We start from the raw sequence: 57,671 nt of genomic DNA on the forward strand, positions 1-57,671 counted from the left end.
TCCGATAATCCAGTAACAAGGGAATAAATGAAAAGTAGACTGAAAAACCTATATAAATATCTTATTGAGAACAGGAAGCATGAAGTCAATGGATGGCACAAAGCCTATCGTGACTTTTACAGTCAGGTCGCTCAAATCCGTGAGCGAATCACATCTGGAGAAGGCTTGTCTCAAAATGATGAAGCCTTTCTGAAGCAGTTAATCTATGAGAAGAGCAACGGTATCGCTTCTCGCGGACAGTCAGTGTTGAGCAATGACAACTTCCAGTCATTCATTAAAAACAAGAATTTCATATCCGCATTAGAAAAATTTATATTGATTCCAAACAGTGAAAACTTCACGATTTTTTCTGATTCGTGGTCTAACCAAGGTAAATCCAACAACCCTGTTCTCGTTAATCGAGTGGCAGCAGCTTGTACGCTCGAAGTCTCCACAACGGTTGATTCCGGTAAATTTAATCAGGTTTTTAGTTGGCTTATACGCGAAGGAATAATTCCAGCATACCCAGCAGAAGAAAATCAAAGTTGGTTTGCTAAAAACATTTTTCTATTAAAGAGCATCAAAAGCGAGTTTGATAATGAGCTTCGGGAAGGTAAAACTGATGAGTTTTATCTTAGTCAGTTTGTTTGGGTGCTTTACGAGAATTTGTCAAACCCATTCAGTTTAAAGAAGCAGATTGTTAAATACGGTGCGCCGGGGACAGGGAAAACTTATCAAGCTCGCCTGCAAACTTCGCTCTTGTTTGACATCTGGAAAGAGGAATTTGCTCCCTACAGCCGTCTCACACATGCAAGTCAGATTGAGTTGGTTCAATTTCATCCTTCTTTCAGTTATGAAGACTTTATGGAAGGGCTACGTCCTGTTTTGGACAGTGATGGGAACTCTCAATTAACGTTGCAAAATGGTGTTTTTAAAGAGTTTTGCCGAAGCGCTGGTAAGTGGGAAATCGATGTATATGGGCTTGGACTTGCTCAGAAGTGGGAGTCTCTTACTATCAAGGAACTTCTCCCGTTTAGAGAAAAGTTATCAGGCGAGCATTGGCAGGATATTTTCGAAATATCAGATATATCCAAGCTTGTATCGGAAGCAGTACCACCATTTTTCTTTATAATTGATGAGGTAAACCGAGCTGAGTTGTCTCGCGTTTTTGGTGAGTTAATGTACTGTCTGGAATACCGAGGCACTAGAGGTTGCGTTAAAACCCAATATTCCAATCTGAACAATGAACATACTGGTATGCTTAAGGACGCACAAGGGTATTTGTTCTTCATTCCAACAAACATCTATCTTATTGGAACGATGAACACGATAGACAGAAGTGTCGAAAGTTTTGACTTCGCTTTGCGTCGAAGATTCCGTTGGGAAGAAGTGGTGCCTGATATGGCGCTATTGAAATACCATTTGAACCAATTTTGCAAAGCTTGGCTGCCCTTGGTGGATAACCTTGAACGCTTGAATGAATTGATAGCTAAAGAACCTTTGCTTGGTAATGATTACCAAATTGGTCATGCCTATTTGATGGACTTGAAGTATGCAACCAGCCTTACAGTTTCGGAGGTACGAGAGCGTGTATGGGATGATTGTATTCGTCCGTTATTACAGGAGTATCTTCGTGGAACAGGTAAGGAGACTGAACTGATTAGCTCCTTCGGAAAGGCATTTGGGGTTTAAACTGTGTGGCTTTTCGATATCATTAAGAACGGCACACTGGTCGATAACCAGTCCTATTTTGTCAGCGAAGGCATTTTGACAAATAGACGTTTAGGAAAGTCGATAACCCTTAGTGCCAAATCAAAAGGACAATGGACCTATCCTCATAACGACGAGTCTGCAATTTGGCACTTTTTGAATTCGGTATCTCGTGATGTCGAAAAAACGCTGAATGATAATATTTCCGATGCTTTAATACTCTTCAATGATGAAGATTACGAACACAATACAGATGGCGGTTTCATCGGTGTCTCTGGTACGGATGCCAGAAATTTTAATCTCGACACGGGCAATCTAATCGGATTTGTTAAGCGAGGAGATTACTCTCTGAAGATCAGCTCACGTTTTGGTGATGCTTTCCTTCAATACATCATTGCAGATGCCGATGGATTTCTCGAATTAGAAAACATTGGAGGAGAAAGTCACGCAGACGGTTACGAGTGGCTTTTAGCATATCTATGGAACATTAAGTTTAAGAGAGCATACCGCCTGGGCTTGCCAAAGACTTATATTACAAGAAATGATCGTATTTCCCGCGTAAGGGGAACTATAAATGCTACAGATTATTTCCAGAATAAATCATCTGGAAAATATTTATGCTCGTACCGAGAGCACAGCTACGACAGCCCTGCAACTTCACTTTTTATAAAAGCTTATGAAGCAGTCGCACATTACTCATTTTGTCACCAAACACGAAATATCTATAGTGCATTTCTGACTGCCAATCAGGGGATTAAAAGGTCACAGCAAGAAATTTTGAGGACTTCTCATTTCACCAACCCTTTCTACAATGATTATAACGTGCTCATTGACTTATCTAAGCAAGTCATTGACCGGAAGGGCTCTGATTTTGATTCGCAGCAGGATTCGAGTGCTTTCTTTTTCGATATTTCGATGTTGTTTGAATATTTCATTCGTAAGCTCATCAAGCGAGATGGGCTACGCCTGCTAGGTAAGTTCGAGCAACGTCAGCAAATAGCATCTGGTGCTCTCAGTGGTTATATGAGAAAACTTGAACCTGATCTTGTTATAGAAATCGATGAGAGTTTATTCGTATTTGATGTGAAGTATAAAGCATTTGATTCACAATTTGGGGTGAAGCGTGAAGATCTTTTTCAGCTACATACTTACATAGGGCAGTATGGAAATGTTGCCGCAATCAAGGGATGTGGATTTATTTACCCTATATCAGAAGAACGATGGGCTTCACTTAACCTTGAAAAAACACAGGGTGTGATTTCAGATATTATTCACCAGCAAGGACAAGAGATACCGTTCCATGTGCTTTTTCTAAAAATCCCTGAAGATACGTATATTGATTTTAATAGGAAAATGAAAGAGCAGTGCAGCATTTTTATTAATGCCCTTTATTCTAAGGTTTTTAATCGGTGACGTTTTTTTGTGGAGAAAGGCCATTGTTCAACGAAATGTCATTTTTTTGAAGTCGAGATTGTTTATTGAGTTGGGTATCATTTTTATATCATAGGCATTATCGAGATAGTGACAAGTCAGCTGAGTTGGGTTGACAGTTCCCTATAGTCAGAAACACACACAATTCCTTCATCTATCTGGCCAATGGCACTGGCGGGGATCTTTAGCATGTTAGCTCTGTGAAATTTTCTGGAGCTGACAATGAGAACCCCTTTGTTACCTTGGTTCATCCTATGGGTGACCATCCCAATCATTATTTTCTTTCTATTCATCTTGCCCGCCCATGCTAGTGATGGGCAATTCTATCAGCGTGGTCAGGAAGGCTGGTTTTGGTATCAGGTCATTCCTGAGCCAGCGGAGGCTGAAGAGCTTATTAAGCCGGAATCTGGTGCGGCAGAGTCGATTCAGAGCGAGCTGAAGCCCTTCAGTGCTGCCTGGTTTCGTGAGCACATGCAGTCGTTCATGGACAAGGCAATTGATGAGCCGACCACTGAGAACGTCAGAGCCTATCTGTATCTCCAGCGCGTTATGATGGATAAGGGCTCACTATTTGCTGATGTTAGCCAGCAGGTGGTTATGGGCGATCCTGTTTTGGATGAAATCAGTCGCAGACCCTTGGCGACCTATGCTGCTAATCGGATGGATCGAGAAGCTGGCACTCAACGGGATGTTGCTTTAGGTGAGGTAGCAAAACGAGCTGGCTTGTTCTTTTTCTATCGTTCAGATTGCCCTTATTGCCATGCTCAAGCGCCTATCATCGAATCTATGGCCTTGAACTATGGGTTTGAGGTGTTTGCTATTGCTGTCGATGGCTTGCCTTTACCCGGTGGAGAGTTTCCCAATTACAAAGTCGATTCAGGACAAGCACAATCCTTGTCCGTTACGACTGTCCCTGCCGTGTTTTTAGTTGATCCGCCTAATCTCATCACTCCCATTGGCCAAGGCGCAATGAGCCTTGATGAGCTCAATAATCGAATCATTCTTGCAGCCCATCAAGCCGGTTGGATTGACGATCAAACTTACTATGCCACCAGACCTGTTCAACCCGGCGTGTCACTCGCGATGTCAGCCCAAGAGCTTAACGAAAAGATATTACAGGACCCTGAGTTCCTTGTTCGCTATCTGCGTGCACAAGGAGGGTTATAACAATGAAAAAAGTATTCCGAGTATCGCTAATCGCCTGTGCGATTGGTTTTTCATCTATGAGCCAAGCAAGCTTGCAACAGGAGATGAACCAGTTGTTTGGTTCAATGACCAACACTACTGCGCCTGGCGTATTCGAGAGTCAGCGGCGTGGCGTTATATCTGGAGGAAGTGTTGTTGTCCGTAACAGAATCATGAACGAGAACCTCGTCTCTATGGTGCCTCCGTCATTCCAAGCCGGTTGTGGCGGCATTGATATGTTCGCTGGAAGTTTGTCATTTGTTAATGCAGATCAGTTTGTTCAATTACTCCGTTCTGTTGCTGCAAACGCCAAGGGATACGCATTCCAATTAGCGCTCAGTGCTATGTGTGAGAAATGCTCTCAGCACATGGAGACACTGCAAAAGAAAATCCAGCAGTTGAACGAGTATTTCGGCAATTCCTGTCAAATGGCTCAGGGAGTCGTGAACGATACCCTGGCTGCTTTTGGTAAAAAGGGGCAAACAGAAGCCAGCATGTTGAGCTCACTTAAAGGGGCTGGAGACGTTTTTACCAGTTGGAGTGAATCCAATGGTAAGAACCCATATGAGAACGCTTCGAGTGTCGCGGCATCTGATGTGAACAAAACGATTAAAGGTAATTTGGTTTGGCGAGCATTGAAACGTCACTCGGCATCAAGCTGGTTTGCATCGGGGGATGACCGTTTTCTTGAAGCGGTTATGTCGGTGACTGGTTCGATCATTGTTGGTGATCTTGCTAATGCCGCTGATGGCCAAGGTAAAGCCCCAAAACTGACCAGGCTGAATGGCAATAAAGTGACTATTGAGAATCTAATTCATGGCGGTAACGTCGCTATGTACCGATGTGACACAGTGACGCAAGACGGTTGTCTGAACCCAACAATCACTAACGTGACTCTTACCGGGTTATCAACTCAGGTAGAAAATTTACTTCTTGGTACAGGTTCTAGTAACGGCATTATTTTTAAGTTTGCTCGAAATACAGGGGCTGCTAGCACCACCGAAAAGGCTTTTATGACCTCGGCTCCTGCCAGCATTGGGGGCATGATTCGAACTCTTTCTGCATTAAATGAAGGGGCCGCTAGGTCGTTTGCTTCACGAGCGGCTCCATTTATTGCTGTTGAGATGGCCCGAGCATTGGTTGAAGACATGCTCAACGCAGCTAGAAGCACATCGGGTGTGGAAGATCATGCCTATGCGAAGTTGTTAACGGAAGATCTTGAACGTGCACGTCGCCAAATCAATGAGGAGTACGCCGCGTTGCAGCGAAGATACGGCTCAGAGCAAGAATTGCTGGCGCACTTTAACCAAGTGATTCAGACCATTCGCAAGCAGCGTTATTACACCGTTAAATCTACGGCGTTGGGGGAATAGGTCATGTGGGAGATCTATTCCATCGGGGATTCGGCTTTTTTAGAGCAGGTCCTGAACGCTGTCGCAATGATCACTGGTACAGGCGACTTTACTTCAATGGTTCGGATTGGCTTGCTCATTGGGGTATTGATGGTCTCTGTTCAGGCCTTAATGCAAGGTGGTCGTGGGATTAACTTTCAACACGTTTTAGTCTCATGGCTAGTCTTTGCAACCATGTTTGGGCCCAGTACCCGCGTGAGCATTGAGGATGCGTACACGGGACAAGTTCGAGTGGTTGATAATGTGCCCATCGGTGTTGCTGCCGCAGGCAGTACGATTTCGACTGTTGGCTTTCAAATCACGCGATTGTTTGAAACGGCGTTCTCAACTCCCGCCATGACGGAATACGGCTTTGCATCCAGTTTACAGTCACTGATTAAAGTGAGAAAACAGGTGATGGATCGCTCTGGGTTGGGTGATGCAAATCGTGTCGCCGGTTCGGACATCGAGCAATCGTGGTTTAACTACATCAAAGAGTGTACCTTGATTGGTATCGACATCGGCCAAAAGAACCTAGATCAGGTGCTGAGTGATCCTAACCCAATGACTGCGATTAGGTTTGATTCGCGTATTTATGGCACACGCATCATGCTCAGTGGTAGCAGTAGCGATTTGGACTGCACCGATGCCTATAGCCAGCTGAAACTCATAACAGAATCAACCTTCATTCCAAGGCTTAAACAGGTTCTATCAGCCTCATTGGGGGCTTCGTCAGCCACTGACACTGATGACGTGATCCGAAATGCACTGAATAACCTTGGTTTGGCTTCGGTTAACACCCAAGAGTACATGACCGCGTCGGTGCTTTTGCCTATTTATGAGCAAAGCGTGACGGGCAAGTATATGGATGATCAAGCTTTCACCGCAGCCGTTATGGTTAACCAAGCGATTGAGCAGCGCAATACACAATGGGCGGCGGAGCAGACCCTGTTCCAAAGTATCGTTCGTCCGATGATGACGTTTTTTGAGGGCTTCATTTACGCCATCACCCCATTGATGGCCTTTGTGATTGCCCTTGGCCAAATCGGGATGCGAATGGCCGGGAAGTACTTGTTAATCCTGCTTTGGATTCAACTTTGGATGCCTGTCATGGCCATCATTAACCTGTATATTCATTTAACCGTTGCAGGGAAAATGTCGGCGCTTGATGCCTTTGCAGGTACAGAAGTGCCATCTTTTGCTGGGATGATGCAGATGGATTCAGTGCTGCAAACCTGGATAGCTACTGGCGGCATGTTGGCGTCGAGTGTTCCGGCGATTTCGCTCATGCTCGTGTATGGCTCAGCAATAACCGCTACCCACTTGGCTGGACGTCTTCAAAACGGTGATGCCATTGATGAAAAGCTGGCAAGTCCAGATGTCGCGAAAAATGCCCCGGTAATGCAATCACAGTCAATGTTCCAGAATTCAGCTCTTACGGGTTCTGCTATGACCGGTGCGTCAAACCTACTAAGCAGTTTCTCTGTCGGTAACGCAGTGGGTTCAATGGTCGGCTCTGCAAAAGAATCCATGACTCAGGCAACCCAAGCCTTTAGTCGTCAGGTTGGCAATACCATGAGTCGAACTTTTGGTGAAAAGCTAAGTTACGACAACCTGTCTTCGGTTGGACGTCAGATCGGTTCTTCTAATTCCGCATCTAGTGCCGTTGTTAATCAGGTCACTGATGACCTTCAAACACGGTATGGTTTCGGAGACGATAAAAAAGATGCTGTACGTGGCTTGGTATCGGGCGTGTTATCTGGCGGACTAAGGGTTGGTGGCGATGGAACCATTACTAATCCCGGTGAGAAAGAAGTTGCCGATAAGGGTTTTCTTGGGAGGCTTCTTGGAACGGGAGGCAATGATTCTCCACAAGGTAATTTGCCTGGAGTTGATAAGCCAGATTCATCTCGTGTACCAAAACTATCAAGGGTACGAGCTGGGCTGGATTTAGGCGGTAACTTTAGTGGCCAAGTTGAGTCGTCAGAAGGCAGTTCTCGGTCTACGACCGCAAATACGCTCACTGGGGAGATGCAAAGCTTGGCATCGAGTGATTCACGACGTGCTGAGTATCGCGATGCGATGGTTAAGGACCTTTCAGATTCAAGACGCTCTGGCGTTGAGATGTCGTTGTCTAATCAAGACTATCAGTCACTTCAGAGTTCAGCACAAGACGTTGTCACGGCATCAAACCGCTTTAGTGAGCTTGATCAGGCCAGCTACAGTCTATCAGGACAAAGAAACACGGATGGTGCGACGTTAACTCGATTAGCAGCGGATAACCCTGAAGTAATGGATTATTTAGGTCTCTATATGAACCAGCATGTTGAAGCCGGTAACCGACTACGTGAAAACCTACCAATGTATCAGCGCTTGCTACCTGATGATAATCAGGCGTATGTGGCCGCAGCTATGGAGTCTTTAACCTATAGCAACTCTTCAACGCCCGCTGAACGCGACAATGATTATCAAGCAGCAATGGCTGTTATGGCCATGGCTACCGGAGCCGATTTACGCTCGATACAGCCACGCTCTAATGAAGGCTTGTCATCAACGGCACCTACTTTTGGTGGTATTCAAAGCCAAGTCGAATCGGGTGTACTGGGAGGTTATGAGGATGCTGCAACAGTCCAAACGCAGTTCAATTCGGCTCAATCCGCTTACCAAACCAATCTTTCTGGTGTAGATGGACAGCTGAATGCGCATCAGCAACAAGCCCAGCAGGCCGTAGCTTCTGACACAAGTACCTATCAATCTGGACTAAACAGTGAAGCTGGCTCTCAGTGGCGATCTCGCATTATGGCTGATGATAGCGGAGTCTCTGGTGCTGAAATGTTCTTCAACAGCGCCAGTGCTATCGGTGATTTCAGTGGCAAGCATACTGATGCAGCACTGCATACCTTGAATCATTTTGGCGAAGACTATGAGAGTTACAAGGAGCAAGCCCTTGCAGAACCTGGCTCACGAGGTTTCTTGCACAATGCAACGGTGGCCAGCAAATCAACATGGGATGGGTTAAAAGCAGCCGTTGATGCCGGAACCTCTTTGGAAAATCCTTTGACGGCGTTTAATGATGCATACAGTGGTTCGAGTTCGCAGTATGCCTCCGAAGTTAACTGGGGCACTAAGTCTGAAGCCATGTTGGCGGGGGCATTCGGTGCGGCAGTTAACAATCGATATGGTGAGTTCTTAGAGCAGTATGCTGATGATTTTAAACAGGAAGCATACAGCGAAGGGCAGAGAATGGGATTGACCCCGATTCAAAGTCAAGTGTTCGCTCAAGCTTTCAATGAAGGTTTGGCGGGGCGCGTATTCAACTCTGAAGACTCATCGAGTTGGTCGCCTGAAATGCTAGGTCTAAGGGAGCAAATGCTAAATGAGTATCGTCAAAAGGATGAGAGTGGCGCTTACATTCCTGACAGTGTGTCCGAAGAAGATAAAGCATTTGTGGATAAGCAGATAGCGGTGATCTCAAATGCATCGCTTGCGGGAGATTATGCTCAGAACAACTTGATCGATATTAGGGCTTATAACCAGGCATCAGGAAGGAACTGAAAATAGAAGGTAGCCAGCTTGTGGTTGGCTGGCTATTTTTTTGGCTTTTTGGGATACCTTGGATAAAAGCCATCAAAAAACGAATGGAGCTTATACCAATACCATTTTTCTTCAATGCTCAAAGTTCTACCCGAATCTTTAACTTGGCTACTCAAGAATCTAATTCCAGTACAAATAGCTAAGAAAAAGAGTCCCAAACCAACAATTGTCCAACTCGCTTGCCAATATGCGATTGCTACAAGCATAGTGATTATGGCAATAAGTCCGATGGGATTACAGGTCGCTTTGAATCCCAAGTAGCTGAAAAAAACGACGGTGCAGAACAGAAATGGCAGAGCCGCTAACTTGGCAGATGTCGTTAATATTTCTGATGGAAAGAAATGAGCCGCAGCCAAAGTTGCCAGAAAAAGCCCCAGTGATATAAACCAGCAGCGTGCTGGTAAAGATTTAAGTAAGTTTGTCATCTTCTTAGTACTCTCAAAGTGCACAGACAGTGCACAATCAAATCATGTATCAGCATGTTAGTTCTCAAAAAGTGCTCTAGTGGTTTGCTCGGCCATAATTTCGCACACAGGGCATTTAAGCTGAATGCGCTGTTGTGATACCGTCAAATACAGACTGCCGCATCGACACCGGTGTAAGGATGCAAGCTGTGATCTTAAATCACGAGCTAGAACCCAACCTTCATTGATGGTCAGTTTTTTCCAGGGGATCTCAGCTGGAAGATCTGCTTCTTTTCTTGCAACCAAATACGCATCGTAAGCCTTCATCAAAGCATCGATATTTAATTGCTTGTAGACATTATCACCACCAATATTGACATAAAGCGCCATCAGCAGGGAGCCTTCAACTAGGGCTCTTCTGCTTTTAACAATGGCATCAGATTCTGGTAATTGACCAGGACAAGGTGACTTGCCAGTCACTTCTTTGTGCAGCCTTCTGATAATGTGGATTGGCAAACCAGTATCGAGCGCGATAATGGTTGTTCGAAATCCGTATTTAATAAGCAGCGAGGCTCGGGTAAACAGCTCACTTTTGGACAGGTTATCAATCATGCATCCCCCTTGTTGTTTAGGGTTGATAATAAATAAGCGATTCTTGGGATACCTGTGCCTTTGCTCTTCACCATCTCAATCAGTTGGCTTTGGTTACCCCTTGGTTGAAACAGCATGAATGATGAGGTCGCAACTCGTTGCAGGTCGTCAACACCGGCATTAATCAGTGCATCCACCACGTCGCGTGTAAGTCCAAAGCGCAAGACCGCCTCTTGCGGATCAATTCGCGCTAATTCACGTGCTGCGTGTAGGTACGCCAAATTTAATTGATAGAAGTCTTGTTGATTGGTTGTCATTGACGGACCTCCAGTTCATGTAAAATATTGCGATAGATAGAAAGCACTCTTTGCCCATACCAGCGTGCACGCTCTTCGTTCCAACTGTGATAGCGGCCTATGCCAAGCTCTAAATCGTTTGGTGAAGACTTGATTGCTTCGGCCAAAATACTGGAGCCGACAGTAAGGTTGGTGATGGGGTCTAGCAGTTCTGCTGCTGAGCTCACTCGATGCCCATGCCAATGCAAATTGATTTGCATAAGGCCAATATCGAGCTGGTATTTTTCAGTCTCTTGCAGTGCTTGGTTTAACAGTTGCTCCGCTTCTGTCTTAGATTTGGCGTAGGTTGCGTTTGAACCATTGCGAATTGCGTATGGCCATGGACTGGTCATGTTAAGACCTCGATGTGAGGCCGACTCAGCCAAGGCAACGGCGTAGAGCATGACTGGATCAATACCAACATTTTGTGCTGCTTTTTCCCACTGATAGCCCGGAAACGCATAGACTGAAGTGCTTGCGGACATGGCTATCACTAGGGCAACGGTTTTTGCTTTAATCGTTTTCATTTTTGTCCTCTAATTGATTTCCGAGAAGCGCCTGAATGGCTTTCGGGCTTATTCTTTTTAATGGCACTGCGCTAAAGTCAGCGATGCCTCTCGTATAAACTTGTGCCGCTTTTGACCAGTCACCCACGGCAACAGGCGCTTGCATATCAAATCCTTTTTGCTGGTTCTGATGGTCTGCAATACCCTGTAATAGCCTTGGGTATTCACCCACTTCGTCCCGTAGCAAGTAAGCCTGGTAGCGTGTTAAAAACTCTTTTTGCTTAAAGGGGTATTCCCTGTCATCAACCTTGCAGAGTTCAACCCATCCACCCATGTCTGAAATCACGCGGTGAATAAGCGCATCGTCAAACATCACGGATGTCCAAGCGCCAACCTGACGAACAGCCTTGTCAACTTTGTTCCAAGCAACCATGGCTCTTGAACCCGAGTTGCCATCGATATGCTTGATGACGTCAGCGGGCTTTGGAAAAAATTGCCCAGTATCCGGTGATTGAATATGCCGAGTCAGACCGATTCGTACCTCTTCAATGCTGTAAGCGCGAAGAGATTCAAATGCGATGGATAGCAATTGCGGTGATACGCTTTTGCCATACATGGCCCAAGCTGCTCCCCAAACTTCAGCAAACTCGCGTTTATCAACCTCCTGCACTTGAACGAACCTCCCGAATACCTGGTCCGGCCCAGCTTTCAGCGATGCGACGATTGCTTTCTTCAATATTCAACTGGTGATTGCTGCCTTTTAGCCCCATCGATGTTTGCTGTACTTCATCAATGCGAACGTACTCGTCTTCCCATTGCCGGTTTAAAAGCCAGTTATGTGGCATAGGGGTCTTAGTCCGATCTTGATACTGCAATCGGTTGTCTCGTTGCTCTTTCCAGCGTGTTAGTACTTCCAAGGCGAGTTCATGGTCTTCATCGAGACCCATGCGTAGCCATTCTTCTTTGGCTTTCGCTTTTTTTCTTTGCGTATTTGTACTTCCCAGAAGTCTTCAAACTGTATGTTGTTAACAGTTTTAACTGTTGGTTTATTGCTTCTCTCAGAGTCATCCGACCGTTGAGAGTCCCTTACCGGGTTGCCATCAGGCATAAACAATGATGAAAATTCTTCTGGTAGCCGAGCTTGAAAAGCGGCAAGAGACTTCAAAAGCGATGCCATACCAACGAAGTCGGCAGGTACATCTTTAAGCAACCGAAAGGCTGCTTTACCTTGGTTTGGGTTTTCGATTGGGTTGTGCTTCAGAAAGCTCCGAATTAAAGTCCAACCGGATTCCTCGCAACGAATCAGGAACTGATCTTGTTCTAACTCACTTAAAGCCTTGGCAACCTGTTGCTCATCCCAGTTCAAGTCAGAAGCAACGTAACCAATCGGCAATCGAAAGCAGCCAAGCAAATTACAATGTGGGCATGTAAGCAAATACAGTCCTAGCAACTTCGCAGAGTCACTCCAGGACAAAACGTTTTGCTTTAGCCAAAAGCGGGTGTAGACCTTGCCATAATCACGCATGGAAGAACTCACTTTTGTCTGTAAGTAAAATGCTGACCATTACTTGCCCTTAGTCCTACTGATTACTGACGTTCAGCTCGCTTGAGCATTCGGGATAGATATCTGGTCTTAACTGAGATCGGGTTACCAGTCCTTGCGTAGCTTGTTCTATGGGTAAAACGAATTCAGCAGGAACGCGTCCTGATTTATTTAACCAAAACCAGACGTTTTGCTGTTTTGAGTTGATGGCTCGTGCTAGTGCTGATTGCCCGCCGACCAAGTCAATGGCACGGCGAAGATGTTTTTGTGTCGTGTTAAACACTTCCATACCGTCTCCTGTTACAATAATAACTGTTACAAGATTGAATGTTACAGTTTAAACTGTAAGGTGGTCAACAGTTAAAATTGTTGAAAGGCTACAGTTTTATTTGTAGAATAAAAGCTTATGAAAACTTTATCTGAACGACTAAATCATGCCTTGCAGCTTACTGGAGTGACTCAGTCTGAGTTGGCTCGTCGCATTGGCATAAAACAGCAGTCGATCAGCCAGATTTGCTCTGGTAAATCGGCTAGGTCTCGTTACACCATGCAGATCGCGGAGGCGCTTCGCGTAAATGCTCATTGGCTCTCCACAGGTGATGGCGAAATTGGATTAGGGGTCGGTAATGTTGAAGTAGGGCCTGACATTAAAGGGAGAATTCCTCTTATTAATTGGGTTCAGGCTGGGGATTGGACTGAAATAGCGGAGGGATTTGCCTTTGAAGATGCAGAAGAGTGGCGTGAAGTCACTGGGAAAGCACACGAAGGTTGTTTCGCACTGCGTGTAAAAGGCGACAGTATGGAAAACCCAAGCGGCAAAAGATCAATACCTGAGGGAGCTGTGATCGTTGTAGATCCTGATGCTCCTTACTCATCTGGTTCATTGGTTGTAGCGCGGCTTGACGATTCAAGAGAAGCAACCTTTAAACAATTAGTCTTGGATGGTGAGCAAAAATATCTGAAGCCTCTTAATCCACAATATCCAGTAATACCGATCAACGGCAACTACTCAATTATAGGCGTTGTTAAACAAGCTATCATCGATTTTTGCTAGCGAATGAATTTGTGGTTTAGCCACAGTTGTTCATGAGCTGAAGAAGCAAAGATTGCAAACAGCTACAACTGAGCATTGGCGCACGCTGAGAGTAAACGGTAACTGATTAGATAACCATTGATTGTTTATAAAGTCAAGATCAGCGAAAATAGCGGCCAATTACGATTAACACGACGGATTTGACAAGCGAAGAACTGAAAAGAGAGTACTTCCAAAAGTGTGTACAAATCCGTGTACAAACTAAAAGAATTTATACATGGCAAACCAAGATTTTCTCAATGAAATCAATAAGCGAAGGACCTTTGCTATCATCTCCCACCCGGATGCGGGTAAAACAACCATTACTGAAAAGCTATTATTGTTAGGTCAGTTAATTCAAACCGCTGGCTCGGTGAAAGGTCGTAAAGGGGACAAACACGCTACGTCTGACTGGATGACAATGGAGCAGCAGCGGGGAATTTCCATTACTTCTTCCGTAATGCAGTTTCCCTATAAGGACCGTATTGTTAATTTATTGGATACGCCTGGACACGAAGATTTTTCGGAAGATACCTATAGAACCTTAACTGCGGTAGATTCCGTATTAATGGTGATCGACGGAGCGAAAGGTGTAGAGGATCGTACTATTAAATTGATGGACGTTTGTCGTTTACGCGATACGCCTATTCTGACCTTTATTAATAAGATGGACCGAGATATTCGTGATCCAATTGAATTATTAGATGAAGTCGAAGATGTGTTAAAGATTAGGGCGGCCCCCATTACTTGGCCGATCGGAATGAGTCACTTTTTTAAAGGGGTTTATAACCTTTATACAGATACCATTCATGTTTTTATTCGTGGTCGAGGCCATACGTTAACGGATGACATTCAAATTAAGGGGTTGGACTCAGATGAAGCTCGAGAGCACCTTGGTGACTTGTATGATGATTTTGTGGATGAGATTGATCTAGTTAAAGGTGCGAGTCATGAATTTGATCTAGATGAGTATTTGGCTGGTCGTATTACACCTGTGTTTTTCGGCACTGCGTTGTCGAACTTTGGTATCCGAGAAATGCTAGATGGCTTTGTTCAGTGGGCTCCGGCACCAATGGGACGCGGAACCTTAACGCGTCATGTAGAGTCCAGGGAAGAGGCGTTTTCTGGCTTTATATTTAAAATACAAGCGAATATGGATCCAAAACATCGTGACCGTGTTGCTTTTATGCGTATTTGTTCTGGTTCGTATCGAAAAGGTATGAAAATGCGCCATAACCGCCTTGGTAAAGACGTGAAAGTCACGGATGCGGTCTCCTTTACGGCGGGTGATCGTGATAGCGTTGATGAAGCTTGGTCTGGAGACATTATTGGATTACATAATCATGGGACGATTCAGATAGGGGATACTTTTACTGAAGGTGAAGATTTGAAATTCACAGGTATTCCGCATTTTGCGCCAGAGTTGTATCGTCGTGTACGTTTGACAGACCCGCTAAAAATGAAAGCGTTACAAAAAGGCTTACAACAACTGTCAGAAGAAGGTTCGACTCAGCTGTTTATGCCACAGCGTAACAATGAGCTAATTGTTGGAGCCGTTGGACAATTGCAATTTGAAGTCGTGTCCTACCGTCTAAAAGACGAATATAAAGTAGAATGTATTTATGAAGCCGTTAACGTCAATACGGCCCGCTGGGTTGAGTGTGACGACCCTAAAAAGTTTGAAGAATTTAAGCGTAAATGCTATGACTATTTAGCGGTGGATGGGGGTGGTCATTTAACCTATTTGGCGCCTACTCGGGTAAACCTAATGATGGCTGAAGAAAAATGGCCTGATGTTCGTTTTAGAGCCACTCGAGAGCATTAGGAATTATCCTGCTAACCCCTGATATTAGTTACAAACTCTATACTTGACTAAATTACTAGGATAAGATTGTCTTATTCTAGTAAAACGGATTAGGTAACGATTGTGGTAGTAGAAATGAGTGACGTGCAATCAGCTGAGCCTTTTGAGTTTACCTCTGCTGCGGCGGCAAAACTCAAAGCATTGATTGAAGAAGAAGAGAACGAAAAACTGATGTTGCGTGTTTACGTTACAGGTGGCGGTTGCTCTGGTTTTCAATATGGCTTTACATTTGATGATGAATTTCAAGAAGACGATACCTCGGTAAAAAAAGATGGTGTCATAATGGTGGTTGATCCATTGAGCTTTCAGTACTTGGTTGGCTCTGAGGTCGATTACAAAGAAAACTTAGAGGGCTCTCGTTTTACGGTGCAAAATCCGAACGCAACGACAACATGTGGTTGTGGCGCGAGCTTTAGTATTTAAACTTTCATTGGTCAATGACGTGTATAAAACCTTAAGGTATTCTTCTTTAAGGTTTTTTTTGCTTTCTTGCTTATCCTTTCTGTCAAATTTCTATATCTAGGTGTGATGAGGTGTTTAATTCTGCTGCGGTTTTCTCTTTGTCATTGAGTATGTACTGGCTTTTTTGGGGCAGAATATTACCAACAAAAACAGCGCCAAAGTGAGAATCTCCTAATATTTGTAAGCGCAGATGATCTTTATATTTCACCCAGATCCTTAATCCACTTGCGGGGAATTCTGTTGATGAAAAAGAGTTTTCTGTTCTTTGGCTAGTTGGTACTTGTAGCGGTGACAGTTGATCGGGTTCTCCATCATCATCAAAGTCAAATGATAATGATTGAGGTAAGGTTGAGAGAAAACGTATGAGGTAAGGGGATGCTATTGGTAAGGATTTTATTTTTTTTTCAGGAGTAGGCCACATGTATTTTTTTGCAAAATGTCGGTTGCAAGTAACACTTAGGTTAAAATCGCATATTTGCTTATCTTTACTTAAAACGGGAATGCTTAGAGCGTAATGCTGTATATCTGACTCTTTAGCAGGGCGTTTTTCTGAATATGTTTCTCTTTGTTGTTTTGCTTCTACCGGTGGTGGCTGAATATTGAGTTGCCATTCATTGTTCATTTCTGGTAATTCATTGATCGCACGTACAGGTAAGTGTTTCCCACACAGTGCATTAATTGCGGTTTGAATTATTAAAACAATAACACTCATATCAGCGGTAAGTGAGTACATACCTTCATCGGTTAAAATGAATTTTCCTTGAAAATTGACCGCCTCACTAAGGTCAACTTCTTCTTTGCTAATCAGTGCTCGTTTCCTATGATCTTGGCTAAGTGAATGTTTTATCTCTTTTCGTGAACGTAATTTGCTAACAGGGTCAATGAAGATCATGGCTCTGTGCTCGTTTTAAATGTCGATATAAAGTTAACGGTCGTAACCGCGGATATTTGAGGAGGATTTTATGCTTGAGGCGGTATTAATTTTAGATGCTTCAAAAAATGGACGAGGAGTATGGCTAAGTGTGTTGTGAGAAAACATTAAAAAGGCTCTATTTAATAAAAAAATAGAGCCTTAAAATGAAAGCGTCTAATTAATTATCTTAATAGATTCGACAATTTTGGGTTCGCTTTTAACGCGGCTCGGTACAGTAATGCTACTTTACCGATCGTTTGTACTATTTCGCATTTCATGATTTTACTGGTTTCCGCAATTAATTCATCACGCATTTCTCGATCGGCTATGCTATAACGTACTTTAATTAGTTCGTGGTCTTCTAACGCTCGGTCGATTTCAGTAAGTACATTTTCTGTTAAGCCATTACCAGCAATCATAACAACTGGATTAAGAGCATGGCCAATTAAGCGATATTGCTTTTTTTGTACGTTTGTTAAACTCATAGTTAAAATTTCTCATATTAGTTGATCCTCTTTATTGGAGGCTTTCGAGGTTACGGGATATTATAGCGGAATATAAACTAATTTAGGTATCATGAAGTAGTGGCAAGATCAAAAAGTAGTGAACGTTGGATGAAAGAACATTTCGACGATCAATATGTTAAGAAGTCCCAGCAAGATGGCTACCGTTCTCGTGCGAGCTTCAAGTTGTTGGAAATTAATGAAAAAGATAAATTAATCAAGCATGGAATGAAGGTGGTTGACCTTGGTGCGGCGCCTGGTGGGTGGTCACAAGTGGTCGCGAAATTAATTGGTGATAGTGGTACTATAGTCGCTTCCGATATATTGGAAATGGCTCCATTGCCCGGAGTTCGCTTTGTACAAGGGGATTTTACCGAGCAGGAAGTCTATGAGGAAATTTTATCTGAGATAGGAGATATGAAAGCCGATCTTGTAATTTCAGATATGGCCCCCAATATGAGTGGTAATACTGCATCAGATCAGCCACAGGCTATGTATCTTGTCGAGTTGGCACTTGAAATGGCAACAATAGTATTACGACCTGGTGGAAACTTTCTTGTGAAAGTTTTTCAAGGGGAAGGATTCGATGACTATTTGAAATCGATGAAGTCAGAATTTGCTAGTGTCATTACTCGTAAACCAGATGCTTCAAGGGCGAGAAGTCGTGAAGTGTATTTACTTGGAAGGCAATACAAAGGTTAATTTAATGTGATCCAGAGATATCTGGGTTTTGATTCTAACCGTTAAGAGGTGTTCTCTTGAACGATATGCTTAAAAATATACTGTTGTGGTTGGTTATAGCGGCTGTGCTATTAACTGTATTTAACAACTTTAATAATACACCTGATACGAATCGCATAACTTATTCTGAGTTTGTGAAAGAAGTGCATGACGGCCGCATCGCCAAAGTTATTGTGGATGGTTATACCATAAGTGGTAGCCGCACTAGTGGGGATACATTTGAAACAGTGCGTCCTGCAGCGGCGGATCCAAAAATTATGGATGACTTGCTAAGTAATAATGTTGTTGTTGAAGGTCGTATGCCTGAGCGGCAAAGTATTTGGTCTCAGCTTTTGGTGGCTGGTTTCCCAATACTGATTATTTTAGCGATTTTTATGTTCTTCATGCGCCAAATGCAAGGCGGTGGAGGCGGTAAAGGTGGTCCAATGGCTTTTGGTAAATCAAAGGCCCGTCTGTTACCTGAAGATCAAATTAAAACAACGTTTGCGGATGTCGCAGGTTGTGATGAAGCAAAAGAGGACACGAAAGAGTTAGTTGACTTTTTGCGTGAGCCAAGCAAATTTCAGCGCTTAGGCGGTAAAATTCCTCGTGGTATCTTAATGTGTGGTCCTCCAGGAACAGGTAAAACCTTGCTTGCAAAGGCCATCGCTGGTGAAGCAAAAGTGCCTTTCTTTACTATTTCTGGTTCAGATTTTGTCGAGATGTTTGTTGGTGTGGGTGCATCTCGTGTGCGTGACATGTTCGAACAAGCTAAAAAGCATGCTCCATGTATCATATTTATTGATGAAATTGACGCTGTTGGTCGCAACCGTGGTTCTGGCATGGGTGGCGGTAATGACGAGCGAGAACAAACGCTAAATCAGCTGCTTGTTGAAATGGATGGTTTTGAAGGTAATGAAGGGGTTATTGTTATTGCCGCAACTAACCGTCCTGATGTATTAGATCCTGCATTGCTTAGACCAGGGCGTTTTGACCGCCAAGTGCAGGTGGGTTTGCCAGACATTCGTGGACGTGAGCAAATTCTAAAGGTGCATTTGCGTAAAGTACCTTGCGATGATGATGTCGAGCCGAAGAATATTGCTCGTGGTACTCCTGGTTTCTCTGGTGCTGAATTAGCGAACCTAGTGAATGAAGCCGCTTTATTTGCTGCACGTTCAAATCGTCGTGTTGTGAATATGGAAATGCTTGAGCTCGCGAAAGATAAGATTCTTATGGGTGCTGAACGTAAGACTATGGTCATGAAAGAAGAAGATAAGTTAAATACGGCTTATCATGAAGCTGGGCATGCCATTGTTGGTTATTTAATGCCTGAACATGATCCTGTTTATAAAGTGACTATTATTCCTCGTGGACGAGCTTTGGGTGTCACTATGTATCTACCTGAAGAAGATAAATACAGCATTAGTAAGCGTGGCTTAGAAGGGCAAGTGTGTAGTCTATATGGTGGTCGTATTGCCGAAGAAATGATTCATGGATTTGATGGCGTTTCTACGGGGGCGTCTAATGATATCGAGCGTGCCACTAGCATAGCTAGAAATATGGTAACTAAATGGGGCTTATCGGAAGCATTAGGTCCATTTGCTTACGAAGAAGATGATAATAGCGGTGGCTTTGTTGCTGCGCCTACAGGTAGTAAAGCTAACTATTTCTCTCCTGAGACGGGGAAGATTATTGATGCTGAAGTGCAAGATATTATTAGTCGTTGCTATGCTAGATCTACCCAGATTCTTGTTGATAACAGGGATAAACTAGATGTGATGGCTGAAGCGCTTATGCAATATGAAACAATAGACGCTAAGCAGATTAAAGAGATTATGGAAGGTAAAAAACCATCACCACCAGAAGGTTGGTCAGAGCCAGCGGATAAAGATTCTGGGGCAGGTGGAGAGTCTTCGGAGTCCGTAAATACAGAAGAGGTCAAAGTGGACGATGCGCCTCGATCTGAGAATACGCCTCCACCAAATGTGGCTAATTTAAATAGACATGACGCTCCAAATGATCGCTAGTTAAAAGGAGTTAAGGTTCTATCATGTCAATGATGTGTTTTGGGGATAAGTCGCTAGACTTATCCCTTCCTCATATTATGGGGATTCTAAATGTTACTCCGGATTCATTTTCTGATGGTGGTATGTTTGTCAATTTCGATAGGGCATTGGCTCACGTTGAATTGATGATAAATGATGGTGCAACCATGATTGATGTTGGTGGTGAATCTACACGACCTGGAGCGGATTTTGTTAGTTTGTCGGAGGAGCTTGATCGCGTTGTTCCCGTTGTCGAGGCAATTAAGGCACGTTTTGATGTTGTTGTTTCAGTGGATACCAGTCAAGCAGAGGTGATGATTGAGTCTGCTTTGGTTGGAGCTGGGCTCATTAATGATGTTCGAGCGCTATCAAAGGATGGGGCGTTAGCTGCAGCAGTAAAAACGCAATTGCCCGTTTGTCTCATGCATATGCAAGGGGCGCCGAATACTATGCAAAAAAATCCTAGGTATGAATCCGTCGTAGAAGAGGTTTTTGGATACTTGAATGATAGGGCTTATGAGTGTATTTCTTCAGGAGTCCTTCCTAATAACATTATACTAGATCCAGGGATTGGTTTCGGTAAAACTAAAGATCATAATTTAATACTTTTGAATCAACTTGATAAGTTGGTTAATCTAAAGTGGCCTGTACTGGTTGGTGCATCACGAAAGACCTTAATAGGTGATGTATTGAATCGACCGGTCGAAGACAGGTTATTTGGTTCATTGGGTATTCATGCATCATCCTTTGAAAGGGGTGCGTCTATTTTTAGAGTACATGATGTTAGGTCTCATGCAGATCTATTGACTATGATGTCTCGAATTAAACAAGAGTTTTAATTATGCGTAAATATTTTGGTACCGACGGTATTCGTGGCCGTGTTGGTGAAGGTGCGATAACTCCTGAGTTTATATTAAAGTTGGGCTGGGCAGCAGGAAAAGTCTTTAAAGATCAAGGCAAAAAAATTGTCATTGGTAAAGACACTCGTATTTCGGGCTATATGTTTGAGTCCGCTTTAGAGGCTGGTATTGTTGCTGCTGGAGTAGATGTTCGTTTGGTTGGTCCTATGCCGACTCCTGCTATTGCATATTTGACTCGGACTTTTCGTGCCAGTGCGGGAATTGTTATCAGTGCCTCGCATAATCCTCACACAGATAATGGGTTTAAGTTCTTTTCTCCTGAAGGGACTAAGTTATCAGATGAGGTAGAGGAGCTAATAGAATACTATCTTGATCAACCTTTAGAGGTTGTTGAATCAAATTTAATTGGTCGGGCAAAGCGTATTGATGATGCAGCTGGTCGTTATATTGAATACTGTAAGGGGACTTTGCCGATAGGGTTGCAGTTGTCCGGTTTGAAACTAGTTGTAGATTGCGCTGATGGCGCAACCTATCATGTTGCGCCGAGGGTTTTCAATGAGCTTGGTGCAGATGTTATTCCATTGGGAATCAGTCCTGATGGTCTGAATATAAATGAGCATAGTGGAGCAACAAAACCAGAATTGTTGCAGCAAAGGGTACTGGCTGAAAAAGCAGATATGGGAATCGCTCTTGATGGTGATGGCGATCGGTTAATTTTGGTAGATAAGCTAGGAAGAGTTCGTGACGGTGATGATGTTCTCTTTATTATAGCGACTCATCTAATGAAAACTGGGCGTTTCAGTGGTGGTGTTGTTGGCACTCTGATGAGTAATTTTGGGCTTGAGTTGGCGTTCTCTAAAGAGGGTATTGGTTTTAGTCGAGCCGCTGTTGGAGATCGTTATGTCAATGAAAAACTGACTCAGCATGGTTGGAGTTTAGGAGGGGAGCCATCAGGTCATATTGTATGTCGCTCAATCACTACTACTGGGGATGGTATTGTCGCCGCGCTACAAGTTCTTCAAGCTATGGTGGAAGAAGGTAAAGGTCTAGACGAGTTATTGGTTGGTTTAACCAAATTTCCGCAAAAGCTAAAAAATATTCGAGTTAAGAAACGTTTTGAACCAACGGATGTCCCGGCATTGCAAAAAGCGATTGCTGTTGCTAATGAAAAGTTAAATGGTTTAGGGCGAGTTCTGTTAAGAGCGTCAGGCACGGAACCGCTCATTAGGGTTATGGTTGAAGGTCGAGATTCTGATGTGGTTGATGAATTAATCGAGTATTTAGTAAATGAAGTTGAAGCGGCAGTCGGTTTAGAGGGATAAATCGTTAACAATTTGAAATGCTGTGAAGTAATGCTTGAAACTCAGCGCTCATTTCCTTAGAATGAGCGCCTCAAATTTAAGGGTGTTGATATGACTCGTAAAAAAATTGTAGCAGGTAACTGGAAAATGAATGGTTCATTAGAGTCTAATGAACAACTTTTGAAGGGTGTGTTTGCCGGAATTGAGTCAGAGAATTCTCTTGTGATTGTTGCTCCACCATTTGCTTACTTATCTCAGGTTAGCGCTATGGTAAAAGGTGCACAAGTATCTTTGGCTGCACAGAATAGTTCGCAATATGCGTCAGGTGCATATACCGGTGAAACATCACTTGGTATGTTGAAAGACCTAGGTGTTGAATATGTGTTAGTTGGGCACTCAGAAAGACGAACTCACTATGGTGAAACGGATGGGATTGTTGCTGAAAAAACAAAGGCAATTATCGAGTCTGGATTGATACCAATTTTATGTATTGGTGAGACGTTAGAAGAAAGGCAATCGGAGCAAACATTGTTAGTCTGTGCAAAACAGATTAATGCAGTGTTAAGCGAAGTAGGTATTTCTAATTTTGAAAAAGTTGTAGTTGCTTACGAACCCGTATGGGCTATTGGTACGGGGTTATCGGCTACAGCTCAGCAGGCTCAGGATGTGCATGAGTTTGTTAGAAAGCACATAGCGACTCAGGATTCTGAAATTGCTAAAAAAGTTCAAATTCTTTATGGTGGAAGTGTTAAAGCCAGTAACAGTGAAGAGCTGTTTGCGATGCCTGATATTGATGGGGCATTAGTTGGTGGCGCATCACTAATAGTTGAAGAGTTTGTTGGTATTATTAAATCCGCAGGTTGATATAATGGAAACTATAATTTTAATTGTTCACGTATTGGCTGCTATTGCGATTGTTGCTCTTGTTCTTCTTCAGCAAGGTAAGGGGGCTGATGCAGGTGCTTCCTTTGGTGGTGGCAGTGGCGCATCTCAAACTGTATTTGGTAGTCAAGGTGGTAGTAGTTTCTTTGGTCGCTTAACTGCATTTTTTGCTTTGGTTTTCTTTTTGACAAGCTTTGCTTTGGCGTTTGTAGCAAGTGAAAAGGCAAATAGTATCTCAGGAGCTGTTGACTTTATTCCTGCGGCAATTGAAGATACTAATTCAGTAGATATTCCTCAGCTTGGTACTGATCAAGTGAGTGAAAGCACTGATTTACCTTCAGTAGATTAGTGTAAGTGTGAACTCTTTGATATGTAAAGAGTTATAGTGCCGATGTGGTGGAATTGGTAGACACGCCACCTTGAGGGGGTGGTGGCCTAAGGCTGTGCCGGTTCGAGTCCGGCCATCGGTACCATTTGTACAATTGATTTTTTTGTGTATAATATCGCACAAGATTATTTGATAGACTTGATTGTTTCAGGTTTACGCTACCTAGGTAAACTGCGATGAATAATCTCAGTGGTTTATTTATGTTTATGACGAAAGTTGATCATTTTTGATTTATTTTCGAATTAAGAGCCCCTATATGGGGTTTTTTATTATCTGTACTGTGAATGAATGGGCCTAGAGCCCGTTTTTTGTTTCTGAATTTAGATTGTTTTCGGAGAAAGTGATTGTCTGGAAAATATACCGTGTTAGAAGATCTGATTCGCCCAGTTGTTGAAGGCTTGGGTTATGAGTTCTGGGGGATGGAGTACCTAGCTCAGGGTAAAGATTCCGTACTAAGAATTTTTATTGAAACAGATCTGGAAAGTGGCATTAGTGTTGATGACTGCGCGAAAGTAAGTCGTCAGGCTAGCTCTATTTTAGATGTTGAAGACCCTATAACAGGAGAGTACAACTTAGAAGTTTCTTCTCCAGGGTTGGATCGACCTCTGTTTAATTTAAGTCAATATGAAAAATATATTGGATCCATTATTTCACTTCGTTTACGTGTTCCATTTGATGGTCGTCGTAAATTTAAGGGGCTATTAACCGCTCTTGAAAATGATGATGTGGTCATTCGTGTTGATCAAGAAGAATACCTTTTGCCTATCGATTTAATTGAAAAAGCAAATTTGGTTCCACAATTTTAATATTTAACTTTTTAAAGAGAGGCTAAAAGAATGAGTAAAGAAATTCTTTTGGTGGTTGAAGCTGTTTCTAATGAAAAAGATGTGCCTAAGCAAGTCATTTTCGAAGCGGTTGAAATTGCCCTAGCAAGTGCGGCAAAGCGCCGTTTTACAGACGAAGTATTGATTCGAGTTTCTATAGATCAGCGTACGGGCGATTATAAAACATTTCGTCAGTGGTCTATTGTGGCTGATGAAGATTATGCTGATCCAGTTAATGAATTGACGATTGATGATATGGAGGAGCGTAATCTTCCAATTTTAATCGGTGAATTCTATGAAGAAGAGATTGAGTCTGAATCTTTTGGACGTATTGCAGCACAAACTGCGAAACAAGTTATCGTACAAAAAGTGCGTGAAGCAGAACGTGCAAAAATGGTTGCTCGTTATGCTGAAAAAGTAGGTCGTCTTGTTCACGGCCAGGTTAAAAAGGTTACGCGTGATAGTTTAATTGTTGATTTAGGTGAAAATGCTGAAGCGGTTATCCCTAAAGACCAATTAATCGGGCGTGAAACTTTCCGTATTAATGATCGTATCCGTGCATTATTACTTGAAATCCGCGATGAAGGTCGTGGTGCTCAATTAGTATTGACTCGAAATCATTCCTCTTTCTTGATAGAGCTTTTCCGATTGGAAGTGCCTGAAGTATCTGAAGAGGTGATTGAAATTCGTGGCGCGGCTCGTGATCCAGGCTTGCGTGCTAAAATTGCTGTAAAAACGAACGATCGCAGAATCGATCCGATCGGTGCCTGTGTTGGTATGCGTGGTGCTCGTGTACAAGCGGTATCGAATGAAATGAATGGTGAGCGTGTTGATATTGTTTTGTGGGATGATAACCCTGCTCAACTGGTTATTAACGCTATGGCGCCAGCAGAAGTAGATTCGATAGTCATTGATGAAGACACTCATTCAATGGACGTTGCTGTTAATGCCGATAATTTGGCTCAAGCCATTGGTCGTAATGGCCAGAACGTACGTTTAGCCTCAACACTCACTGGTTGGACATTAAATGTCATGACGAGTGAAGATGCTGTTGCCAAACAACAAGAAGAGTCGAATAAACTCATTGACCTTTTTGTACAGCATTTGGATATAGATGATGATTTAGCTGAGCAATTGGCTAACGAAGGCTTTGCGACACTAGAAGAAATTGCTTACGTACCAATGGAAGAAATGTTGGATATCGATGACTTTGATGAAGACCTTGTCAACGAGTTGCGTACAAGAGCAAAAGAAGCATTGTTAAATATCGCTCTTCAAGCTGAAGAACAGTTGGATGAAGCAAAACCGGCCGCAGACCTTTTAGAAATGGAAGGTATGGACAATCATTTAGCACTTGTCTTGGCATCAAAAGGTGTAATCACGATGGAAGATTTAGCGGAGCAATCTGTTGATGACTTAATCGATATTGAAGAAATGAGTGAAGAGAGAGCCTCGACACTAATAATGACAGCACGTGCACCTTGGTTTGCTGAATCCGAATAATCTGAGTGGAAAGGGGGAACTTAATGACAGTTCAAACCGTAAAATTACTATCCGAATTGGTCAATACGCCAGTCGAGAAGCTTCTTGCTCAGATGAAGGAAGCTGGTCTTTCTCATTCTAGTGGAGATCAAGAAGTATCTGACACTGAAAAACAGGTATTATTGAACCACTTAAAGCGTTCTCACGGTGATCAGGATGAGGGATCTCAGCGTATTACATTACAACGTAAGAAAACGAGTACGCTAAAAGGCGGCGACAATAAAATCGTTAATGTTGAAGTTCGTAAAAAACGCACCTATGCTAAACGTAGTGAAGGCGATGAAGGTCTTCAACAAGAATTACTAGAAAAACGACAAGCTGAAGAAGCGCGTATTTTAGCAGAAGAACAAGCACGTAAAGAAGCTGAGCTAAAAGCAGAAGCTGAGAAGGCGGCGGCTGAGAAGCTAGAAGCTGAAAAAGCGGCAGCGAAAGAAAAAGCTGAAGCAGAAGAAAAAGCTAGATTAGAAGCAGAAAAATCGAATTCTAAATCTGAAGTAAGTAATGCACCGGAGACGTACATCTCCAAAATAGGAGCGGACGAGCCCGTGGAAACAGTTAAAAAACCTAAGCCAGTATCGAAAAAAGTAAGCGCGCCAGCAGGTGACAATGATTCGGCTTCTAAAGGTAAAAAAGGCGCTGCTAAACAAGATAATAAACCGAAAGGGCGTTACAACTCAGATAACAAACGCTCAAATAAAATTAGCCTTTCTGGGGATGATGAATTCGGTCGTCGCGGCGGTAAATTGAAGCGTAAACGTCCTTCTAAGCAAGAGCATGGCTTCCAAAAACCGACGGCCCCAATTATTCATGAAGTCGCTATTCCTGAAAGCATCACCGTTGCTGATCTTGCCGAGAAAATGTCGGTAAAAGGCGCTGAAGTTATTAAGATTATGTTTAAAATGGGCGCTATGGCGACGATTAACCAAACAATTGATCGTGATACGGCAACCCTTGTTATTGAAGAAATGGGCCATAAAGTAAAATACATCGATGAAAATGCTGTCGAAAATGACATGATTGAAGCGATTGATTACGAAGGTGAGTCAATTAAACGAGCTCCAGTAGTAACGGTAATGGGTCACGTAGACCATGGTAAAACATCATTACTTGATTACATTCGTACTACTCGTGTTGCAGCGGGTGAGTCTGGTGGTATTACACAGCATATTGGTGCATATCACGTTGAAACGCCTCATGGCATGATCAGTTTCTTAGATACTCCAGGACATGCGGCTTTTACAGCAATGCGTGCCCGTGGAGCGAAAGCAACAGACATTGTTATTCTAGTATGTGCTGCGGATGATGGTGTTATGCCTCAAACCGAAGAAGCGATTCAGCATGCTAAAGCGGCTGGCGTTCCAATGGTTGTCGCGATTACTAAGATAGATAAAGATGGTGCGGACATCGATCGTGTCAAAAATGAATTAGTTGCCAAAGAAGTTGTTCCTGAAGAATGGGGCGGCAATATCCAGTTTATTGGTGTGTCAGCGAAAACGGGTGAAGGTATTGAAGCGCTTCTAGAAGCGGTATTGCTTGAATCTGAAGTATTAGAATTAATGGCCGTTCCTAGTTCTCCTGGTAAGGGCGTTGTTGTTGAATCTCGTCTAGATCGTGGACGTGGTTCTGTGGCTACACTATTGGTTCAAAACGGTACTTTACGCAAAGGTGATATTGTTCTTGCTGGCTTGCAAATGGGTCGTGTTCGAGCGTTACTTGACGAAAATGGCAAGCCGATCTCTGAAGCTGGACCGTCTATCCCTGTTGAAATCCTTGGTTTGGACGGAACACCTGAAGCGGGTGAAGAGTTTATTGTTGTTGCTGACGAGCGTAAAGCCCGTGAAGTGGCAAACTTCCGCCAAGGTAAATACCGTGAAGTTCGTTTTGCTCGTCAACATTCTGCCAAACTTGAAAACTTATTCTCAGAAATGGGTAAAGACGAAGTTCGTACGCTTAACGTGGTGATTAAAGCGGATGTGCGTGGTTCTCTTGAAGCATTGATGAAATCTTTGAATGACCTAAGTACAGATGAAGTGCGTGTCAATATTATCTCTAATGGTGTTGGCGGCATCACTGAAACCGATGCTTCGTTGGCATTAGCTTCAGATGCCGTAATCTTCGGTTTTAACGTTCGTGCGGATGCCTCTGCTAAGCAATTTATTGAACGTGAAAGTGTGGACCTTCGCTATTACAGTATCATTTATAACATCATTGATGATGTTAGGTCGGCGTTATCAGGAATGTTATCTCCTGATCTACGTGAAGAAATCTTAGGTACTGCAGAAGTTCGCGATGTATTCCGTTCGCCTAAATTTGGCTTGATTGCGGGCTGTATGGTTCTGGATGGAACCGTATATCGCAGCAAACAAATTCGTGTTCTTCGTGATAACGTTGTTATCTACGAAGGTGAGCTTGAATCATTACGTCGCTTTAAAGATGCCGTAAATGATGTTCGTCAAGGTATGGAATGTGGTATCGGTGTTAAGAACTACAACGATGTTAAAGAAGGCGACAAAATAGAAGTCTTTGAAACCATCGAAGTGGCTCGTACACTTTAATAGGATTAGATCATGGCAGGCGAATTTAGTCGTACTAGTCGGATTGGTGACCAGCTCCAAAAGGAGCTGGCTTCTATTATACAATTCGAAGTAAAAGACCCCAGACTTGGTTTAGTTACTATTAATGAAGTTAGAGTGGCAAAAGATTTAGGCTACGCTGATATTTATTACACAGTATTGGGTATGGATGATAAGCCAGAAAAATTAGCAGAGAATCAGGTTGCCCTGGACAGTGCTAAGAACTTTCTGCGTCGTCGTTTATCTCAAGAAGTAAAATTGCGTATTATGCCGCATTTACGTTTTCATTATGATAATAGTGTTCTGAATGGCGCCCGTATGTCAGCCTTAATTGATGAAGCTGTACGTGCAGACAGTAAGCATTCAGACAGCAATGATGAATAAGGTAATCAATGGCAAAAACTAAGTGGCGTACTGTTAATGGCATTGTGCTATTAAATAAACCTTTAGGACTTAGTTCAAACCAAGCATTACAGCGTGTTCGACGTCTATTTCGAGCAGAAAAAGCCGGTCATACTGGTGCGCTAGACCCTCTAGCCACCGGTATGTTACCTCTTTGCTTTGGTGAGGCGACTAAGTTTTCTCAATTTTTATTGGATTCTAATAAACGCTATCAAACCCGCATCTCTTTAGGTGTCCGTACTACAACGGGTGATAAAGAAGGTGATATCCTGACTCAAGAAGCGATTCCTTCCATTTCTGATGATGATCTTGAAATACTGCTGGATCGTTTTCGTGGTGATATAGAGCAAATTCCTCCGATGTATTCAGCGTTAAAGCACGAAGGTAAGCCTTTGTATGAATATGCTCGTCAAGGTGTTGTCATAGAGCGTAAACGCCGTTCTGTTCATATTAGTAATTTAACGCTAATTGAACGAACTGAAGATACCCTGACATTGGATATTTCTTGTTCTAAAGGCACTTACATTAGAACCATTGGTGAGGATATTGGTGAAGCTTTAGGTTGTGGCGCTCATTTGGATGCTTTACATCGGGTTTCTTCCGCTTCTTACCAACCAGAAAATATGATGACTCTTGAATCCCTGGAAAGCCTTCTTGAAAGTGACGGTGAAGAGGCTTTAGATGAAATGCTTTTACCCATGGATTCTGCAGTTGATTACTTGCCTGCTGTTGTTTTTTCAGAGTCACAAACACGTGATATTCTGTTTGGTAGAGCGGTTGCTCTTTCTGAAGAATTGCCGGGTACAGAATTGATTCGTCTTTTTTCAGAAGTGGATAACAGATTCCTTGGTTTAGGGTCCATAAAGGGTTTGTTAATTAAGCCTCATCGTTTGATTAATACCAGTGAATTGACCTAAACATAGTGATATAATCCAACTCTTAGGATGGCTGAAAATATGCTCGGACACCCTATATATTTAATAGCATATTATAATTGGAGATAAGATTATGGCTTTGACTGCAGAAGCAAAAGCAGCATTGGTAAAAGAGTTTCAAGTGGCTGAAGGTGATACTGGTTCACCAGAAGTTCAAGTTGCATTGCTAACTAAGAACATTGAAGGCCTACAAGGTCACTTCAAATCTCATATCCATGACCATCATTCTCGTCGCGGTTTAATCCGCATGGTAAACCAACGTCGTAAGTTGTTGGATTACCTAAAACGTAAAGATGCAGCACGTTATACTGGTTTGATTAAAAAACTAGGTCTACGTCGCTAAGACTTTATAAAGGGCCATAGTTTACTATGGCCTTTTTTTATTGATCTCCCAGAGGGCAGCCTGTACTTCATATTGTTTTTTGTTGGACCGAAAAGAGTTTAACGACTATAAAAGAAATAATTTGAGTACTGGCTTAAAAAGATTGTCTTTGGGATCAATCCATTTAAATTTTTAAAAGGAATATATGTGAGTATTACGACAAAAACTTTTCAATTTGGTAACGATACTGTTGTTTTAGAAACAGGTCGAATTGCGCGTCAAGCAACGGGTGCCGTTCTTTGTACTATTGGTGATGCACAAGTACTTGCTACTGTTGTCGGTGCGAAATCAGCAAAAGCGGGTCAAGATTTTTTCCCATTATCCGTTCACTACCAAGAGCGTGCTTACGCTGTAGGTAAAATTCCTGGTGGTTTCTTAAAACGTGAAGGCCGTCCTTCTGAAAAAGAAACGCTTACTTCTCGTTTAATCGACCGTCCAATTCGTCCATTGTTCCCTAAAGGGTTCATGAATGAAGTTCAAGTTGTTTGTACGGTTATGTCAACAAACACGAATTTAGACGCAGATATCGCTGCTATGATCGCAACGTCGGCAGCGCTAACAATATCGGGTATTCCATTTAATGGACCGATTGGTGCTGCACGTGTAGGCTTTAATGACGAATCTGGTTACATCTTAAACCCAAGCTACAGTGATTTAGACTCTTCTTTACTAGACATGGTGGTGGCTGGTACTAAAGATGCTGTATTGATGGTTGAGTCTGAAGCGCAAGAGCTGACTGAAGATGAAATGCTAGGTGCGGTTCTGTTTGCCCACAAAGAAATGCAAGTAGCTATTTCTGCAGTTGCTGAATTTGCAGCTGAAGCGGGTAAGCCTCGTTGGGAGTGGGAAGCGGATGCAGTAAACGTTTCTTTAACAGAAGCATTAGCAACAGGTTATGCAGCACAAATTGAAGAAGCATATGGTATTAGCGAGAAAATGGCTCGTTATACTAAACTAGGTGAAGTACGTGATGCCGCGGTTGCCGCATTGGTTACTGAAGAAGGTGAATTTACAGAGGCTGACGTTACTGGTGCATTTTCTAAATTAGAAAAACGCACTGTTCGTCGTCGTGTTATCGATGGTCAACCTCGTATTGACGGTCGCGACAATAAGACGGTTCGTCCAATTAATGTTGAAGTGGGTCTGTTGAGCAAAACTCACGGCTCGGCTTTGTTTACACGTGGTGAAACTCAAGCGATTGCAACTTGTACATTAGGTACAAGCCGTGATTCACAAATGACAGATGGTCTAACTGGCGAAAGCAAAGACAGCTTTATGTTGCACTATAACTTCCCTCCATACTCTGTAGGTGAATGTGGTCGCATGGGTGGTGTTGGTCGTCGTGAAATCGGTCACGGTCGTTTGGCTCGTCGCGGTGTTCAAGCTGTGCTGCCAAGTGAAGACGAATTCCCATATACAATTCGTATCGTTTCTGAAATTACAGAATCAAACGGCTCAAGCTCAATGGCTTCTGTTTGTGGTGCGAGTTTGTCTATGATGGATGCGGGTGTTCCACTTAAAGCTCCTGTTGCGGGTATTGCAATGGGTCTTATCAAAGAAGACGATGGTTTTGCTGTATTAACTGATATCTTGGGTGATGAAGATCATCTAGGCGATATGGACTTTAAAGTAGCGGGTACTTCTGAAGGTATTACAGCGCTTCAAATGGATATCAAAATTGAAGGTATCAACGAAGAAATTATGGATATTGCATTGAGCCAAGCGCGCGATGCACGTGTTCATATCCTTCGTGAAATGGCAACAGTGATTGGTTATGCTCGCCCAGAAGTTTCTCCAAATGCACCCTCTATGGCTAGCATCAAAATTGATCCTGAAAAAATCCGTGACGTTATTGGTAAAGGTGGTGCAACAATCCGCTCTATTACCGAACTAACGGGAGCTTCGATTGATCTAGATGATGATGGTACAGTACGTATTTTTGCAGCAGATAAAGCGTCATCTGATGCGGCTCTAGTTCGTATTTACGAAATTACAGCGGAAGCTGAAGTGGATAAGATTTATAAAGGTACTGTCGCTCGTTTAGCTGAGTTCGGTGCATTTGTTAACATCTTACCTGGTAAAGATGGTTTGGTTCATATTTCACAAATTGCTGATGAGCGTATCCGTGCTGTTTCAGACTTTTTGAAAGAAGGACAAGAAGTTATTGTTAAAGTATTGGATGTTGATGCACGTGGTCGTATCAAATTATCTATGAAAGACGTAACTGAAGAAGAGAAAATTGCTTTTGCTGCGGCAGAGTAATTACTTTTCTTGACTGATTATAAAAGGCATCAATACAATGTATTGATGCCTTTTTTGTTAATGGCTGCTAAGCTTTTATAAATATTACGACATTTAGTAGTTATGAGTTATTTTTCAGGAGAAAGTTAATGGCTAGAAATACAAAGGCAACATTCTCGACAATGTTGTGTGGGGCTCTGGTTTTAGTAGGGTGTAGCTCTACTCCAGAAAAGGCACCTGTTGCAGAATGCTTATTTGCAGATGGCTCTAATGTAGAGGCACCTGCTTGGGTCTGTGGCGCGCCAATTGAAGGTGTTGAATTGGCGGCTGTTGGTTACAGTGATAAGTCAGTTGCCGGTCCTAATTTTATGAAACAAATGGCTTCTACTGCCGCTAGAGTAGAGCTAGCTCAAGTATTAAGTTTAGACATTGAAAATATGATTAAGCAATATGCTGAGACAACCGGAGCGGGTGATTCCGAAACGGTTGATCGTGTAAATACCGCTGTAACTAAGCAAATTACAGACCAAACGCTAATCGGTTCTAAAATCATTCGCCAAATGCCAACACCAACAGGTGGCATTGTTGTTCTCGTAGGGCTAGATCCTTCAGGCGTTGACTCAATAGCGAAAGAGTTACTTAGAACTTCTATGAATAATGAGCAGGCTTTATTTCAGAAATTTCAAGCTGAAAAAAGTTTTGAAGAATTAACTGAAGAGATTGCTAAACGCCGTCGATAATATAAAAATATTTTCGGATTTATTTAAAAGGAGTAAGTGAATGGCTTATTCCTTTTAAATAGAAAAAGATTATTTATCTGTGGTTACTTCCAAATATAAGTTTTCGACCTTATCTCTTGCCCATTGTGTGCGACGTAAAAATTTTAAACTAGACTTAATGCTTGGGTCTGTTTGAAAGCAGTTAATGGGCACTCGAATCGCCATTTCTTCCCAGCCTAATGTATTTTCAAGTTCAACTAGAATTTGTTCTAATTTTATTCCATGTAACGGATTATTTTTTTGTACCATAACAGTCTCGATTTGGTTGACTAATTTTACACTTAAATGGGTGTTTTCAGTGTGAGAAAACTTTATAGATTGTTTTTATATTGTGGTTTCTTTTTATTCTTGGGCTGTGACTCTCAACATGCGGTCCAGCAAAGTTTTGATGATTATAAAAGTGATCTAAGTAGGTCTCGATGGTTTGATTTACCGCCATTGAAGGCACTTGTTCAGCCTCTTCCTTTACCTTCACTTAACGATAGGCGATCTGAATTAACTCAGTTTGATATTAGTGTATTAGATTTTCTCTCTTTACAGCAATGCAGTATCGGGTCAGTCGTTGGTTATAAAAATAGCATTCTAGGTAAAGTTATGCCTGACAGCCAGAGGTTATTGTATGAATTGAATTTAATCCATGCAATTGATACTTGCCAAATCGATTCTGACTCCCTTAGAGCCGAGTTATTAAGCATCAGACATGTTAAGCAAAAAGAGCTGACTAGAGCCTTTGCGAATAGCCTGTGGGCGGGAGAAGAAAGTGAGGCTTTTTTTAGTCTCTCTAACGGTATTATCTCTATGTCTCCTCATGAATCATCATTCTTGCCGCTACAATCGGCATTTTCTTATTTACAACGAGTACAAACAAATTTAAATACAATACCTCAATTAAGTTCGGCAGAGCTAGAGGGTCACTTTCAAACCATCTACCAAAGTGAATACGCGGGAAGATTATTGCAAACCTTGCGTTTGATAAGTTCTAATTTGAATCAAATTTCAAATGCGCTTCAGATGATAGAGGCGAATGAAGCGTTTTGTGGTAAGCCTATCCTGTTTCTAAAACAGCAATTTAAGCGCCATTACATCGAAAAATTACAGCCTTATATGGCTAGGATTAATAGAGTGGCTTTTAATGTGCTGCCTGTTTTAAATGCATTAAGAGAGCAAACTCAGCCGTTATCTAGTGACTTTAATCGTTTTTTGCAGCAATGGTCTATGATAGGGGATGGCTCTGTGTGGGGAGGGTATCAAATGGCTTCTAAAAGGCATGCGCTCGAATGGAATAGATTATTTAATCAGTGTCAGCTCAGTTATAAATAGAGTCATTCAAGCTTGAGTGGGTGGCAGTAATGATTCAATACTTTTTATTGGGTCGTATTTCTCACCCAACCCCAACGCAAGTGGCTCCTCACCTAATGCTTTAAGTAGTGCTATATTAGCGCTAGGGTTAGATGAAATATGATGAGAAAAGCGAATAGGTCGATTAACTGCGTGAACTTCTTGTTGTGAAAGCGTGTCGGGCGCGCTCTGTAATGCTGGACCGGGTTGAGCAAAAAGGCTCATTAACAAAGCAAATTGTGGATTGCCAGATACCGCTTTACCCTTTTGGGTAGAGTGGGTAATTTGGGTTTCGACAATCTCTCTAATGTTCATTGAATACGCATCATTAATGGATATAACTATGTTATCGAGAGAAACTGATATTTCTTTAATGCTTTGTTTTAAAAGCGCAAAATTATAGACTTTTAGTCTATTTTTAGCCGATAGAAATGCTGGCGTGTTAGAGTAAATAAATCGATAAAGCTTGTAATGAAAGGGAATTATGGTTTTTAGTGTCGATTTACTCTATAAATGATAGATAAGTTGTCAGCAGAGTTTTAAAATTGAATTCAATTTAAATACGATAGTCTAATTTCTACCTTCCGTAACTGTGGATTTAAGTACATGCATGATATACAGCAACTGATAGAAAACGTAAGACAGAATGAGCAAATTGCGCTTAAATTCTTTGAAATCGAACGTTGTATTCTTTCTATTGGACGTTGTGATCAATTTGTATCTACGTTAACTCGAGAAGTGCAAAAGCATTTTAACGTTCCTTATGTGTGGGTGAATTTGATTAATGAAGCGCCTTTGTCTCATTTAATTGAAAACCTAGAAAAAACCACTGATCTTAGAGATCGAGTTTTGTTTACTCGCCGCAGTGCGATGATAGACATGATTAAATCCAGTAATAAAACCGTCCTTGTGAATGAAAATATTCAATCTTGTCGAGAAATTATTCCCTCTTCCTATCGTGATATTATTAGCTCAGTAGCGATTTCTCCATTAACAATTGATGGCGCTTTAGTTGGACTATTCTGTCAGGGAGACTCTAATGTCGACCGTTATAATCCAGAAACAAAAGATACTTTTCTACTCGATCAACTGGCGATTAAAATTTCTATTTGTTTAAGTAACGTCACCGCTAGAGAAAAATTAGAGTATTTAGCGACACGAGATTCTCTTACTGGATTGTTAAATCGGCGTCAATTAGAGTTAATGCTGGAGAGAGAATTTACTCGATCAAAGCAAACGGGGCGAGATTTAACGGCAATTTTTATAGATTGCGATGCATTTAAAGCCATTAACGACACGTTGGGCCACAACTGCGGGGATGAGGTACTTGAGTATATAGCAAGAAGATTACTTAAATATGTTCAGAAACAGGGACTGGCATTTCGATTTGCTGGCGATGAGTTTGTATTTGTTCTTCCTGGTAAAAGTCTTGAGCATTCTCTACAAGTGGCTGAGACACTGCACAACTATTTACAATCAAATCCGTTGCGCTATAAAACTAACCTTGTTCCAATTACCGTTAGTTACGGTGGTGCTAGTATGAATGCGGATACGCCGGGTTCATATAAGCAATTATTAAGATTAGCGGATGAACGTCTTTATAGTTATAAGAATAATAAAAAACGAAGTGTTCCTACCAAAGTACTCAAGTTTTTAAATAAAATACGCTGATTGTAATTTTATTACAAAAATAGCACCCCTCTAATAAAAAAGGAGTGTTTTTGGTCCTTTGTTTGTTGTAAAATTTCATTAAATTATTCAAGGTCCTATTATGTCCCATGCATTAATTGCGGATTTAGGTGGAACTAATGCACGTTTTGCGATTGTTCCTCTTAATGAGTACCAGCCTCAAGAAATAGAAGTGTTTGCCTGTAAAGAATTTGACTCCTTCTTTGCTGCTGCAACCAAATATTTGGAAGTGTGCTCTTTATCTATTCAAGAGATCTCTGCTGTCGTCTTGGCGATTGCCGGTCCAGTTAATCAACAGGTTATTAAGTTTTCTAATAATCCGTGGACCTTTACAAAAGAAGAGGTAGAAAGTTTTTTTGGTGACGGTATACGTGTAGCGTTATTAAATGACTTTGATGCCATGGGTCATTCTTTAGAGGTTCTGTCTACCGATGATTATATTAAGATTGGGGCGGGTAATGATATTGATGAAACGGCTCCAGCGTGGGTGATTGGCCCAGGAACGGGTCTTGGTGTTTCATGTGTGGTACCTCAAGAAAAGGCGAATATTGTTTTACCTGGTGAAGGTGGGCATGTTGATGTGCCTAGCTGTACGGCCCAAGAAGATTATATTATGTCTTTTTTACGCGAGCGCCACCAAAGAGTTTCTGCCGAAAGAGTCCTGTCTGGGATGGGGTTAGAGAATATTTATGAAGCATTGGCTAAACGTAATGGTCTGGATAGTCGATTAACGGCTAAAGCCATTGGTGAAGCGGGTAAGAATAATGATGCGCTTGCTCTAGAGGCATTAGAACAATTTTTTGTTTATCTGGGTCGAGTGGTTGGAGACTTGGTGTTATCTGTAGAGTCTCGGGGTGGCGTATTTATCGTTGGGGGTATTATTCCTCGGTACATAGAGTTATTCCGCCTAAGCGGTTTTCGTCATGCGATGAGTGAAAAAGGCCGTATGTCAGATTTTGTCGGTAAAATACCAACATTTGTGGTGACAGCAGAGTACCCAGGTTTAATGGGGTGCGCAAATTACGCCTCTTATTTAGCTAACGAATCATCATAAATGTATTGATTTGTCGTAAACGCTTAATTTTTTGGAGAAAGTGATGAATAAGTCCAGTTTGAAAGCCTGCGACGTAGTGATTTTTGGTGGCGGTGGTGATTTAGCTATGCGCAAATTATTACCTGCTTTATACCATCTTGATATGGATGGTCTATTAGCACCCACAACTCGTATTATAGGTGCATCTAGGCGAGAATTATCTGCTGAAGAATACCAAGCAAAAGTTCGAACTGCGCTGGATGAATTTGTTCCTTCGAGTGTCGGTGATGATGAGACCTGGCCTCGATTTAAAGAGCGTTTAAATTATGTATCTGTAGATGCTCAAGAGGTTTCTGATTTTGCTCGTTTTAACGATAGCGGTGTTGGTGACAATGAGCGTGACGTGGTTTTTTACTTAGCCACCTCTCCAGATTTATTTGGCTCCATTTGTTCATCGTTAGCATCTCATGGTCTGAACCAAGAAAGAATGCGAGTGGTTTTAGAAAAACCGTTAGGTAGAGATCTGGTTTCTTCAAGGGCGATTAATACCGAAGTAATGCAGAACTTTAATGAGCCTCAAGTTTTTCGAATTGATCACTACCTTGGTAAGGAAACCGTTCAAAATCTATTAGCTATTCGCTTTGGCAATACATTATTTGAACCTTTATGGGACAGTGCTCATATTGATAATATTCAAATCACGGTGTCTGAAACAGTAGGTGTGGAAGGGCGTTGGGGATATTATGATAAAGCTGGTGCCTTGAGAGATATGGTGCAAAACCATTTAATCCAGCTATTGTGTTTAGTTGCAATGGAGCCACCTAGCAGAATGGATGCGGACTCTGTTCGAGATGAGAAAATTAAAGTATTAAAAGCATTGCGACCAATTTCTGGTGCGAATGCGTATAACAAAACCGTTCGTGGTCAATATGCGAAAGGGGTTGTTAGTGGTAAGACGGTTCAAGGTTACTTTGATGAGGAAGACAGTAATCCAGAATCTCGAACAGAAACCTTTGTTGCACTTCGAGCCGATATTGATAACTGGCGTTGGGCAGGTGTTCCTTTCTATTTAAGAACCGGAAAACGTCTAGGACAGCGCTATTCTGAAATTGTGATTCAATATAAAGCGGTTCCTCATAGTATTTTTAGTGATGAGAGTAACCGTCAGTTACAACGCAACCAATTGGTGATTCGTCTACAGCCGGAAGAAAAAATATCGTTAACCGTTATGAATAAAGTACCGGGTGCTAGTGAAGGTATGAATTTGCAGCCAGTAGACTTAAACTTAAGTCTAACAGAAGCCTTCCATAACAAACGTAGTCCAGAAGCATATGAGCGTTTATTACTTGATGTGATGCGGAATGATGCCACTTTATTCATGCGCTATGACGAAGTGGAAGCGGCATGGAAATGGGTAGATGGCATAATGGATGCTTGGAAACAAACAAGTGAACGTCCAAAAGAATACGCTTCAGGTTCGTGGGGACCGGCCGCTTCTATGGCACTGCCAATTAAAGATGGTAGAAACTGGCACGATTACTAAGAACTTAAATAAACCCTAAATTAGGATTATTGTATGACGACGTATTTAACTCCGGAACAAGTAATGACCGCGACGGCTGTTGTCCCTGTCATTGTCGTGAACAGTGTTGAAGAAGCTGTGAAGCTTGGTAAAGCATTAGTGGCTGGCGGGGTTCCTGTGTTGGAAGTGACTCTGCGTACTTCTGTTGCATTGGAAGCGATTACGGCCTTACGTAAAGAAGTGCCTGAGGCAATTGTAGGTGCTGGTACGGTATGTGGCCGTGAGCAATATATTAAGGCTGTAGAGGCGGGTTCTCAATTTATAATTAGTCCAGGAATGACAGCAGATTTGTTGGCTGTTGGTAAAGAATACTCCGTGCCTTATTTGCCTGCGGTGGCAACGATCTCTGATATTTTATTAGGGATGGAGTACGGATATGATCATTTTAAGTTCTTTCCTGCTGAAGTAAATGGCGGTATTAAGGCATTACAAGCTTTTGGTGGTCCTTTACCTGATATACGTTTTTGTCCAACAGGTGGTATTGGTGCGAAGAACTTCCGAGATTATTTGGCTTTACCTAATGTGCTTTGCGTAGGTGGCTCTTGGATTGTGCCTGCAGATCTAGTGAAAGCTGAAAAGTGGGATGAAATTACTGAATTAGCAAAATCTGTGAGTAGCTGAGTAATCGAGTACCATCTAATTTTGTTAAAACCCTCTAAGCGGTGTGTTTAGAGGGTTTTTTTATGGAAAAATACCATAAAGAAATGACAATAAGGGCTACCCTACCTCCAGTGTGCTATAAATTTTCCTCCGCGAATTCGGCTAAGCGGCTCCTTTCTATGCCGTTAACGTGCATGATACTGGCATAACTGAAGTCTTTGCATTTCTCTACAAGATAAGTAAGCCCTGATGTGAGTGGATTAATGTATTTGTTGTCGATTTGAGCTAGATTGCCTAAAACAATAATTCTAGAATTGGTTCCAACGCGTGTCACAATGGACTTAAGTTGAAATTGGGTTAACCCTTGAGCTTCATCTATGATGATAAGGGCATTATTAAAAGAACGGCCTCTCATGAAATTTAATGATTTAAATTGGATGTTGGCTTTTTGCTTTACATAATCAATGCTGCTAAATGCATGCTCATCAGCACCATGCAGTATTTCTAAATTATCATCAAAGGCCGCTAACCAGGGGGCCATTTTTTCTTCTTCCGTGCCAGGTAAAAAACCAATGTCTTCAGCCATGGGAGGGGTGGAGCGGGCAACAATAATTTTATTAAAACGTTTTTCTTCCATGGAAACTTGTAATGCATAGGCCAATGCCAATAGTGTTTTACCGGATCCTGCCGGTCCTGTCATGATCATTAAATCGGAGTTGTCATGACGTAACAAATAAAAAGCCATGGCCTGTTCTAGGTTTCTAGGATGTATTCCCCAAAAACTCTGGTGCATTAAGCTTTGCTTGTTTATGTCTAGCACATAGGCATATTTGTCATCTATATTGCAAATGAACCCAACAAACTCCATATCATCAATCAAAAACATATTAGGGTAAAGAGGCTCGATTGCGACCTTTGGAATAAGGTGTATCGTATGCCTTCCGTGTTGTTCTGTTTTTACTTTCTCTATGCCTTCCCAGAAGCTGCCTTCAAAATGTGTGTATCCTTTGCTTAATAAGTCTACGTCATCCAGTACTTTGTCTTTTCGGTAGTCTTCAACGCGCTCTAAGCCGGATCCCTTGGCTTTTATCCTCATGTTGATGTCTTTAGTTACTAAGCACACCGGTGTTCTTGGATGGGTTGCTTGAAGACTTAGGGCGACATTAATAATGCGGTTATCGTTGGCGTGGTCGTGGTTGCTGTTCAAAAAAGGAACGTTATCAATGTTTGCTATTTTTTGATCTGGATAAACCGCAAGGTTTCCTTGGTTTTGCAAAGGGGAGGGTGTGTCGTCTTGAGAGTGAGTGTATATTGGAACTCCTTCAAGAAGTGCTTTTGGTGCCGCATTACCGACAATACGGTCGATTGTATTGATGGCCATTCTTGCTTCTCTGCTGACATCTTTGTCACGGCGGTCTTTGATGACGTCTAACTCTTCTAATACCGTCATCGGAATGACCACCTTGTGCTCGCCAAAGGCAAAAATAGCAAGGGGATCATGCAGTAAAACATTGGTATCAAGTACGTATATTTTTTCCATAATACATCGCTCCTGTAGAAATTGCCTTTATTGCGCAAATCTAAGACGGGTTAAATACAAGTGCTTTTATAGAGAATTAACGAACCTTCCTGTTGTGTTGAAGAATGAAAGGAGCGCCAAGTTAAGATGCGGGAAAGAAACCTCTATTTCTACTACGCTCTTAGCTTGTCTACCTTTGTAATATGAAATAAGTTTATGACAGTTTTGTAAAAAGCGTGAGAATTTCTTTTCGATTAAGTAATGACAGTATTGATGATGAGTGAATTTAGCGTAGACATAAAAAAACCGCTAAAAAATTAGCGGTTTTTTGAAAGTAACTAAATCAATGATCGAATTAATTTTATTCGTCTAAGAAGCTTCGTAAATGCTCAGAACGGCTTGGATGACGTAGTTTACGGAGAGCCTTCGCCTCAATTTGACGAATACGCTCACGTGTAACATCAAACTGTTTACCGACTTCTTCCAATGTGTGATCAGTATTCATATCAATACCAAAACGCATTCTAAGAACTTTTGCTTCACGAGCCGTTAAGCCAGAAAGTACAGAAGTGGTGGCTTCACGTAAACCTTCAATCGTAGCCGTATCAATAGGGGATTCAGCGCCATCATCTTCAATGAAATCACCCAAATGAGAGTCTTCATCATCACCTATTGGTGTTTCCATCGAGATAGGTTCTTTCGCGATTTTTAATACTTTACGAATTTTATCTTCAGGCATGTCCATACGTACAGCAAGTTCTTCAGGCGTTGCTTCACGTCCCATTTCTTGCAGCATTTGGCGAGAAATACGATTCAGTTTATTGATGGTTTCAATCATATGAACTGGTATACGTATGGTTCTAGCCTGGTCTGCAATTGAGCGCGTAATTGCCTGTCGAATCCACCAAGTAGCATAAGTAGAGAACTTATAACCACGGCGGTATTCAAACTTATCGACCGCTTTCATTAAACCAATGTTACCTTCTTGAATTAAATCCAAGAATTGTAAACCTCTATTGGTGTATTTTTTAGCGATCGAAATAACTAATCGTAAGTTGGCTTCAACCATTTCTTTTTTCGCACGACGAGCGCGAGTTTCACCAATAGAAATTCGGCGGTTGATTTCTTTTAGTTCAGCGATTGTTAGGCCACTGTCTTTTTCGATATTGCGGAGTTTGCGTTGGCTACGCATAAATTCAGCTTCGTTTTCAACTAGGCCTTCAGCGTAACGAGCGCCAGAGTTAATTTGTTCTGCTAGCCATTCCGTATTCGTTTCATTGCCTGGGAAGCGTTTCAAGAACTCTGTTCTAGGCATTTGAGATTTACGTACGCAGACATGCATAATACTACGTTCTTGCTCACGAACCTTGTCCATACGAGAGCGAACGCGATAAACAAGCTCATCAAACATTTTTGGTACAAGTTTGATAGGGGCAAAATTGATACTCAATTCTTCTTGTTTTTCTTTAACAAGAGGGTCTTGACGATCACGAGTTTCAAGTAGGGCTTTCAACTCAGTATAGACGCGATCGATTTCATTAAATCGACGGGCTGTCTCTTCTGGGTCAGGGCCACTTTCAGTCTCTTCCTCTTCATCATCATCTGACTCATCATCATCAAGAGCATCGTCATCAGATTCGATTTCAACTTCTTCAACTACAGGCTCATCAAATACAGGCTCTTCGCCATCGCCATCAATGAAACCACTAAATATATCGCTAAGGCGGCCTTCTTCTTCTTGGACTTTTGCGTAGGCGTTAAGTAAAACGTCTACAGCTCCAGGATAGTAAGAAACGGACGACATGACTTCGCGAGTACCTTCTTCGATACGTTTCGCAATAGCAATCTCGCCTGCTCGGGTCAGGAGTTCTACTGTTCCCATTTCACGCATATACATGCGGACCGGGTCTGTCGTTCGAGTAACGTCGCCTTCGACAGCCGCCAATGCAGCAGCGGCTTCTTCAGCGGCCGCTTCATCGGTAGAGTCGCCTTCTTCCATGATAAGGCTATCTTTATCTGGCGCATATTCAGAAACCACAATGCCCATGTCATTAATCATGGCAATGATTTCTTCAACCTGTTCTGGATCAGAAAGGTCATCAGGAAGGTGATCATTAACTTCGGAAAAGGTTAAATAGCCCTGTTCTTTACCTTTAGCGATCAGCTCTTTGAGACGTGACTGTTGAGTGTCTGGCATTCGACAACCTATCGTTTGAAATTCGTTTGGGAAAATAGCAAGCCGCGCATTGTAGCAAAAACAAACGACCTTTTCTAGAATTCTTCTTGTTTAATATAAAGAAATCAGCTTTTTATGGACGCTTTTTTTTGCGCATTTGTTCCATCCATTGGCGGAGCTCAGTGCGACTATCATTATCCTTTATGGTCTCATTTCCTTGATTTTTCAACCTCTGACTACTTGCATTTCTTCCAAGATTTTCTTCCATTCGCTCTATGACGTCTCTAACTTCTTGTTTTGCATTGCTTATTTTTGATTTTGTGTGGGCGTCTGGGTGGTTCAATAAATATAAAATAGCATCATAATTTTCACTATTGTTCCAGTTGCCTAATAAATTCCCTGTATTTTTCTCTGGGTATTTATGGAAGTAGCGCCATACTTTACTAAAAAGCTGTACATCTTGATCCGGTTGGCGAAGTAATGGGTCTGACACGTCAATGTCGCTCGCTATATGTGGGTGCAGTAATAAGCATAAGGTCGCGTTTCCGATTTGAGATAATGCCGGTAACGATGACATTCTTGGAAAATTGAAGTGTGCCTCGTTATCAGCACTTTTTTTGCTGAACGCTTTACCGTTAACGTTCTTTTTATTTTTGAATGCTTGACTATAAGGCTCTTTTTTATAGTGGCTATTGCTTTCTTGGGTTGGGTTGTAGGGTTCGTATGATGAATCATCATAATAGCCTGGCGGCTCATCATAATGAGGAGGAGTGCCGTTGTAGTGCTCTATGTTGTTTGGGTCGGCTTCTGTTTGATTTGACCTGTATTTAGGTTTTTGGGTATTGCTCGAGAGTGATTCGGCATTGATTCCCGATTGTTCTGCGAGTTGTTTCACTAAGATGGATTTTAGCGTACATTCAGGCATATTTTGAATGTGTCTCATCGCATTTTGAGCAAATTGTGCTTCACCTTCTTCATCGGCAAGGGTGACCTCTTTGCGAGCATGGTCAAACAATACATGTGCCATGGAAGAGGAGTCATCTAGTCGGTTTAAAAAACGTTCTTGGCCTTCTTTTCGAATAAGAGAGTCAGGGTCTTCTCCTTCAGGTAAGAATAAGAACCGGACTTGTTTGTTGTCCTGCATCACACTTAGACTGGCTTCTAGGCCCCTGATAGCCGCCGATCGACCCGCCTTATCACCGTCAAAGCATAAGGTTATTTTGCTAACAAGTTTGAAGAGTTTTTGAATGTGTTGGCTATTAACTGAGGTTCCTAAGGTTGCCACAGAGTTAGTGACGCCATTTTGAGCTAATACAATCACATCCATATAGCCTTCAACTACAATAATATGATCGAGTGTTGGGGTGTTCTGCTTAGCTTCATATAGACCATACAGTTCTTGGCTTTTATGGAATACCGGTGTTTCTGGAGAATTTAAGTATTTAGGTTTTTCATCGCCAAACGCTCGTCCTCCAAAAGCAATAACCCTGCCTCGAGAATCGCGAATTGGGAACATAATTCGATCTCGAAAGCGATCGTAAAAATGACCTGGTTGATCTTTTTCTCGATCAGCATACCCGCTTGGAATAGGTGCTCTTGCGTTTCGGATTTTTGTCCTAAGCCTTGTATTAAGTTGTCCCATCCTGGTGGCGCGAACCCAAGTCCAAATACTTTTGATATTTGTCCTGAGAGGCCTCTCTCTTCAGCAAGGTAGTTTCTTGCTCTGGTTTTGTCTGGGTGAGATATGAGTTGTTTTTGAAAGAAAGTAGCGCTTTCCGTAAGTACTTTTAGTAGGCCAGCATTTTGCTCATAGCGATCTGGAGCCCCTTGTTCTCGGGGAACTTCGAGACCGGCTTCTTTCGCTAATACTTCAATGGATTCAACAAAATCTAGGTGATCATGTTCCATTAAAAAGGAAATGGCATTACCACCCGCGCCGCAGCCGAAGCAGTAATAAAACTGTTTGTTTGGGTTTAGGCTAAAAGAGGGGGATTTTTCGTTATGAAATGGGCATAAAGCGCTGTAATTTTGCCCGGTTTTCTTTAGTGTTATGCGGGACGCCACCACATCAGTAATATCGGTTCGAGCTAGAAGTTCGTCAATAAATTGATCTGGAATGCGACCCGCCATAAAGAATACTCTTGTGTATTTAGCCTAATAATTTCTTAACCAGTTTACTAACCTGAGCCACATCAGCACGACCTTGGACTTGTGGCTTAACAATCGCCATTACTATGCCCATTTGTTGCATACTCGTTGCGCCTGCTTCATCAACCGCGGCTTTGACAATGCTTTCTACTTCTTCGTCGGTAAGAGGTTGAGGTAAAAATTCGCGAATCACTTCCATTTCGGCTTGTTCAATTGCGGCGAGATCTTCACGACCACCATCGGTAAATTGTTGCACAGAATCTTTACGTTGTTTTACCATTTTATCCAGAATGACTAAAGCACGAGCGTCATCTATTTCGATTCGCTCATCCACTTCCACTTTTTTAAATTCAGACATAATGGTACGAATAAGAGTAACGCGTGCTTTTTCTTTGGCGCGCATAGCTACTTTTAATTGATCGGATACATTTTGCTTTAATGCTGACATGGTTAAATCCTCTGGTGGTTGGTCTAAAACAAAAAAAACGGCAAGTAATAATACTGGCCGTTTTCTCAGTCTATTTTGAGTAGATCAAAATAAACGAACGCTTGTGAGTACTTCTAGAGTTCAATCAAAATTGAACTAGAGAGTAAAGTCCTAGTACAAACGTTGGAATTTACGTTGCTCACGAGAAACTTTTTTCGCATGACGTTTAACTGCAGCAGCGGCAGCACGTTTGCGAAGTGTAGTTGGTTTTTCGTAGCATTCACGACGACGAACTTCAGCAAGAACACCTGCTTTTTCACAAGAGCGTTTGAAACGACGTAGAGCGATGTCAAATGGTTCGTTATCTTTAACTTTAACAGCTGGCATGTATGTACCTTATAAATAATTAATGTTATGAATTTTTGTGATCACAAAAACACGGGCATCATACCTGTATTTTGCGGTGCTTTCAAAAAATAAGAGCACTCTGTGATCAAAGCGATCTTTTACTCTTAATATGTAGACTCAATTACAGAAAAAAGCGTAAGAGAGTTTAGTGTCATGTCTATCTATAGAGTCGTCCGAATCCGTTTCGGAACAAAAGAAAAATCACCTGCCTTTTAATTCATAATTTTAAACGTGCGATATTATAGAGTTCTACGGGACTGAAGTCCATTAAAAAATGAAAACACTTACTATAAGTTAGAGGTAAGGCGCTTATTTAAGCGATTTTTCGTATACAATGTGATTAACGTTTTCCTGAGAGATAGAAATACATGATAGTGCTAGGTTTAGAAACCTCTTGTGATGAAACTGGTATCGCGATTTACGATACGAATAAAGGTCTGTTAGCTCATAAAATTTACTCTCAAATTGAAAAGCATGCAGAATATGGTGGTGTTGTTCCGGAATTAGCTTCACGGGATCACATTAGAAAAACCTTGCCTTTGATTGATGAAGTGCTGGTCGCCGCAGGTATATCAAAAAAAGACTTACAAGGCATTGCCTATACTAGTGGCCCAGGATTAGCCGGTGCCTTAATGGCCGGTGCGACTATTGGCCGTTCTTTGGCTTATGCGTTGGATATACCTGCGTTAGGCGTACATCATATGGAAGGCCATTTATTGGCTCCTATGCTAGAAGAGCGACAACCGAAAATGCCTTTTATCGCCTTATTGGTATCGGGGGGCACACCCAGTTGGTGCGAGTGGATGGCATTGGTCAATATCGCTTATTAGGTCAATCCTTAGACGATGCGGCCGGTGAAGCGTTTGATAAAGCCGCGAAAATGATTGGTTTGCCTTATCCTGGTGGTCCTTATATTGCGGCCTTGGCAAAATCAGGGCGATCGGATTCTGGTTTGAAATTTCCTAGACCAATGACTGATAGGCCCGGCTTAGACTTTAGTTTCAGTGGTTTAAAAACCGCTTTTCTCACGGCGGTTCATGCTGCACTCGATAAGGGGGGCTGCGATGAGCCGTTTAAAGCGGATGCGGCACTTGCTTTTGAGCAAGCAGTAGTTGATACCTTGGTGATTAAATGTCGTCGTGCGTTAGAGCAAGAATCTCTGTCACAGTTGGTTATTGCGGGAGGGGTCAGTGCAAATGTACGTTTACGAACTCAGCTGGAGTCTCAGTTAGCAAAAATGAAATCCAGCGTGTTTTATGCCAGAGCGGAGTTCTGTACCGATAACGGCGCAATGATTGCCTATGCCGGAGCCCAAAGGTTGCTTGCAGGACAATCGTCCCCGCTTAATTTGACGATTCGTGCTCGTTGGCCTTTAGCCGATTTACCACCAATAAAGGAATAACTATGAAAGACATTGTGTTTATTGAAGGGCTAAAAACTGAAGCCGTCATTGGTGTTTATGATTGGGAAAAAGCAATACAACAAACCTTGGTTTTTGACTTAGAAATGCAACATGATAATCGTCTGCCTGCGGCGACAGATGACTTGAGCAAAACCTTGGATTATGAAGCTATTTCCAATTTTATTACTGATTTTTGTTCAACCAACGTATTTGAGCTAATAGAGACCTTAGCTGAAAAGCTCTGTGCCGAATTAATAGAAACCTTTTCGATTCATTCGATTACCATGACGTTGAGAAAGCCGGGTGCTGTGCCTACAGCCAATGCCGTAGGTGTTAAGATCCACCGTCAGAAATAGCAATAACGAATCCACTCAGAGCGTTATTTTTGAATGAGTGGATTCGTCTGATCTAGTAAACTATTCTGTCTTGCTTCCTTCATGGCTTTACCGAGTTCTACTCCTGAAAAACCTTGCTTAATTAACTGCCCACTGCTAACCAAGGCGGCTTGTTCTCTTAGTTGCTGCCAATGTTTACAATCGGTTGCGGTAATGCTTGAAAGGACTTCGACCAGCCGCTGGTAAGGCTGAGGTCGCTTTATCGCGCTAACAAGCGTCAACCAGTTTTCCCACTCGATGGCGGTTAGGGGTAACTTATAGCTATGATTAAACTCACTGACTAGGGTGGCTAGATGGGTGAATTGATTCGGTACTTTTGCTCTTTTCTGCATCAACTTAAGTGGTTCTGGCATGGATGCAGAGCATAAATACGCCCATTTTTGAGGCGCTGTCGCTTGCTTAAAATGGGACCACTTACTGGTATCAACAGGCCAACTAAGCTCAGGAAATAACGCTTCTAAGGCTCCGCATTCTTGAAGCGCATTAAAAAAGTATTCTGGATGTTGGCTTTGCAGTGATTTTTCTAACTCTTTCCAAATACGTTCAGGAGATAGGGTGAGTAATTCCCCAGACTCACTGATTTTACGCATTAGGTGTAGGGTTTCAGGAGCTATGGTGAAACCAAACTGGGCGAAGCGAGCGGCAAACCGGGCAACACGTAATACTCTTAAAGGGTCTTCAATAAAGGCATTGGAAACATGACGAAAAACCTTATTTTCTATATCTTGTTGGCCATGGTATGGGTCATGAATTGTGCCTGACTCATCTTTAGCAATGGCGTTTATCGTTAAATCTCGCCTCAGTAGGTCTTCTTCTAAAGTGATGTCTGCGGAAAAATCACAAATAAATCCTGTGTATCCTTGTCCTTGTTTTTTTTCAGTTCGAGCTAGGGCGTACTCTTCCTTTGTTTTTGGATGCAGAAAAACAGGGAATTGCTTACCTACTTGAGTGTAGCCTTGGGATAATAAGTCGTCTGGAGTGGCGCCCGTAACTAACCAATCTCTATCGATGACATCCAGCCCGAGTAATTCATCACGGACGGCCCCTCCAACTAAATATACACTATGCTTAGACATTCAATGTTCTTAATAAATTAGTCTTGTGAGCACTGATCAGGAAAGACAGCACTCCATTGGCTAAAGCCACCATTAAGTGAGTAGACCTCATTAAAGCCTTGGTCAGCTAAAAAAGCGGCGGCGTTTTTACTGCTATTGCCGTGATAGCAACAAACAATCAGAGGCAAGGATTTATCGGCTTGAGCGATGTAATCACTAATATTGTCATTGTTCAAATTAAAGGCATTCGTCATATGCCCTGATTGAAAGCTGGCTGTATCTCGAATATCAACAATGAGAGCGTTGTTTTCGATAAGAGGGAGAGCGTCGTTAATATCGATGCACTTATAAGTCATTATTACTGGGTCCTTTAATTGAACATGGTGTGCTAAATAATTGCCAATCATCAAGGCGAATGGCGGTTAAGCTTCCGCCCCAAACGCAGCCTGTATCTAAAGCATGTATATTGGGGTAGTGTACTTTTCCTTCAAGTGCTGCCCAGTGACCAAAAATGATATGGGTGCCATCTGGAGTTTTTGAAGGATAAGTAAACCAAGGCGCATAGTTTTTCTGTGCGGTGGCTGGTCCCTCTTTTGATTTCAAGTCGAGCTTGCCTTTGTCTGTGCAAAAACGCATGCGAGTGAGATAATTTACAATGGCTCTAAGGCGTGTCATACCAGTTAAGGACTCGTCCCATTTCTCCGGTTTATTACCATACATAATGGCAAAGAAATCATCGGCTTGATCACTCTGAAGAACCGTTTCAACTTCTCTAGAGTATCTTAACGCGTCTTCAATTGACCAGCAGGGAGGAATACCAGCATGAGTCATCACCGCATTAAAGTTGTTATCGAAATGGCATAAAGGTTGGGCTTGCAGCCAATCTAATAGCTGGTCTCTGTCTGGGGCGGCCAAAATTTCTTTTAAGGTGTCACTGCGTTTGAGACGGCCAAAGCCACGAGCAAGAGCTAAAAGGTGCAAGTCATGATTGCCTAATACGACTTTGGCATTATCGCCCAAGCCATGAATAAAGCGTAATGTGGCTAATGATTCAGGACCTCGATTAATTAAGTCACCTGCAAACCATAAGGTGTCCTGCTCGGGTTGGAACTCAATCGTCTCTAAAAGAGTGAGCAAAGGCGTTAAACACCCCTGTAAATCGCCAATTGCATAGGTTGCCATAAATGCCTCTTAATGTACTTGGTTTGGAACCGCGAGAGCAAATGGCTGAATGTCGGCGATAAACTCGGCACCGTCTTCAGATATCATTTGATAACTACCTTGCATGGTACCAACCATAGTATTCAAAATAGCACCACTACTGTATTGGAAACTCTCACCCGGTTGTAGCCAGGGGGTTTTACCAATCACACCGGGGCCTTTCACCTCTTGAACTTTCTCATTACCATCGGTAATTATCCAGTGTCTAGATAATAGCTGGGCGGCGTGTTCACCTTCATTTTTAATGGTAACGTGGTAAGAAAAGACAAAACGTAAGTCTTCAGGTAAGGATTGTTCCGCTAGATAATGACTGATGACATCGACAGTAACCTTGTTAATCATTTGACTGGCCTTTCTTTTCTAGAAGATTGCTTATGCGGACATAATCACCGACATCAAGTCTTTCTGGTCTAAGGGTTGGGTCAATATTGAGGGTCTCAAAGTCGTGATCGTCTAACACGCCTTTAAAGTTATTGCGTAAGGTTTTACGCCGCTGCTGGAACCCCGTTCTTACCGTATTCTCAAGTAACTCTATGTTGTTGGCGACATGAGGTAATACTTTATGAGGTGTCATACGAACAATAGCAGAGTCCACTTTTGGTGGCGGGTCAAAAGATTCAGGGCCAACGATAAAGAGCGCTTCCACTTGACAGTAATACTGAGTCATCACACTTAACCGACCATAGAGGTTATCGCCTGGTCTAGCGGCTAAACGGTCAACCACTTCCTTTTGCAGCATAAAATGCATGTCTTCGATTACTTGAGCTTGGCTAAGTAAATGAAAAATAAGAGGAGTAGAGATATTATAAGGAAGGTTGCCGACGACTCGAATAGATCCGTTGGTGGCCAATGAAGAGAAATCAAACTTCATGGCATCGGCTTCATGTACTCTTAGGTCAGGAAAACGAAATAAATTTACTTTCAGAATAGGGATTAAGTCACGGTCTAATTCCACGACATCCATTTCTTTAGTAACACTGATGATGCCTTCCGTTAGGGCGCCTTTACCGGGGCCAATTTCGACAAGTCTTTGACCTTCTTTAGGGGCGATACAGGCAACGATGCGACGGATAACGCCATAATCGTGTAGGAAGTTTTGTCCGAAACGTTTTCTTGCTTTATGTGCTTGTGGCTTGCTCATTTAGGAAACTTTTTTTGAGTTATTGGCCATATCAATGGCGTAATTAATAGCAACTTCTAGGCTGCCGTGATTTGCATTTCCGCTGCCAGCAAGGTCGAGTGCTGTTCCATGATCAACGGATGTTCTGATGATGGGTAAACCAAGAGTAATATTTACTGCATTACCGAACCCTTGGTATTTTAACACAGGTAGACCTTGGTCGTGATACATTGCTAAAACGCAATCACAATGGTTTAAGTATTTGGGCGTGAACAAGGTATCAGCGGGTAAAGGACCGATCAAATCCATACCTTCATTGCGTAATGCGTCTAATGTTGGCGTGATGATTTCTATCTCCTCCCGTCCTAAGTGGCCATCTTCACCGGCATGGGGGTTTAAACCGCAAACTAGAATTTTCGGGTTAGGAAGGGCGAATTTATTAATCAACTCTTGCTGTAATGCACGAATAACTTGAGTTAAGCCAGTTTTGGTGATGGCTTTGGCAACATCTTTTAACGGTAAGTGAGTGGTTGCTAACGCCACTCGCAATGAGGGAGTTGCAAGCATCATAACCACTTGCTCTGATTCGGTTAATTGCTGAAAGAACTCAGTATGACCACTAAAATGAACGCCTGTTTCACATAAAACACCCTTATGGACGGGCGGAGTGACTATGGCATCAAAAGTACCAGCTAAACATTTTGTTCCGGCAACCTGCAAGGTTTCTAATACATAAGGTGCATTAGCCACATCGAGTTTACCGGTAGTGACGGTATGCGCTAACCCGATAGGTTGGACATAAATAGTGCCGCCGACATGTTTCGGTAAGGAGGCGATATTTTCAATAATGTGAATGTTAGCTTTAATGCCTAACTCTTCTGCTCTTGCTGCTAGCAAACTAGGATCCGCTAATACCACTAACCGACCCATAAAGGTTTTTTGTAAAGCACTGAGAATGATATCAGGGCCTATACCCGCCGGTTCACCAGAGGTAATAGCAATAATAGGTAATGTCATTTTATGGGCCCTATAAAATGGTGTGTTATTTGATATCGATGAAGGCTTGAGTCTTGAGTTCATCAAGCCAATTACTAAGAACAAGATCCTGCTTCTGGGCTATGAGTGCTTTTTCCGCATTGGCTCTTTTCACTTTATCACTGACGTCTGCGTTACGGCGGCCATCTACTTGTACTATGTGCCAACCAAAATTACTACGAAAAGGACGGCTGTATTGACCAACGGGTGTTTCATTCATCGCGGCTTCAAATTGAGGGACCATAGTGCCTGGTGCAACCCAATCAAGGTCACCCCCTTTTAGTGCTGAACCTTCATCTTCGCTGTACTCTTTTGCTAAAGTAGCGAAATCTTCGTGTTTTTGTAGGCGTTTGTATAGGGTTACTGCAAACTCTTGTGCTTGACGGTCACTGCGAATGGCATTTGGTTTGATCAGTATGTGCCTGGCTTTAGTTTGTTTTTGTAATTCAACATCTGAAACACGTTTATCCACTAACCATAAAAGATGGAATCCTGCGTTACTTTGAATAGGGCCGTAAAAAGGACCTTTACTTGAGCTCAGTTCTCTAACAAAAAGAGCGGGTAATTGGTTGATTGGGCGCCAGCCTAAATCACCACCTTGGACGGCGGCAGAACCATCCGATTGACTGATAGCAAGGCGAATAAAATCGTCTTCAGATTGGATGTCTGCTGCAATGGTTTCGATTTTTGCTTTCGCTTGGTTAACATCTTTTGAACGGACTAACAAATGTCGTAGACGTACCTCATCTTTTGATTGTGCAAGACTCTGAGAAGAGGTTAAAAAGTCTTCAATTTCTTGTTCAGTGATGGCGATACGTTCTCGAATGACTTGTCGTTTGACGTTGGTCATTAGAATTTCATTTTCAATTTGTGTGCGATAGCGATTATATTCAATGCCTTGTTGGTTCAAAATGTTCTTAAATCCATTTATGTCTGTTCCTAGTTTTGTCGCTACACTCAGTATTGCGCGATCGACATCAGACGCGCTGACGCGAATGCCCGCTCGGTTGGCATAATTTGACTGAATATACTCATCAATCATAGAGGTTAAAATTTGTCGACGTATATCGGCGCTGTAGATTCCGTTTGGTACTCGATCTCTAATAATACGAAAGCGAGTTTCAATATCGCTCTCTAAAATGGCGTCTGAATTCACAATAGCGGCAATACCATCAATTTTCTCTGCCGCAGCGAAACTTGTTTGAAAAGGCGCTAAAAAAAGTAATGTGCCTAAAATTGGAAGTATTTTTTTCATGTTTAGTATCCGGTTTTTCCATCGTTCCAGTATTCTGTAGCGATACTGTCAGTGCTATTCGTACTGCCAACGCCACTTAAACTGCGTAAAATAAATTGTAAAAAGATGCCTTCATCAAATTGATTGTCGTCATCACGAGATCTTTGGTAACTAAAGGACAGTTTTAAACAGCAGTTTTCAAATCCAAACCCCGCTACTTTTTTGGTGTCTTCTTGCTCTATCCAGTCATAGGTCTGTTGATATAGGAAATGCCAATTATCATTCAAAGGGACTATTGACTGGAAATCCAGTTGTTCTAAATCCGTTTCAAGCGTTTTTTTATCAACGGTTTTTAAATAACTACTTTTAACGACAATACCATTATCAGACCTTAATTTGATGGATAATTGCCCTAAATCCAATAAATCGATGTTCTGGTCATAGTTTACATTAGCGGTGATATTTAGATGGTCAGAATCTTTATAAGATATTGCACTTAAAAGGGAGCTAGTACTGTTTGTATCTATTTCACTTGTTGAGGTGCCATCTACGTCAATCACTCTATCTTCTAAGTACAGAATTTGGCCTAATTTAAACCCCCAACGTTCTTGGTTATTTGAGTCATAAATATAACTTTCAAGGCCTATAGTAAATTGTTCAGTGTCCCCAACGCGGTCATTACCGCTAAAACGTTTATGCGAGAAGGCGTTGTCATATAATAAAATGGGTTCACTTGTGTCAAAATTTGGAAAATCATCTTGATTTTTATAGGGAGAATTTAGGTAGCTTAATTTGGGCTCTAGTGTTTGCTTCCATGTTTGAGCGTTAACCGTAAAGCGACGATCAAATGCCATTTTCGCATCAATATAATGAGAAATATGGTTGATAGTGTCAGTGCTATGGCTATTGTCGTTATAATTATGCAGATCGTAAGAGCGATATTGCTGCAGAATTCCTGGAGATAGGCTTCCCCAAGCATTCTGAAAATTAAGTGCAATGTCTTGATTCAAGACGCGTCGTTGTCCATCGACTTCACTTTCATCAGGGTCATAAAAATCCGTGTATTGCGCTGAAGGTTTGTAATCTAAAAGGGTATTAGAAAAACGATAAGAGGCATCTAATCTGGGGCGCCATTCGAAAGGTTGGTCTACCGTATCAAGTGGCGTTTGATAGGTTTTTACTGAGGCGGTTGCGTTTAGGTTACCTTGATTAAAATTAAGATAGGCTTGTCTTTCGTAATGGTCTTTATCTGTTAAGTTGATGTTTGTTTGTGTTGGGAAATCGTTATCTGCATCTACTTGTTCGAAAGTAAGACCTGCAGTCAATTGAGTGTTTATTGTTTGTGTCGAGATCAGTCGGCGGGCCGTTTGTCTACCATCAGTTTGATGAAAGAAATCTGTTTCTTCAAATTGCGTCAACCCTCTTTTGGATAAGTGTCTTAACTCTATGTCCAAACCTTCGCCTTCATTTTCAATAAAGTGAGGTGTAATAGTGGCATCATAGGCTGGAGCCAGGTTCCAATAAAAGGGGGCAGAAAAACCAATGCCTTTATCATTTGAATAGCTAAAGTCAGGAAATAAGAAACCAGTGTGTCTCTCATTATCTAGAGGGAAACGTAGCCAAGGTAAGTAGAAAATAGAATAATCATCGACTTTTATTTGAACGTGTTTCGCTGTACCAAAACCGGAATTTGGGTCTAATACAATGGATGAACCATAAAGTTTCCAGCTGCCATTGCCGGGTTCACAGGTAGTATAAAACCCTTCCTCAATAAAAATAATGCCTTTCGCGTCTTTTTGAAGAGACTTAGCCTGGCCTCTAGCACCGGTTTTATGTCGTAAGAAGCGAGCGTCTTCAAAACGAGTGACTAAATTAGATTCAGGATCGGCTAAAAACGTTTTTTGACTACGAATCAGTTGCCCTTTAGAGCGTAGCTCAACTTCCCCTTCCGCTTGATAGTACTCACCTTGTCTACCTTGGATGTTTTCTGCTTTTAATGACTGTTGGGGTTGTATCAGTTCGGCACCACCCTCTAGAAATAAGGTCCCGTCGGGCGTTTTATAAATAAGGTCTGCACTTAGGTTCGTATTGCCATTTTCACTGGCTTGCCAGGCATCAATATAACGGCCTCGACAATATTGACTGACTGTGGAGCGCTGTTCTTGAGTTAATGCTTCACTGGGTAACCAGTCCCATTCTGCCGCATTTACTTGCGGAATAATGAAAAGACCATGAAAAATTAGCGTATAAGCGGGAAAAAATCGACCTATGCGCGGTATACTGATAGTTTGCGGTAAATAGCCCATTAATGGTGTAATTCCCTTATTGGGGTTTAAAATAGCTAAATGATAATCTAACCAAGCCTATGTGGGCTACCGATTACTGGAGAAAATTTGTAATGTGGAAAATAGTTGGCGCTGTAATAGGGTATTTATGGCTTGGTTTTTTTGGTTTGATAGGCGGTCTGATCATTGGGCAGGCGGTAGATGGTGCTCGACGACCTCTACTCTTTCAGACAAAAGCGGGACGAGAAAACCTTAAGCAGCAGCAATCTGTTTTTTTTCAAACCTTATTTTTATTAATGGGTAGGCTGGCTAAAGTAGACGGCCATGTATCCACCTCAGAAATACAAATTGCTGAAGCTATTATGCAGAGAATGGGGCTTTCTACTCTGGCCCAGCAGGAAGCCAAGCGATTATTTAATGAAGGTAAGTCGGCGAACTTTGATTTGGTTGGTGTATTGAATCACTTTCAACAAATTATGGGGCCAAGAAGTTTACTGACGCGCCAGCTAATTGAAGTGTTACTTGTGTCAGCCTATGCCGATGGGCATTTTAGTGTCGAAGAAAAATCGTTTGTTTCTCAAGTTTGTGCCCACCTAGGAATCAGTGTTGCTGAGTTTGAAGCGTTGCATATTCAAATTAAACAGCAAGCCCAGTTTAATCAAAGTCGTGCTGGTGGTGCCAGTGACAAAGACATGTTGCATTCAGCCTATGAGGCGCTTGGAGTGACGAGTGATATGACCGATGGGGAAATTAAAAAGGCCTATCGCAAACTGATGAGTCAAAATCACCCAGATAAGTTAGCGGCGCAAGGTTTACCTGAAGAAATGCTGACGATTGCTAAAGAACGTACTCAAGAAATTCAATCGGCTTACGAATTGATAAAAAAACAGCGTAAATAGCGATTGTCTTCAGATTCGTTGGTTATCGTTACTCAAAAGGGTCTTCACTGAAGAGGCCCTTTTCTATCTCTGGCAACGGTCGTGTTTGCTTTATTTGATGCGTGTTTTGCTTTAAAAACCCCCATACTCGTTGCGTCAAACGCTTATCTCCAGCACTCCCATAACGTCTATCTGCTGGTGCTTGCACCTGTATGTAGGCATCAGATTTTGATAGCCGTTTCTTAGATGCGGACAAACGGTATTGTGCGAACCGATTACCGTTGAGGTGATTATTAAAATAATAATCTAAAACAGGCAGTCCTATCGATTCAATCAATTCCGCGATTTCATAATCGCTAAATGGCAATGGTGTAATGGGGTCAATGAGCACAAGCGCACTTTCTGAGATATTTTTATCAATGGTGTATTTGAGGGCATAGGTCGCTCCAGTTCCATGACCTAAAAAAACTAGCCTACTGTATCCCTTGTCCCTTAGGTGTTGTCTTGCTTGTTCGATACGATTAAAAATAACCTCTTCATTAGGAAGCATTTTCGCTTCACTTTCTCCCTGACTTGTCTCTGCCGTCTCATTGGCTGTCGAATCAGAGAAGAGAGGAAGCTGAAAACGTTTTGTCGTATCGGGTATTTCGATTGATAGGGTGCACCAGCTATTATCGGTCAGTGTATTCCTAATTGGACTGATAGCTTGAGGCCAATCAGGGTGCTCATTGTCTCCATGAATTAAGAGTACACAACCTTGAGGATCGCC

The 57,671-nt window shown here is 42.2% G+C and carries 56 protein-coding genes, 1 tRNA gene and 2 pseudogenes (2 of these 59 cut by a window edge); 32 read left to right on the forward strand and 27 right to left on the reverse strand.

Annotation, left to right across the window (positions count from 1 at the left end; translation table 11 throughout):
- From O1D97_RS05470 to O1D97_RS05495, 6 genes are all read left to right on the forward strand, one after another.
- Positions 1-8, forward strand: partial view of a hypothetical protein gene (locus O1D97_RS05470; protein WP_269123579.1) — the 3' portion only. It extends 745 nt beyond the left edge of the window; the window shows 8 of its 753 coding nt (coding positions 746-753); its start codon lies beyond the left edge, outside the window; it ends in the stop codon at positions 6-8.
- Positions 9-27: 19 nt separating this feature from the next.
- A complete protein-coding gene (locus tag O1D97_RS05475) occupies positions 28-1,671 on the forward strand; it encodes an McrB family protein (protein ID WP_269123580.1) in 1,644 nt (547 codons plus the stop codon).
- 3 nt (positions 1,672-1,674) lie between these two features.
- A complete protein-coding gene (locus O1D97_RS05480) occupies positions 1,675-3,102 on the forward strand; it encodes a 5-methylcytosine restriction system specificity protein McrC (protein WP_004249393.1) in 1,428 nt (475 codons plus the stop codon).
- A 240-nt stretch (positions 3,103-3,342) separates the two neighbouring features.
- On the forward strand, positions 3,343-4,287 hold the full coding sequence (locus O1D97_RS05485) for a thioredoxin family protein (protein ID WP_269123583.1): 945 nt from the start codon (positions 3,343-3,345) through the stop codon (positions 4,285-4,287).
- Between the two features lie 2 nt (positions 4,288-4,289).
- Positions 4,290-5,678, forward strand: coding sequence for a conjugal transfer protein TraH (locus O1D97_RS05490; protein WP_023584068.1), 1,389 nt, complete (start codon positions 4,290-4,292; stop codon positions 5,676-5,678).
- Positions 5,679-5,681: 3 nt separating this feature from the next.
- The gene (locus O1D97_RS05495; RefSeq protein WP_269123585.1) at positions 5,682-9,251 is read left to right on the forward strand and encodes a conjugal transfer protein TraG N-terminal domain-containing protein; all 3,570 of its coding nucleotides are present in this window, start codon (positions 5,682-5,684) and stop codon (positions 9,249-9,251) included.
- A 32-nt stretch (positions 9,252-9,283) separates the two neighbouring features.
- Here O1D97_RS05495 and eexS read toward each other — a convergent pair whose 3' ends face one another.
- From eexS to O1D97_RS05530, 8 genes are read right to left on the reverse strand one after another with little or no spacing between them, the layout of a single operon-like run.
- Complete coding sequence (gene eexS / locus O1D97_RS05500) at positions 9,284-9,715, reverse strand: entry exclusion protein EexS (protein WP_110076562.1); 432 nt, start codon at positions 9,713-9,715, stop codon at positions 9,284-9,286.
- A gap of 57 nt (positions 9,716-9,772) precedes the next feature.
- Complete coding sequence (locus tag O1D97_RS05505; RefSeq protein ID WP_000566755.1) at positions 9,773-10,306, reverse strand: FlhC family transcriptional regulator; 534 nt, start codon at positions 10,304-10,306, stop codon at positions 9,773-9,775.
- Positions 10,303-10,602, reverse strand: a complete 300-nt coding sequence (locus O1D97_RS05510; protein ID WP_000210563.1) for a flagellar transcriptional regulator FlhD — start codon at positions 10,600-10,602, stop codon at positions 10,303-10,305. The genes O1D97_RS05505 and O1D97_RS05510 overlap by 4 nt, the downstream gene beginning before the upstream one ends.
- Positions 10,599-11,147: a lytic transglycosylase domain-containing protein gene (locus O1D97_RS05515; RefSeq protein WP_269123626.1), complete on the reverse strand. Its 549-nt coding sequence runs from the start codon at positions 11,145-11,147 to the stop codon at positions 10,599-10,601. Before O1D97_RS05515 ends, O1D97_RS05510 begins: the two co-directional genes overlap by 4 nt.
- Positions 11,134-11,742 carry a DUF6475 domain-containing protein gene (locus O1D97_RS05520; protein WP_269123628.1) on the reverse strand — a complete coding sequence of 203 codons (609 nt, stop codon included), beginning with the start codon at positions 11,740-11,742 and terminating at the stop codon, positions 11,134-11,136. The genes O1D97_RS05515 and O1D97_RS05520 overlap by 14 nt, the downstream gene beginning before the upstream one ends.
- Positions 11,743-11,782: 40 nt before the next feature.
- On the reverse strand, positions 11,783-12,073 hold the full coding sequence (locus O1D97_RS19830) for a hypothetical protein (protein WP_428981096.1): 291 nt from the start codon (positions 12,071-12,073) through the stop codon (positions 11,783-11,785).
- Entirely contained in the window at positions 12,031-12,651 is a 621-nt protein-coding gene (locus tag O1D97_RS05525) for a hypothetical protein (RefSeq protein ID WP_428981097.1), read from the reverse strand. Before O1D97_RS05525 ends, O1D97_RS19830 begins: the two co-directional genes overlap by 43 nt.
- Positions 12,652-12,706: 55 nt before the next feature.
- Positions 12,707-12,952, reverse strand: a complete 246-nt coding sequence (locus O1D97_RS05530) for a transcriptional regulator (RefSeq protein ID WP_428981098.1) — start codon at positions 12,950-12,952, stop codon at positions 12,707-12,709.
- Positions 12,953-13,075: 123 nt separating this feature from the next.
- On the opposite strand from O1D97_RS05530, the gene O1D97_RS05535 reads away from it, so the two are divergent.
- The 3 genes from O1D97_RS05535 to erpA all read left to right on the forward strand — a co-directional run bounded on the left by O1D97_RS05535 (position 13,076) and on the right by erpA (position 16,028).
- Positions 13,076-13,723, forward strand: coding sequence for a LexA family protein (locus O1D97_RS05535; RefSeq protein WP_269123632.1), 648 nt, complete (start codon positions 13,076-13,078; stop codon positions 13,721-13,723).
- A 256-nt stretch (positions 13,724-13,979) separates the two neighbouring features.
- Complete coding sequence (locus O1D97_RS05540; protein WP_269123634.1) at positions 13,980-15,566, forward strand: peptide chain release factor 3; 1,587 nt, start codon at positions 13,980-13,982, stop codon at positions 15,564-15,566.
- 114 nt (positions 15,567-15,680) lie between these two features.
- The gene (gene erpA, locus O1D97_RS05545) at positions 15,681-16,028 is read left to right on the forward strand and encodes an iron-sulfur cluster insertion protein ErpA (RefSeq protein ID WP_269123635.1); all 348 of its coding nucleotides are present in this window, start codon (positions 15,681-15,683) and stop codon (positions 16,026-16,028) included.
- Between the two features lie 82 nt (positions 16,029-16,110).
- Here erpA and O1D97_RS05550 read toward each other — a convergent pair whose 3' ends face one another.
- Both O1D97_RS05550 and O1D97_RS05555 read right to left on the reverse strand, forming a co-directional pair.
- Positions 16,111-16,959, reverse strand: a complete 849-nt coding sequence (locus O1D97_RS05550) for a hypothetical protein (protein WP_269123637.1) — start codon at positions 16,957-16,959, stop codon at positions 16,111-16,113.
- A 203-nt stretch (positions 16,960-17,162) separates the two neighbouring features.
- On the reverse strand, positions 17,163-17,465 hold the full coding sequence (locus O1D97_RS05555; RefSeq protein ID WP_191601081.1) for a YhbY family RNA-binding protein: 303 nt from the start codon (positions 17,463-17,465) through the stop codon (positions 17,163-17,165).
- A gap of 99 nt (positions 17,466-17,564) precedes the next feature.
- Between O1D97_RS05555 and rlmE the strand changes: the two genes are divergently transcribed.
- The 15 genes from rlmE to O1D97_RS05630 all read left to right on the forward strand — a co-directional run bounded on the left by rlmE (position 17,565) and on the right by O1D97_RS05630 (position 33,318).
- A complete protein-coding gene (gene rlmE, locus O1D97_RS05560) occupies positions 17,565-18,185 on the forward strand; it encodes a 23S rRNA (uridine(2552)-2'-O)-methyltransferase RlmE (RefSeq protein ID WP_269123640.1) in 621 nt (206 codons plus the stop codon).
- Between the two features lie 65 nt (positions 18,186-18,250).
- Positions 18,251-20,230 (forward strand): ATP-dependent zinc metalloprotease FtsH, encoded by a 1,980-nt coding sequence (gene ftsH / locus O1D97_RS05565; RefSeq protein WP_269123641.1) that lies wholly within the window; start codon positions 18,251-18,253, stop codon positions 20,228-20,230.
- Positions 20,231-20,253: 23 nt separating this feature from the next.
- Complete coding sequence (gene folP / locus O1D97_RS05570; protein WP_269123642.1) at positions 20,254-21,087, forward strand: dihydropteroate synthase; 834 nt, start codon at positions 20,254-20,256, stop codon at positions 21,085-21,087.
- Between the two features lie 2 nt (positions 21,088-21,089).
- Entirely contained in the window at positions 21,090-22,430 is a 1,341-nt protein-coding gene (gene glmM / locus O1D97_RS05575) for a phosphoglucosamine mutase (protein ID WP_269123643.1), read from the forward strand.
- A 90-nt stretch (positions 22,431-22,520) separates the two neighbouring features.
- Complete coding sequence (tpiA, locus tag O1D97_RS05580; RefSeq protein WP_269123645.1) at positions 22,521-23,273, forward strand: triose-phosphate isomerase; 753 nt, start codon at positions 22,521-22,523, stop codon at positions 23,271-23,273.
- Between the two features lie 4 nt (positions 23,274-23,277).
- Positions 23,278-23,640 (forward strand): preprotein translocase subunit SecG, encoded by a 363-nt coding sequence (gene secG / locus O1D97_RS05585; RefSeq protein ID WP_269123647.1) that lies wholly within the window; start codon positions 23,278-23,280, stop codon positions 23,638-23,640.
- 38 nt (positions 23,641-23,678) lie between these two features.
- Positions 23,679-23,764, forward strand: a tRNA-Leu gene (locus O1D97_RS05590).
- 259 nt (positions 23,765-24,023) lie between these two features.
- Positions 24,024-24,485 carry a ribosome maturation factor RimP gene (gene rimP, locus O1D97_RS05595; protein WP_269123648.1) on the forward strand — a complete coding sequence of 154 codons (462 nt, stop codon included), beginning with the start codon at positions 24,024-24,026 and terminating at the stop codon, positions 24,483-24,485.
- 30 nt (positions 24,486-24,515) lie between these two features.
- Positions 24,516-26,006 (forward strand): transcription termination factor NusA, encoded by a 1,491-nt coding sequence (gene nusA, locus O1D97_RS05600; RefSeq protein ID WP_269123650.1) that lies wholly within the window; start codon positions 24,516-24,518, stop codon positions 26,004-26,006.
- Positions 26,007-26,029: 23 nt separating this feature from the next.
- Positions 26,030-28,600 carry a translation initiation factor IF-2 gene (gene infB, locus O1D97_RS05605; protein ID WP_269123653.1) on the forward strand — a complete coding sequence of 857 codons (2,571 nt, stop codon included), beginning with the start codon at positions 26,030-26,032 and terminating at the stop codon, positions 28,598-28,600.
- A gap of 12 nt (positions 28,601-28,612) precedes the next feature.
- Positions 28,613-29,002: a 30S ribosome-binding factor RbfA gene (rbfA, locus tag O1D97_RS05610; RefSeq protein WP_269123655.1), complete on the forward strand. Its 390-nt coding sequence runs from the start codon at positions 28,613-28,615 to the stop codon at positions 29,000-29,002.
- A gap of 8 nt (positions 29,003-29,010) precedes the next feature.
- On the forward strand, positions 29,011-29,937 hold the full coding sequence (gene truB / locus O1D97_RS05615) for a tRNA pseudouridine(55) synthase TruB (RefSeq protein ID WP_269123657.1): 927 nt from the start codon (positions 29,011-29,013) through the stop codon (positions 29,935-29,937).
- 91 nt (positions 29,938-30,028) lie between these two features.
- Entirely contained in the window at positions 30,029-30,298 is a 270-nt protein-coding gene (gene rpsO, locus O1D97_RS05620; protein WP_191601069.1) for a 30S ribosomal protein S15, read from the forward strand.
- 186 nt (positions 30,299-30,484) lie between these two features.
- Positions 30,485-32,599, forward strand: coding sequence for a polyribonucleotide nucleotidyltransferase (pnp, locus tag O1D97_RS05625; protein ID WP_269123659.1), 2,115 nt, complete (start codon positions 30,485-30,487; stop codon positions 32,597-32,599).
- 128 nt (positions 32,600-32,727) lie between these two features.
- Positions 32,728-33,318, forward strand: coding sequence for an LPP20 family lipoprotein (locus O1D97_RS05630; RefSeq protein ID WP_269123660.1), 591 nt, complete (start codon positions 32,728-32,730; stop codon positions 33,316-33,318).
- Positions 33,319-33,387: 69 nt separating this feature from the next.
- On the opposite strand, the gene O1D97_RS05635 is transcribed toward O1D97_RS05630, so the two are convergent.
- The gene (locus O1D97_RS05635) at positions 33,388-33,606 is read right to left on the reverse strand and encodes a VF530 family protein (protein ID WP_269123662.1); all 219 of its coding nucleotides are present in this window, start codon (positions 33,604-33,606) and stop codon (positions 33,388-33,390) included.
- A gap of 51 nt (positions 33,607-33,657) precedes the next feature.
- Between O1D97_RS05635 and O1D97_RS05640 the strand changes: the two genes are divergently transcribed.
- On the forward strand, positions 33,658-34,677 hold the full coding sequence (locus O1D97_RS05640; protein ID WP_269123664.1) for a DUF3080 family protein: 1,020 nt from the start codon (positions 33,658-33,660) through the stop codon (positions 34,675-34,677).
- Between the two features lie 6 nt (positions 34,678-34,683).
- Here O1D97_RS05640 and O1D97_RS05645 read toward each other — a convergent pair whose 3' ends face one another.
- Entirely contained in the window at positions 34,684-35,010 is a 327-nt protein-coding gene (locus O1D97_RS05645) for a hypothetical protein (protein ID WP_269123666.1), read from the reverse strand.
- Positions 35,011-35,301: 291 nt separating this feature from the next.
- Between O1D97_RS05645 and O1D97_RS05650 the strand changes: the two genes are divergently transcribed.
- From O1D97_RS05650 to O1D97_RS05665, 4 genes are all read left to right on the forward strand, one after another.
- On the forward strand, positions 35,302-36,366 hold the full coding sequence (locus O1D97_RS05650; RefSeq protein WP_269123668.1) for a GGDEF domain-containing protein: 1,065 nt from the start codon (positions 35,302-35,304) through the stop codon (positions 36,364-36,366).
- A 100-nt stretch (positions 36,367-36,466) separates the two neighbouring features.
- Entirely contained in the window at positions 36,467-37,438 is a 972-nt protein-coding gene (gene glk / locus O1D97_RS05655) for a glucokinase (RefSeq protein WP_269123670.1), read from the forward strand.
- A gap of 43 nt (positions 37,439-37,481) precedes the next feature.
- The gene (zwf, locus tag O1D97_RS05660; protein ID WP_269123672.1) at positions 37,482-38,960 is read left to right on the forward strand and encodes a glucose-6-phosphate dehydrogenase; all 1,479 of its coding nucleotides are present in this window, start codon (positions 37,482-37,484) and stop codon (positions 38,958-38,960) included.
- Between the two features lie 33 nt (positions 38,961-38,993).
- Positions 38,994-39,620 (forward strand): bifunctional 4-hydroxy-2-oxoglutarate aldolase/2-dehydro-3-deoxy-phosphogluconate aldolase, encoded by a 627-nt coding sequence (locus O1D97_RS05665; RefSeq protein WP_269123674.1) that lies wholly within the window; start codon positions 38,994-38,996, stop codon positions 39,618-39,620.
- Positions 39,621-39,735: 115 nt separating this feature from the next.
- Here O1D97_RS05665 and O1D97_RS05670 read toward each other — a convergent pair whose 3' ends face one another.
- The 6 genes and pseudogenes from O1D97_RS05670 to rpsU form a co-directional block, all read right to left on the reverse strand.
- Entirely contained in the window at positions 39,736-41,139 is a 1,404-nt protein-coding gene (locus tag O1D97_RS05670; RefSeq protein WP_269123676.1) for a PhoH family protein, read from the reverse strand.
- Positions 41,140-41,479: 340 nt separating this feature from the next.
- On the reverse strand, positions 41,480-43,315 hold the full coding sequence (gene rpoD / locus O1D97_RS05675) for an RNA polymerase sigma factor RpoD (RefSeq protein ID WP_269123678.1): 1,836 nt from the start codon (positions 43,313-43,315) through the stop codon (positions 41,480-41,482).
- Between the two features lie 112 nt (positions 43,316-43,427).
- The gene (locus O1D97_RS20000; RefSeq protein WP_487353045.1) at positions 43,428-44,321 is read right to left on the reverse strand and encodes a hypothetical protein; all 894 of its coding nucleotides are present in this window, start codon (positions 44,319-44,321) and stop codon (positions 43,428-43,430) included.
- 26 nt (positions 44,322-44,347) lie between these two features.
- Positions 44,348-45,424 (reverse strand): annotated as a pseudogene (locus O1D97_RS19840) (DNA primase); the annotation flags it as partial.
- Positions 45,425-45,443: 19 nt separating this feature from the next.
- The gene (locus tag O1D97_RS05690) at positions 45,444-45,890 is read right to left on the reverse strand and encodes a GatB/YqeY domain-containing protein (RefSeq protein ID WP_269123683.1); all 447 of its coding nucleotides are present in this window, start codon (positions 45,888-45,890) and stop codon (positions 45,444-45,446) included.
- Between the two features lie 150 nt (positions 45,891-46,040).
- A complete protein-coding gene (rpsU, locus tag O1D97_RS05695) occupies positions 46,041-46,256 on the reverse strand; it encodes a 30S ribosomal protein S21 (protein WP_191601055.1) in 216 nt (71 codons plus the stop codon).
- A 389-nt stretch (positions 46,257-46,645) separates the two neighbouring features.
- On the opposite strand from rpsU, the pseudogene tsaD reads away from it, so the two are divergent.
- Both tsaD and folB read left to right on the forward strand, forming a co-directional pair.
- Positions 46,646-47,679, forward strand: a pseudogene (gene tsaD, locus O1D97_RS05700) (tRNA (adenosine(37)-N6)-threonylcarbamoyltransferase complex transferase subunit TsaD).
- Between the two features lie 2 nt (positions 47,680-47,681).
- On the forward strand, positions 47,682-48,035 hold the full coding sequence (gene folB, locus O1D97_RS05705) for a dihydroneopterin aldolase (RefSeq protein WP_269123686.1): 354 nt from the start codon (positions 47,682-47,684) through the stop codon (positions 48,033-48,035).
- A gap of 23 nt (positions 48,036-48,058) precedes the next feature.
- Here the strand turns inward: folB and O1D97_RS19560 are convergent, their stop codons facing one another.
- The 8 genes from O1D97_RS19560 to O1D97_RS05745 are packed head-to-tail and all read right to left on the reverse strand — an operon-like array spanning position 48,059 to position 56,045.
- On the reverse strand, positions 48,059-49,150 hold the full coding sequence (locus O1D97_RS19560; RefSeq protein ID WP_330221439.1) for a tRNA nucleotidyltransferase/poly(A) polymerase-related protein: 1,092 nt from the start codon (positions 49,148-49,150) through the stop codon (positions 48,059-48,061).
- 17 nt (positions 49,151-49,167) lie between these two features.
- Complete coding sequence (glpE, locus tag O1D97_RS05715; protein WP_269123688.1) at positions 49,168-49,485, reverse strand: thiosulfate sulfurtransferase GlpE; 318 nt, start codon at positions 49,483-49,485, stop codon at positions 49,168-49,170.
- Positions 49,475-50,311: a symmetrical bis(5'-nucleosyl)-tetraphosphatase gene (locus O1D97_RS05720; protein WP_269123690.1), complete on the reverse strand. Its 837-nt coding sequence runs from the start codon at positions 50,309-50,311 to the stop codon at positions 49,475-49,477. Before O1D97_RS05720 ends, glpE begins: the two co-directional genes overlap by 11 nt.
- Positions 50,312-50,320: 9 nt before the next feature.
- Positions 50,321-50,692 carry a Co2+/Mg2+ efflux protein ApaG gene (gene apaG / locus O1D97_RS05725; RefSeq protein WP_269123692.1) on the reverse strand — a complete coding sequence of 124 codons (372 nt, stop codon included), beginning with the start codon at positions 50,690-50,692 and terminating at the stop codon, positions 50,321-50,323.
- On the reverse strand, positions 50,685-51,491 hold the full coding sequence (gene rsmA, locus O1D97_RS05730; protein WP_269123694.1) for a 16S rRNA (adenine(1518)-N(6)/adenine(1519)-N(6))-dimethyltransferase RsmA: 807 nt from the start codon (positions 51,489-51,491) through the stop codon (positions 50,685-50,687). The genes apaG and rsmA overlap by 8 nt, the downstream gene beginning before the upstream one ends.
- Positions 51,492-52,487, reverse strand: a complete 996-nt coding sequence (pdxA, locus tag O1D97_RS05735; RefSeq protein WP_269123696.1) for a 4-hydroxythreonine-4-phosphate dehydrogenase PdxA — start codon at positions 52,485-52,487, stop codon at positions 51,492-51,494.
- Between the two features lie 25 nt (positions 52,488-52,512).
- A complete protein-coding gene (locus O1D97_RS05740; protein WP_269123698.1) occupies positions 52,513-53,760 on the reverse strand; it encodes a peptidylprolyl isomerase in 1,248 nt (415 codons plus the stop codon).
- A gap of 2 nt (positions 53,761-53,762) precedes the next feature.
- On the reverse strand, positions 53,763-56,045 hold the full coding sequence (locus O1D97_RS05745) for an LPS-assembly protein LptD (protein WP_269123700.1): 2,283 nt from the start codon (positions 56,043-56,045) through the stop codon (positions 53,763-53,765).
- Positions 56,046-56,137: 92 nt separating this feature from the next.
- Between O1D97_RS05745 and djlA the strand changes: the two genes are divergently transcribed.
- The gene (gene djlA, locus O1D97_RS05750; RefSeq protein ID WP_269123702.1) at positions 56,138-56,923 is read left to right on the forward strand and encodes a co-chaperone DjlA; all 786 of its coding nucleotides are present in this window, start codon (positions 56,138-56,140) and stop codon (positions 56,921-56,923) included.
- Positions 56,924-56,951: 28 nt separating this feature from the next.
- Here djlA and O1D97_RS05755 read toward each other — a convergent pair whose 3' ends face one another.
- Positions 56,952-57,671, reverse strand: the 3' portion of a protein-coding gene (locus O1D97_RS05755) for a DUF3530 family protein (protein ID WP_269123704.1). 282 nt of this gene lie beyond the right edge of the window; the window shows 720 of its 1,002 coding nt (coding positions 283-1,002); its start codon lies off the right edge, out of view; its stop codon occupies positions 56,952-56,954.

The sequence above is a fragment of the Marinomonas phaeophyticola genome (assembly GCF_026966905.1).
GTDB lineage: Bacteria > Pseudomonadota > Gammaproteobacteria > Pseudomonadales > Marinomonadaceae > Marinomonas > Marinomonas phaeophyticola.

Excerpts from the sequence above, each read along its gene's own strand:
- O1D97_RS05475 (WP_269123580.1), top strand. The coding sequence starts at position 28 with ATGAAAAGTAGACTGAAAAACCTATATAAATATCTTATTGAGAACAGG.
- O1D97_RS05485 (WP_269123583.1), top strand. The coding sequence starts at position 3,343 with ATGAGAACCCCTTTGTTACCTTGGTTCATCCTATGGGTGACCATCCCA.
- O1D97_RS05490 (WP_023584068.1), top strand. The coding sequence starts at position 4,290 with ATGAAAAAAGTATTCCGAGTATCGCTAATCGCCTGTGCGATTGGTTTT.
- O1D97_RS05495 (WP_269123585.1), top strand. The coding sequence starts at position 5,682 with ATGTGGGAGATCTATTCCATCGGGGATTCGGCTTTTTTAGAGCAGGTC.
- eexS (WP_110076562.1), bottom strand. The coding sequence starts at position 9,715 with ATGACAAACTTACTTAAATCTTTACCAGCACGCTGCTGGTTTATATCA.
- O1D97_RS05505 (WP_000566755.1), bottom strand. The coding sequence starts at position 10,306 with ATGATTGATAACCTGTCCAAAAGTGAGCTGTTTACCCGAGCCTCGCTG.
- O1D97_RS05510 (WP_000210563.1), bottom strand. The coding sequence starts at position 10,602 with ATGACAACCAATCAACAAGACTTCTATCAATTAAATTTGGCGTACCTA.
- O1D97_RS05515 (WP_269123626.1), bottom strand. The coding sequence starts at position 11,147 with ATGAAAACGATTAAAGCAAAAACCGTTGCCCTAGTGATAGCCATGTCC.
- O1D97_RS05520 (WP_269123628.1), bottom strand. The coding sequence starts at position 11,742 with ATGTATGGCAAAAGCGTATCACCGCAATTGCTATCCATCGCATTTGAA.
- O1D97_RS19830 (WP_428981096.1), bottom strand. The coding sequence starts at position 12,073 with ATGGGTCTCGATGAAGACCATGAACTCGCCTTGGAAGTACTAACACGC.
- O1D97_RS05525 (WP_428981097.1), bottom strand. The coding sequence starts at position 12,651 with ATGCGTGATTATGGCAAGGTCTACACCCGCTTTTGGCTAAAGCAAAAC.
- O1D97_RS05535 (WP_269123632.1), top strand. The coding sequence starts at position 13,076 with ATGAAAACTTTATCTGAACGACTAAATCATGCCTTGCAGCTTACTGGA.
- O1D97_RS05540 (WP_269123634.1), top strand. The coding sequence starts at position 13,980 with ATGGCAAACCAAGATTTTCTCAATGAAATCAATAAGCGAAGGACCTTT.
- erpA (WP_269123635.1), top strand. The coding sequence starts at position 15,681 with ATGAGTGACGTGCAATCAGCTGAGCCTTTTGAGTTTACCTCTGCTGCG.
- O1D97_RS05550 (WP_269123637.1), bottom strand. The coding sequence starts at position 16,959 with ATGATCTTCATTGACCCTGTTAGCAAATTACGTTCACGAAAAGAGATA.
- O1D97_RS05555 (WP_191601081.1), bottom strand. The coding sequence starts at position 17,465 with ATGAGTTTAACAAACGTACAAAAAAAGCAATATCGCTTAATTGGCCAT.
- ftsH (WP_269123641.1), top strand. The coding sequence starts at position 18,251 with ATGCTTAAAAATATACTGTTGTGGTTGGTTATAGCGGCTGTGCTATTA.
- folP (WP_269123642.1), top strand. The coding sequence starts at position 20,254 with ATGTCAATGATGTGTTTTGGGGATAAGTCGCTAGACTTATCCCTTCCT.
- glmM (WP_269123643.1), top strand. The coding sequence starts at position 21,090 with ATGCGTAAATATTTTGGTACCGACGGTATTCGTGGCCGTGTTGGTGAA.
- tpiA (WP_269123645.1), top strand. The coding sequence starts at position 22,521 with ATGACTCGTAAAAAAATTGTAGCAGGTAACTGGAAAATGAATGGTTCA.
- secG (WP_269123647.1), top strand. The coding sequence starts at position 23,278 with ATGGAAACTATAATTTTAATTGTTCACGTATTGGCTGCTATTGCGATT.
- nusA (WP_269123650.1), top strand. The coding sequence starts at position 24,516 with ATGAGTAAAGAAATTCTTTTGGTGGTTGAAGCTGTTTCTAATGAAAAA.
- infB (WP_269123653.1), top strand. The coding sequence starts at position 26,030 with ATGACAGTTCAAACCGTAAAATTACTATCCGAATTGGTCAATACGCCA.
- rbfA (WP_269123655.1), top strand. The coding sequence starts at position 28,613 with ATGGCAGGCGAATTTAGTCGTACTAGTCGGATTGGTGACCAGCTCCAA.
- truB (WP_269123657.1), top strand. The coding sequence starts at position 29,011 with ATGGCAAAAACTAAGTGGCGTACTGTTAATGGCATTGTGCTATTAAAT.
- rpsO (WP_191601069.1), top strand. The coding sequence starts at position 30,029 with ATGGCTTTGACTGCAGAAGCAAAAGCAGCATTGGTAAAAGAGTTTCAA.
- O1D97_RS05630 (WP_269123660.1), top strand. The coding sequence starts at position 32,728 with ATGGCTAGAAATACAAAGGCAACATTCTCGACAATGTTGTGTGGGGCT.
- O1D97_RS05635 (WP_269123662.1), bottom strand. The coding sequence starts at position 33,606 with ATGGTACAAAAAAATAATCCGTTACATGGAATAAAATTAGAACAAATT.
- O1D97_RS05645 (WP_269123666.1), bottom strand. The coding sequence starts at position 35,010 with ATGAACATTAGAGAGATTGTCGAAACCCAAATTACCCACTCTACCCAA.
- O1D97_RS05650 (WP_269123668.1), top strand. The coding sequence starts at position 35,302 with ATGCATGATATACAGCAACTGATAGAAAACGTAAGACAGAATGAGCAA.
- glk (WP_269123670.1), top strand. The coding sequence starts at position 36,467 with ATGTCCCATGCATTAATTGCGGATTTAGGTGGAACTAATGCACGTTTT.
- zwf (WP_269123672.1), top strand. The coding sequence starts at position 37,482 with ATGAATAAGTCCAGTTTGAAAGCCTGCGACGTAGTGATTTTTGGTGGC.
- O1D97_RS05665 (WP_269123674.1), top strand. The coding sequence starts at position 38,994 with ATGACGACGTATTTAACTCCGGAACAAGTAATGACCGCGACGGCTGTT.
- O1D97_RS05670 (WP_269123676.1), bottom strand. The coding sequence starts at position 41,139 with ATGGAAAAAATATACGTACTTGATACCAATGTTTTACTGCATGATCCC.
- rpoD (WP_269123678.1), bottom strand. The coding sequence starts at position 43,315 with ATGCCAGACACTCAACAGTCACGTCTCAAAGAGCTGATCGCTAAAGGT.
- O1D97_RS20000 (WP_487353045.1), bottom strand. The coding sequence starts at position 44,321 with ATGGCACATGTATTGTTTGACCATGCTCGCAAAGAGGTCACCCTTGCC.
- O1D97_RS05690 (WP_269123683.1), bottom strand. The coding sequence starts at position 45,890 with ATGTCAGCATTAAAGCAAAATGTATCCGATCAATTAAAAGTAGCTATG.
- rpsU (WP_191601055.1), bottom strand. The coding sequence starts at position 46,256 with ATGCCAGCTGTTAAAGTTAAAGATAACGAACCATTTGACATCGCTCTA.
- folB (WP_269123686.1), top strand. The coding sequence starts at position 47,682 with ATGAAAGACATTGTGTTTATTGAAGGGCTAAAAACTGAAGCCGTCATT.
- O1D97_RS19560 (WP_330221439.1), bottom strand. The coding sequence starts at position 49,150 with ATGTCTAAGCATAGTGTATATTTAGTTGGAGGGGCCGTCCGTGATGAA.
- glpE (WP_269123688.1), bottom strand. The coding sequence starts at position 49,485 with ATGACTTATAAGTGCATCGATATTAACGACGCTCTCCCTCTTATCGAA.
- O1D97_RS05720 (WP_269123690.1), bottom strand. The coding sequence starts at position 50,311 with ATGGCAACCTATGCAATTGGCGATTTACAGGGGTGTTTAACGCCTTTG.
- apaG (WP_269123692.1), bottom strand. The coding sequence starts at position 50,692 with ATGATTAACAAGGTTACTGTCGATGTCATCAGTCATTATCTAGCGGAA.
- rsmA (WP_269123694.1), bottom strand. The coding sequence starts at position 51,491 with ATGAGCAAGCCACAAGCACATAAAGCAAGAAAACGTTTCGGACAAAAC.
- pdxA (WP_269123696.1), bottom strand. The coding sequence starts at position 52,487 with ATGACATTACCTATTATTGCTATTACCTCTGGTGAACCGGCGGGTATA.
- O1D97_RS05740 (WP_269123698.1), bottom strand. The coding sequence starts at position 53,760 with ATGAAAAAAATACTTCCAATTTTAGGCACATTACTTTTTTTAGCGCCT.
- O1D97_RS05745 (WP_269123700.1), bottom strand. The coding sequence starts at position 56,045 with ATGGGCTATTTACCGCAAACTATCAGTATACCGCGCATAGGTCGATTT.
- djlA (WP_269123702.1), top strand. The coding sequence starts at position 56,138 with ATGTGGAAAATAGTTGGCGCTGTAATAGGGTATTTATGGCTTGGTTTT.